This window comes from Bradyrhizobium sp. P3_C3, from assembly GCF_056402655.1.
This window is the reverse complement of record NZ_JBFUGY010000022.1, coordinates 56,522-112,254: the sequence shown is the minus strand read 5'-3', so window position 1 is coordinate 112,254 and position 55,733 is coordinate 56,522. Positions and strand designations below refer to the sequence as shown.

Annotated in this window: 53 protein-coding genes and 1 tRNA gene (2 of these 54 running past the window's edge); 23 read left to right on the top strand and 31 right to left on the bottom strand. The window is 65.6% G+C overall.

Going from position 1 to position 55,733, the window contains the following annotated elements; genetic code table 11:
* Window positions 1-77: the 5' portion of a hypothetical protein gene (locus AC1DW2_RS24375; RefSeq protein WP_028148242.1), read on the bottom strand. 286 nt of this gene lie to the left of the window's left edge; only the first 77 of its 363 coding nucleotides appear in the window; its start codon is at window positions 75-77; the stop codon falls past the left edge of the window.
* 271 nt (window positions 78-348) lie between these two features.
* Window positions 349-1,884 carry a Do family serine endopeptidase gene (locus AC1DW2_RS24370; RefSeq protein WP_477007287.1) on the bottom strand — a complete coding sequence of 512 codons (1,536 nt, stop codon included), beginning with the start codon at window positions 1,882-1,884 and terminating at the stop codon, window positions 349-351.
* Between the two features lie 194 nt (window positions 1,885-2,078).
* On the opposite strand from AC1DW2_RS24370, the gene AC1DW2_RS24365 reads away from it, so the two are divergent.
* A complete protein-coding gene (locus tag AC1DW2_RS24365) occupies window positions 2,079-2,915 on the top strand; it encodes a universal stress protein (protein WP_477007286.1) in 837 nt (278 codons plus the stop codon).
* Window positions 2,916-2,946: 31 nt separating this feature from the next.
* Here AC1DW2_RS24365 and AC1DW2_RS24360 read toward each other — a convergent pair whose 3' ends face one another.
* The 9 genes from AC1DW2_RS24360 to AC1DW2_RS24320 all read right to left on the bottom strand — a co-directional run bounded on the left by AC1DW2_RS24360 (window position 2,947) and on the right by AC1DW2_RS24320 (window position 12,295).
* A complete protein-coding gene (locus tag AC1DW2_RS24360) occupies window positions 2,947-3,159 on the bottom strand; it encodes a hypothetical protein (protein ID WP_028148245.1) in 213 nt (70 codons plus the stop codon).
* Window positions 3,160-3,551: 392 nt separating this feature from the next.
* Window positions 3,552-4,289, bottom strand: coding sequence for a ribulose-phosphate 3-epimerase (gene rpe, locus AC1DW2_RS24355; RefSeq protein ID WP_477007285.1), 738 nt, complete (start codon window positions 4,287-4,289; stop codon window positions 3,552-3,554).
* On the bottom strand, window positions 4,286-5,221 hold the full coding sequence (gene cbbX, locus AC1DW2_RS24350; protein ID WP_477007284.1) for a CbbX protein: 936 nt from the start codon (window positions 5,219-5,221) through the stop codon (window positions 4,286-4,288). Before cbbX ends, rpe begins: the two co-directional genes overlap by 4 nt.
* A gap of 99 nt (window positions 5,222-5,320) precedes the next feature.
* Entirely contained in the window at window positions 5,321-5,728 is a 408-nt protein-coding gene (locus tag AC1DW2_RS24345) for a ribulose bisphosphate carboxylase small subunit (RefSeq protein ID WP_063984961.1), read from the bottom strand.
* An 11-nt stretch (window positions 5,729-5,739) separates the two neighbouring features.
* Window positions 5,740-7,200 carry a form I ribulose bisphosphate carboxylase large subunit gene (locus tag AC1DW2_RS24340; protein WP_063984962.1) on the bottom strand — a complete coding sequence of 487 codons (1,461 nt, stop codon included), beginning with the start codon at window positions 7,198-7,200 and terminating at the stop codon, window positions 5,740-5,742.
* A 31-nt stretch (window positions 7,201-7,231) separates the two neighbouring features.
* Window positions 7,232-8,317: a class II fructose-bisphosphate aldolase gene (gene fba, locus AC1DW2_RS24335; RefSeq protein WP_063984963.1), complete on the bottom strand. Its 1,086-nt coding sequence runs from the start codon at window positions 8,315-8,317 to the stop codon at window positions 7,232-7,234.
* Between the two features lie 14 nt (window positions 8,318-8,331).
* Entirely contained in the window at window positions 8,332-10,353 is a 2,022-nt protein-coding gene (gene tkt, locus AC1DW2_RS24330) for a transketolase (protein ID WP_477007283.1), read from the bottom strand.
* 16 nt (window positions 10,354-10,369) lie between these two features.
* Window positions 10,370-11,245, bottom strand: coding sequence for a phosphoribulokinase (locus AC1DW2_RS24325; protein WP_063984965.1), 876 nt, complete (start codon window positions 11,243-11,245; stop codon window positions 10,370-10,372).
* Window positions 11,246-11,257: 12 nt separating this feature from the next.
* Window positions 11,258-12,295 carry a class 1 fructose-bisphosphatase gene (locus AC1DW2_RS24320; protein WP_477007282.1) on the bottom strand — a complete coding sequence of 346 codons (1,038 nt, stop codon included), beginning with the start codon at window positions 12,293-12,295 and terminating at the stop codon, window positions 11,258-11,260.
* A 119-nt stretch (window positions 12,296-12,414) separates the two neighbouring features.
* On the opposite strand from AC1DW2_RS24320, the gene AC1DW2_RS24315 reads away from it, so the two are divergent.
* Both AC1DW2_RS24315 and AC1DW2_RS24310 read left to right on the top strand, forming a co-directional pair.
* Entirely contained in the window at window positions 12,415-13,392 is a 978-nt protein-coding gene (locus AC1DW2_RS24315; protein WP_028148254.1) for a LysR family transcriptional regulator, read from the top strand.
* 385 nt (window positions 13,393-13,777) lie between these two features.
* Window positions 13,778-16,168: a TonB-dependent receptor gene (locus AC1DW2_RS24310; RefSeq protein WP_477007281.1), complete on the top strand. Its 2,391-nt coding sequence runs from the start codon at window positions 13,778-13,780 to the stop codon at window positions 16,166-16,168.
* Between the two features lie 83 nt (window positions 16,169-16,251).
* Here AC1DW2_RS24310 and AC1DW2_RS24305 read toward each other — a convergent pair whose 3' ends face one another.
* From AC1DW2_RS24305 to AC1DW2_RS24290, 4 genes are all read right to left on the bottom strand, one after another.
* Window positions 16,252-16,452: a hypothetical protein gene (locus tag AC1DW2_RS24305; protein ID WP_014497279.1), complete on the bottom strand. Its 201-nt coding sequence runs from the start codon at window positions 16,450-16,452 to the stop codon at window positions 16,252-16,254.
* 139 nt (window positions 16,453-16,591) lie between these two features.
* On the bottom strand, window positions 16,592-17,011 hold the full coding sequence (locus AC1DW2_RS24300; RefSeq protein WP_477007280.1) for a DUF4118 domain-containing protein: 420 nt from the start codon (window positions 17,009-17,011) through the stop codon (window positions 16,592-16,594).
* A gap of 140 nt (window positions 17,012-17,151) precedes the next feature.
* Window positions 17,152-18,345: an MFS transporter gene (locus AC1DW2_RS24295; protein ID WP_477007279.1), complete on the bottom strand. Its 1,194-nt coding sequence runs from the start codon at window positions 18,343-18,345 to the stop codon at window positions 17,152-17,154.
* Between the two features lie 51 nt (window positions 18,346-18,396).
* Window positions 18,397-19,017 carry a TetR/AcrR family transcriptional regulator gene (locus AC1DW2_RS24290; RefSeq protein WP_477007278.1) on the bottom strand — a complete coding sequence of 207 codons (621 nt, stop codon included), beginning with the start codon at window positions 19,015-19,017 and terminating at the stop codon, window positions 18,397-18,399.
* A gap of 1,393 nt (window positions 19,018-20,410) precedes the next feature.
* Between AC1DW2_RS24290 and AC1DW2_RS24285 the strand changes: the two genes are divergently transcribed.
* Complete coding sequence (locus AC1DW2_RS24285; protein ID WP_371496182.1) at window positions 20,411-20,590, top strand: hypothetical protein; 180 nt, start codon at window positions 20,411-20,413, stop codon at window positions 20,588-20,590.
* A gap of 300 nt (window positions 20,591-20,890) precedes the next feature.
* Here AC1DW2_RS24285 and AC1DW2_RS24280 read toward each other — a convergent pair whose 3' ends face one another.
* On the bottom strand, window positions 20,891-21,106 hold the full coding sequence (locus AC1DW2_RS24280; RefSeq protein ID WP_063984989.1) for a hypothetical protein: 216 nt from the start codon (window positions 21,104-21,106) through the stop codon (window positions 20,891-20,893).
* Window positions 21,107-21,228: 122 nt separating this feature from the next.
* Here AC1DW2_RS24280 and AC1DW2_RS24275 point away from each other — a divergent pair, with 122 nt between their 5' ends.
* Window positions 21,229-21,555: a hypothetical protein gene (locus tag AC1DW2_RS24275; protein WP_063984990.1), complete on the top strand. Its 327-nt coding sequence runs from the start codon at window positions 21,229-21,231 to the stop codon at window positions 21,553-21,555.
* 185 nt (window positions 21,556-21,740) lie between these two features.
* Here the strand turns inward: AC1DW2_RS24275 and AC1DW2_RS24270 are convergent.
* A tRNA-Pro gene (locus AC1DW2_RS24270) sits at window positions 21,741-21,817 on the bottom strand.
* 68 nt (window positions 21,818-21,885) lie between these two features.
* Here AC1DW2_RS24270 and AC1DW2_RS24265 point away from each other — a divergent pair.
* The 6 genes from AC1DW2_RS24265 to AC1DW2_RS24240 all read left to right on the top strand — a co-directional run bounded on the left by AC1DW2_RS24265 (window position 21,886) and on the right by AC1DW2_RS24240 (window position 27,874).
* The gene (locus tag AC1DW2_RS24265) at window positions 21,886-22,875 is read left to right on the top strand and encodes an L-threonylcarbamoyladenylate synthase (protein ID WP_477007277.1); all 990 of its coding nucleotides are present in this window, start codon (window positions 21,886-21,888) and stop codon (window positions 22,873-22,875) included.
* A 78-nt stretch (window positions 22,876-22,953) separates the two neighbouring features.
* On the top strand, window positions 22,954-24,381 hold the full coding sequence (locus AC1DW2_RS24260; protein WP_028154399.1) for an FAD-binding oxidoreductase: 1,428 nt from the start codon (window positions 22,954-22,956) through the stop codon (window positions 24,379-24,381).
* Window positions 24,378-24,818 carry a GNAT family acetyltransferase gene (locus tag AC1DW2_RS24255; protein ID WP_477007276.1) on the top strand — a complete coding sequence of 147 codons (441 nt, stop codon included), beginning with the start codon at window positions 24,378-24,380 and terminating at the stop codon, window positions 24,816-24,818. Before AC1DW2_RS24260 ends, AC1DW2_RS24255 begins: the two co-directional genes overlap by 4 nt.
* Before the next feature lie 13 nt (window positions 24,819-24,831).
* Entirely contained in the window at window positions 24,832-25,413 is a 582-nt protein-coding gene (locus AC1DW2_RS24250) for an NUDIX hydrolase (RefSeq protein ID WP_071916105.1), read from the top strand.
* 301 nt (window positions 25,414-25,714) lie between these two features.
* A complete protein-coding gene (locus tag AC1DW2_RS24245; RefSeq protein ID WP_477007275.1) occupies window positions 25,715-26,644 on the top strand; it encodes a glycine reductase in 930 nt (309 codons plus the stop codon).
* Window positions 26,645-26,680: 36 nt separating this feature from the next.
* A complete protein-coding gene (locus tag AC1DW2_RS24240; protein WP_477007274.1) occupies window positions 26,681-27,874 on the top strand; it encodes a CaiB/BaiF CoA transferase family protein in 1,194 nt (397 codons plus the stop codon).
* Between the two features lie 108 nt (window positions 27,875-27,982).
* On the opposite strand, the gene AC1DW2_RS24235 is transcribed toward AC1DW2_RS24240, so the two are convergent.
* Window positions 27,983-28,747 (bottom strand): SOS response-associated peptidase, encoded by a 765-nt coding sequence (locus AC1DW2_RS24235; protein ID WP_477007273.1) that lies wholly within the window; start codon window positions 28,745-28,747, stop codon window positions 27,983-27,985.
* A gap of 63 nt (window positions 28,748-28,810) precedes the next feature.
* Between AC1DW2_RS24235 and AC1DW2_RS24230 the strand changes: the two genes are divergently transcribed.
* The 4 genes from AC1DW2_RS24230 to AC1DW2_RS24215 all read left to right on the top strand — a co-directional run bounded on the left by AC1DW2_RS24230 (window position 28,811) and on the right by AC1DW2_RS24215 (window position 30,759).
* The gene (locus AC1DW2_RS24230) at window positions 28,811-29,311 is read left to right on the top strand and encodes a hypothetical protein (RefSeq protein WP_028152167.1); all 501 of its coding nucleotides are present in this window, start codon (window positions 28,811-28,813) and stop codon (window positions 29,309-29,311) included.
* 30 nt (window positions 29,312-29,341) lie between these two features.
* Complete coding sequence (locus AC1DW2_RS24225; protein WP_477007272.1) at window positions 29,342-29,776, top strand: NUDIX hydrolase; 435 nt, start codon at window positions 29,342-29,344, stop codon at window positions 29,774-29,776.
* Window positions 29,777-29,823: 47 nt separating this feature from the next.
* Entirely contained in the window at window positions 29,824-30,201 is a 378-nt protein-coding gene (locus AC1DW2_RS24220) for a TIGR02301 family protein (RefSeq protein ID WP_477007271.1), read from the top strand.
* A gap of 291 nt (window positions 30,202-30,492) precedes the next feature.
* The gene (locus AC1DW2_RS24215; RefSeq protein ID WP_014497305.1) at window positions 30,493-30,759 is read left to right on the top strand and encodes a hypothetical protein; all 267 of its coding nucleotides are present in this window, start codon (window positions 30,493-30,495) and stop codon (window positions 30,757-30,759) included.
* Window positions 30,760-30,955: 196 nt separating this feature from the next.
* On the opposite strand, the gene AC1DW2_RS24210 is transcribed toward AC1DW2_RS24215, so the two are convergent.
* From AC1DW2_RS24210 to AC1DW2_RS24190, 5 genes are all read right to left on the bottom strand, one after another.
* Window positions 30,956-31,276: a cupredoxin domain-containing protein gene (locus AC1DW2_RS24210; protein WP_477007270.1), complete on the bottom strand. Its 321-nt coding sequence runs from the start codon at window positions 31,274-31,276 to the stop codon at window positions 30,956-30,958.
* A 10-nt stretch (window positions 31,277-31,286) separates the two neighbouring features.
* Window positions 31,287-31,820, bottom strand: coding sequence for a DUF4142 domain-containing protein (locus AC1DW2_RS24205; protein ID WP_477007269.1), 534 nt, complete (start codon window positions 31,818-31,820; stop codon window positions 31,287-31,289).
* A gap of 88 nt (window positions 31,821-31,908) precedes the next feature.
* On the bottom strand, window positions 31,909-32,574 hold the full coding sequence (locus AC1DW2_RS24200) for an RNA polymerase sigma factor (RefSeq protein ID WP_477007268.1): 666 nt from the start codon (window positions 32,572-32,574) through the stop codon (window positions 31,909-31,911).
* 236 nt (window positions 32,575-32,810) lie between these two features.
* On the bottom strand, window positions 32,811-33,680 hold the full coding sequence (locus tag AC1DW2_RS24195; protein ID WP_477007267.1) for a sulfurtransferase: 870 nt from the start codon (window positions 33,678-33,680) through the stop codon (window positions 32,811-32,813).
* Between the two features lie 165 nt (window positions 33,681-33,845).
* A complete protein-coding gene (locus AC1DW2_RS24190; RefSeq protein ID WP_282521519.1) occupies window positions 33,846-35,180 on the bottom strand; it encodes a dihydroorotase in 1,335 nt (444 codons plus the stop codon).
* Between the two features lie 101 nt (window positions 35,181-35,281).
* On the opposite strand from AC1DW2_RS24190, the gene ygfZ reads away from it, so the two are divergent.
* The 6 genes from ygfZ to AC1DW2_RS24160 all read left to right on the top strand — a co-directional run bounded on the left by ygfZ (window position 35,282) and on the right by AC1DW2_RS24160 (window position 41,838).
* On the top strand, window positions 35,282-36,157 hold the full coding sequence (gene ygfZ, locus AC1DW2_RS24185) for a CAF17-like 4Fe-4S cluster assembly/insertion protein YgfZ (protein ID WP_477007266.1): 876 nt from the start codon (window positions 35,282-35,284) through the stop codon (window positions 36,155-36,157).
* The gene (locus tag AC1DW2_RS24180; RefSeq protein WP_028152158.1) at window positions 36,154-36,780 is read left to right on the top strand and encodes a DNA-3-methyladenine glycosylase I; all 627 of its coding nucleotides are present in this window, start codon (window positions 36,154-36,156) and stop codon (window positions 36,778-36,780) included. The genes ygfZ and AC1DW2_RS24180 overlap by 4 nt, the downstream gene beginning before the upstream one ends.
* The gene (locus AC1DW2_RS24175) at window positions 36,777-37,391 is read left to right on the top strand and encodes a YfbR-like 5'-deoxynucleotidase (protein ID WP_085402572.1); all 615 of its coding nucleotides are present in this window, start codon (window positions 36,777-36,779) and stop codon (window positions 37,389-37,391) included. Before AC1DW2_RS24180 ends, AC1DW2_RS24175 begins: the two co-directional genes overlap by 4 nt.
* Window positions 37,392-37,535: 144 nt before the next feature.
* Entirely contained in the window at window positions 37,536-38,042 is a 507-nt protein-coding gene (locus tag AC1DW2_RS24170; RefSeq protein ID WP_477007265.1) for a tyrosine phosphatase family protein, read from the top strand.
* Between the two features lie 19 nt (window positions 38,043-38,061).
* Complete coding sequence (locus AC1DW2_RS24165) at window positions 38,062-39,030, top strand: NrtR DNA-binding winged helix domain-containing protein (RefSeq protein ID WP_476076290.1); 969 nt, start codon at window positions 38,062-38,064, stop codon at window positions 39,028-39,030.
* A gap of 51 nt (window positions 39,031-39,081) precedes the next feature.
* Window positions 39,082-41,838 carry a DUF2339 domain-containing protein gene (locus tag AC1DW2_RS24160; RefSeq protein WP_477007264.1) on the top strand — a complete coding sequence of 919 codons (2,757 nt, stop codon included), beginning with the start codon at window positions 39,082-39,084 and terminating at the stop codon, window positions 41,836-41,838.
* A gap of 3 nt (window positions 41,839-41,841) precedes the next feature.
* Here AC1DW2_RS24160 and AC1DW2_RS24155 read toward each other — a convergent pair whose 3' ends face one another.
* From AC1DW2_RS24155 to AC1DW2_RS24120, 8 genes are all read right to left on the bottom strand, one after another.
* Complete coding sequence (locus AC1DW2_RS24155) at window positions 41,842-43,530, bottom strand: methyl-accepting chemotaxis protein (protein ID WP_071916120.1); 1,689 nt, start codon at window positions 43,528-43,530, stop codon at window positions 41,842-41,844.
* A gap of 284 nt (window positions 43,531-43,814) precedes the next feature.
* Complete coding sequence (locus AC1DW2_RS24150) at window positions 43,815-45,785, bottom strand: methyl-accepting chemotaxis protein (RefSeq protein ID WP_477007263.1); 1,971 nt, start codon at window positions 45,783-45,785, stop codon at window positions 43,815-43,817.
* 205 nt (window positions 45,786-45,990) lie between these two features.
* Window positions 45,991-47,691 carry a methyl-accepting chemotaxis protein gene (locus AC1DW2_RS24145; RefSeq protein WP_477007262.1) on the bottom strand — a complete coding sequence of 567 codons (1,701 nt, stop codon included), beginning with the start codon at window positions 47,689-47,691 and terminating at the stop codon, window positions 45,991-45,993.
* 179 nt (window positions 47,692-47,870) lie between these two features.
* Window positions 47,871-49,613 (bottom strand): methyl-accepting chemotaxis protein, encoded by a 1,743-nt coding sequence (locus AC1DW2_RS24140; RefSeq protein WP_477007261.1) that lies wholly within the window; start codon window positions 49,611-49,613, stop codon window positions 47,871-47,873.
* Between the two features lie 224 nt (window positions 49,614-49,837).
* Window positions 49,838-50,071 carry a DUF6894 family protein gene (locus AC1DW2_RS24135; protein WP_028152150.1) on the bottom strand — a complete coding sequence of 78 codons (234 nt, stop codon included), beginning with the start codon at window positions 50,069-50,071 and terminating at the stop codon, window positions 49,838-49,840.
* A 155-nt stretch (window positions 50,072-50,226) separates the two neighbouring features.
* Window positions 50,227-50,826 carry a hypothetical protein gene (locus AC1DW2_RS24130; RefSeq protein ID WP_166086373.1) on the bottom strand — a complete coding sequence of 200 codons (600 nt, stop codon included), beginning with the start codon at window positions 50,824-50,826 and terminating at the stop codon, window positions 50,227-50,229.
* Between the two features lie 112 nt (window positions 50,827-50,938).
* Complete coding sequence (gene acuI / locus AC1DW2_RS24125; RefSeq protein ID WP_071916123.1) at window positions 50,939-51,925, bottom strand: acrylyl-CoA reductase (NADPH); 987 nt, start codon at window positions 51,923-51,925, stop codon at window positions 50,939-50,941.
* A 41-nt stretch (window positions 51,926-51,966) separates the two neighbouring features.
* Window positions 51,967-53,220 (bottom strand): MFS transporter, encoded by a 1,254-nt coding sequence (locus AC1DW2_RS24120; RefSeq protein WP_477007260.1) that lies wholly within the window; start codon window positions 53,218-53,220, stop codon window positions 51,967-51,969.
* Window positions 53,221-53,557: 337 nt separating this feature from the next.
* Between AC1DW2_RS24120 and nadA the strand changes: the two genes are divergently transcribed.
* Together nadA and AC1DW2_RS24110 are read left to right on the top strand one after the other, a co-directional pair.
* Window positions 53,558-54,664: a quinolinate synthase NadA gene (gene nadA, locus AC1DW2_RS24115; RefSeq protein WP_477007259.1), complete on the top strand. Its 1,107-nt coding sequence runs from the start codon at window positions 53,558-53,560 to the stop codon at window positions 54,662-54,664.
* Between the two features lie 9 nt (window positions 54,665-54,673).
* A protein-coding gene (locus AC1DW2_RS24110; protein WP_477007258.1) for an L-aspartate oxidase crosses the window boundary here: on the top strand, window positions 54,674-55,733 show its 5' portion. 548 nt of this gene lie beyond the right edge of the window; only the first 1,060 of its 1,608 coding nucleotides appear in the window; it begins with the start codon at window positions 54,674-54,676; its stop codon lies off the right edge, out of view.

The following is a 55,733-nucleotide window of genomic DNA, read 5'->3' as shown; positions in this document are numbered from 1 at the left end:
CCCAGGGCGCTTCCGGTCGTCAGGACAAGCGGCGCCACAAGCAGCGCACACCTCAGCGAGAGCTTCAATCGATCCATGTCGGCACCGATCAAATGCGAACCACCGGTTCCACAAGAAGGCCGGGCGTTCGAAGTTCCACTCCTGCAATTCGCCTGGGCGTCTTCATTGACGCCAAAGCCCAACACGTGATTCCGAACTGTGACGAGCGAACGCGGCTTTTTCGGACGAACCCGTCATCAACGCTGCCGTTAACGAGAATGTTATCGGCACCTGTGGGAATCTTCCAGACGCGCACGAAAAAGGCGGCCCCCAGGCCGCCTTTTGAGTCTACCGCCGGAAGCGCGAGGCTTAGGCCAGCGGCACCGCGACGAACCGCGTCGCTTCCTGGCTCTTCACCTGCAACAGCACGCTGTTCTTGCCGGATGATTTGGCCTGCGCCAGCTCGGAGCGGACGTCACCGACATTGGCAACGGCCTTGCCACCGACATTGAGAATGACGTCGCCGGTCTGGATGCCGCGCTGCGCGGCGGGTCCCTGCGGATCGACCTCGGTCACGACCACGCCCTTTTGGCCCGCGCCCTGGACGTCGCCGGCCGGCGCCAGGCTGAGACCGAGGCGCGGCGTGCCGGTGTTCGGCTGCGCCTTGCCCTCGCCGGCCTTGGCCTGCCGCTCGTTCGGCAACTCGCCGAGGGCGAGTGTCACCGTCTTGCTCGCGCCTTTGTGGAAGACGTCGAGCTTCACGGACGTGCCCGGCGCCAGGGTGGCAATGGTGCGGGCGAGATCGCGGGAGTCCTTGATCGCGGTACCGTTGACGGCGGTGATGACGTCGCCCGCCTCGATGCCGGCCTTCGCCGCGGGGCTGCCGTCCTGCGGATTGTCCACGATCGCGCCGCGCGCCTCCTTGAGGCCGAGGCTGTCGGCGATCTCGGCGCTCACCGGCTGCACCTGCACGCCGAGCCAGCCGCGGGTGACCGAGCCCTTGTCCTTCAGCTGCGCGACGACCAGCTTCGCGGTCGAAGCCGGAATGTCGAAGCCGATACCGACCGAACCGCCGGAGGGTGAGAAGATCGCGGTGTTCACGCCGATCACATTGCCGTTCATGTCGAAGGCCGGACCGCCGGAATTGCCCTTGTTGATCGGCGCGTCGATCTGGATGAAGTCGTCATAGGGACCGTTGCCGATGTCGCGACCGTTGGCCGAGACGATGCCGGCGGTGACGGTGCCGCCGAGGCCGAAGGGATTGCCGACCGCGACCACCCAGTCACCGATCCGCGGCTTCTGGTCGGAGAATTTAACGAACGGGAAGTCCCTCTTGCCATCGACCTTGATCAGCGCGAGATCGGTCTTCGGATCGGTGCCGACCACCTTCGCGGTGTAGCTCGTGCCGTCGTCCATGGTCACCTGCACCGACTCAGCGTGATCGACGACGTGGTTGTTGGTCACGGCATAGCCGTCGGCGGAGATGAAGAAGCCGGAACCCTCGCCCGTGATCATCTGGTGGCGCTGGCGCGGCATGCCGTTCATGCCACCCGGGCCGCGGAAGCCGAACTGCCGCGAAAACTGGTCGAACGGCGAATCCTCGTCCGAATCCATCCGGTTCTGTTGCAGCATCGCGCTCTTGTCATTGTCCTGGTCGATCTTGACCCGCACCGAGATGACGGCGGGTTTGACCTTGCTGACGAGATCGCCGAAGCCCGGCGGCGTCGCGGCGGCTTCCGCCGCCTGGGCCGGCCCGATGAAGGAATTCAGACCGAACTGCGAAGAGGCGGGAGAGGAAGCGAGCACGGCCACGCCAAGCGCGGCCACGGTGCCCAGCAGCGCAAGCCGGCGCGGCTTCAAGATCTTGCGGGACGTGGTGGTGTCGGAATTGACGCGATCGTTCATGTCGAAATGTCCATGTTGGGTAAGTCGCCTTGCACCCAACATGGACATCGTCACCTTACGGCGTCCCGTCCGTCCGATTAAATCTTGGCAAAGGTGCCGCGAAAATCAGGGCTGCACATTTGACGCAGCTCAACACAGGCCACGTGCGCCGTGATAGACTGCGGCCACTGGATGATGTCCATCGGAGGCACGCCATGTACAAAGACATTCTCGTCCACATCCCGACCGAGCGCCCGATGCACGCGGTGATCGACGGCTCGATCTCGCTCGCGGCGAGACTCAACGCACACGTCGACGCGATCGCCGTCGGGTACGTCGCGAGCAGCACTGCCTACGTCCTGGATGGCGGTGCCGCCGTAGCGGCCGTGTTCGAGATGGAGCGCGAGCGCGCCGTGGAGCGCGCCGAGGCCGCGTTGGCGATATTTCGGAGCGAAGCCACGAACGCCGGCATCTCCTGCACCTGCCACCCGCTCGGCGCGATCCCGGCGGACGCAGCCGGCTCGCTCGGCGAGATGGCGCGGCTCCACGATCTCAGCATCGTGCTGCAGCCCGATCCGAAGCAAGGCTCATTCGACAATGATATGCCCGGCGAGATCCTGTTCCAGGCGGGCGGACCAGTGCTGTTCCTGCCCTACACCTTTCGTGGGTCATTCAGGGCGAACCGGATCGGCATCTGCTGGGATGGCAGCCGCCTCGCCGCCCGCGCGATGCGCGACGCCGCTCCCTTCCTGGCCCGCGCCGAGGAGATCGTGATCATCACGATCAACGAAGCCGACGCGGTTCCCGACGAGGTCTCGGCAAGCCATCTGGCAAGACACCTCGGCCGGCGCGGATTGTCGACCCGCACGGTCAGCCTGTCAGCGGCGCGCTCCGACATCCAGCCGACCATCCTGTCGCTGGCCGCCGACGAGAGCCTCGATCTCCTGGTCATGGGCGGCTACGGCCACTCGCGGTTGCAGGAGCGCTTCCTCGGCGGCGTCACCCGCGCCATGCTGGAAGCCATGACGGTCCCGACGCTGATGTCGCATTGATCGAGAGATGATCCGCAACGGACCGACGCCTTCACGCCGCGGCGGGGGTCTCAAAGGGCGCGGTGGCGATGGCGTCGTCCTCGGGTTGCGCATTGCACGCGTCGAAATGCGCCTTCAGCGCAATCTCGGCGAGGTATTCGAAATGTTCGGCTTGGCCAAGGAGTTGCCAGTTCTGGAGCGGCCGATAGGCCGCCTGCTGACGACAGAGAGACGCCAGCGCCCGGTAGCGACGTACGTTCTCCATGAGACCCTCCCTCGCATTCACTGAGCTTATTGCCCTGATTTACGTCAGGCCGATGGCGGTTATGCAAAACATTTACTGCGTGCGAGGCGCCCCGCGCAACCTGGGTTAACGTCTGGGAAACGCGCAGGCCTCCATTGGTTCCTATCGGAGAACTCCACGTGGAACTCATTGGCCAGGCGTAGCGCTGGCGCGCGACGGAGATGCCGATCAGATCAAGATACCGTTCGATCGATTCCGGCCACCCGATGAGATTGCCCTGCATTTCTGCGCAGAACTCTCGCGCGAGGAAGGCCCGCTGCGCTGTGCGGCATGCCCTTTAGAACCTCGGACGGAATGGCACGCCATGGCACAACCAGTGCGACACCGGCTCTGCCACGCCTGTATGCCGTATTCTACCGGGTGAGCGCGGTCTCGCCGGCCCGGATCGTCTGCGCCGAACCATGTTGCAGCTTCGGAACCCTGCCGGCTTCCGCAGCAGCGCGGATGGCGGCGATGTTGCCCGCATAATCGGCGCTGCTCTTGCCGCGGAACACGGCCGATCCTGCCACGAGGGTGTCGGCGCCCGCGGCAGCCACGGCGGCGGCATTGTCGCGCGTGACACCGCCATCGACCTCGAGCCGGATCGGCCGGTCGCCGATCATGCTTCGAATGCGCCTGATCTTCCCGATCTGGGAGTCGAGGAAGGACTGACCGCCGAAGCCGGGATTGACCGTCATCACCAGCACGAGGTCGAGGCGATCAAGCACGTATTCGATCGCAGCTTCCGGTGTAGCCGGACACAGGCTGACACCAGCCTTCTTGCCGAGCGCGCGGATGGCCTGGAGCGAGCGGTCCAGATGTGGGCCGGCTTCGGCATGGACCGTGATGACGTCGGCGCCGGCCTTTGCGAACGCCTCCAGATAGGGATCAACAGGCGCGATCATCAGATGCACGTCAAAGATCTTCGCCGTCGCCGGCCGGATCGCTTTGATGACGTCGGCGCCATAGCTGATGTTCGGCACGAAATGTCCGTCCATGACGTCGCAGTGGATCCAGTCGGCGCCGGCAGTGTCAATAGCCCTGATCTCCTCGCCGAGACGCGCGAAATCGGCGGCCAGGATCGAAGGCGCGATGAGGATTTCTCTCGTCATGGCTTCGTACTCCTCTGCGCGTCCGCACCACCGCTGAAAACGCGGCTCGCAAGGACATCCATCGGATCGATCGTTTCGAGATCGGCGACGTCGAGCATACGGTTGAGATCGGAGACGAGGCGATCGGCCTGCCGCAGGCGGATGCGATCGACCGCGTTGCGGATCGAGCGCGCATTGGAGAAGAACGGCTGGGTCCGGCGCAGCGCGATGTATGTCTCGAACGCCTCGCGCGCGGCGGCCGAGAAGCGATAGCCGCGCTCCTTCAGCATCAGCTCGGCGATGACGAGAAGCTCGGCTTCCGCATAGTCCGGGAAGTCGATGTGATGGGCGATGCGCGAACGGAAGCCCGGGTTGGAGGCGAAGAAGCTCGTCATCCGCTCGCCATAGCCGGCGAGAATCACGACGAGGTCCTCGCGCTGATTCTCCATCACCTGGAGCAGGATCTCGATCGCCTCCTGGCCGTAATCGCGCTCGTTGTCGGGCCGGTGCAGATAGTAGGCCTCGTCGATGAACAACACGCCGCCCATCGCCTTCTTCAATATCTCCTTCGTCTTCGGCGCGGTATGGCCGATATACTGGCCGACGAGATCGTCGCGCGTCACCGAGATCACCTGCCCGCGCCGCACGAAACCGAGACCGTGCAGGATCTTCGCCATGCGCAGCGCCACCGTGGTCTTGCCCGTGCCGGGATTACCGGTGAACGACATGTGCAGCGTCGGTGGCGACGATGCCAGTCCCGCACGCTGGCGGATGCGCTCGATCAGCAGCAGTGACGCGATCTGGCGCACGCGGTTCTTGACCGGCCGGAGGCCGATCAGCTCCTGCTCAATCTGTTGCAGCGTGTCGGTGATCCCGGCCGCCTCGGCCTCCTTGCGGAGATCGAAACTGGTCTCGCTGGTTTCAGCGGTCGTCGCATGAGGAACATCAAGCATCGGCACCTCGAAGAAAAGAGCTTCGCCGCGGGGGGAGCGGCGAAGCAGTGGTCCGCCAAGGAAACGGAGCAGGGAGTGCTCCGCGCGGAGGAGAACGACTTAAGTCGACGCGTGTGCCGCCGGCCGGCGCACGGTGGTGTAGCGGATCGCACGTCCGCCCACCTCCTGCCGCACCAGATCGAACTCGGCTTCCTGCGGTGGGCGATTGACGAGGAACGAGATCCGCACCGATTCCCAGCCATGGCTGGAGTCGAATCCACTGATGCGGATGTAGCGGTCGCCGTAGACCCTGCGGCACTCGGCGAGCTCCATCATCACGCCGGCGGCGTCCTGGAGGTCGAACATCGGCAGGCCCCACATCTCCCAATAGGTGTTGCGGGGATGCGGATCGTCGGTGAACTCGATATTCACCGCCCAGCCATTGGCCAGGCAATACTGCACCTGCTTGGTGATCTGGTCGTCGGTCAGATCAGGCAGGAACGAGAAGCAGCCTTGGGTCAGTTTCATGTCAGAACTCCTCAAACGGTTTCCAGCGCGGTCGGCACGAAGTCCGGCGTGTCGGTGGATTGATAGTTGAAGCTGACGTCCTTCCAGACCTCGAGCGCAGCCTTCAGCGGCGTGCAGGTCTCCGCAGCCCTGGCCAGGATCTCCGGACCCTCATGGACGTAGTCGCGCCCCTCGTTGCGGGCGAGGATCATCGCCTCCAGCGCCACGCGGTTGGCGATCGCGCCAGCCGCAATGCCCATGGGATGGCCGATGGTGCCGCCGCCGAATTGCAGCACGACGTCCTCGCCAAGGAGATCGAGCAGCTGGTGCATCTGGCCGGCATGGATGCCGCCGGAGGCGACCGGCATCATCTTGTTCAGGCTCGCCCAGGACTGGTCGAAGAACAGGCCGTGCTCGAGCTTGGTCGGGTTGAAGTCTTCGCGGCAGACGTCGTAATAGCCGCGCGTGGTATTGGGATCGCCCTCGAGCTTGCCGACCACCGTGCCGGCGTGGATGTGGTCGACGCCGGCGAGCCGCATCCACTTCGCGATGACGCGGAACGACACGCCGTGGCTCTTCTGCCGCGTATAGGTCGAGTGACCGGCGCGATGCAGATGCAGGATCATGTCGTTGCGCCGTGCCCATTTCGCCATGGACTGGATCGCGGTGTAGCCGATCACGAGATCGATCATGACGATGCACGACCCGAGCTCTTTCGCGAACTCTGCGCGCTCGTACATGTCCTCCATCGTCCCCGCGGTGATGTTTAGGTACGTGCCCTTCACCTCGCCGGACGCCGCCTGCGCGCGATTCACGGCCTCCATGCAATAGAGGAAGCGGTCACGCCAATGCATGAAGGGCTGCGAGTTGATGTTCTCGTCGTCCTTGGTGAAGTCGAGCCCGCCCTTGAGCGCCTCGTAAACCACGCGGCCATAGTTGCGCCCGGACAAGCCGAGCTTCGGCTTCACCGTCGCGCCCAGCAACGGCCGGCCGAACTTGTCGAGCCGCTCACGCTCGACCACGATGCCGGTCGCCGGCCCCTGGAACGTCTTCACATAGGCGACCGGGAAGCGCATGTCCTCCAGACGCAGCGCCTTCAGCGGCTTGAAGCCGAACACGTTGCCGATGATCGAGGCCGACAGGTTGGCGATCGAGCCGGGCTCGAACAGGTCGAGGTCGTAGGCGATGTAGGCGAAGTACGAGCCCGGCGTGCCGGGCACCGGATCGACGCGGTAGCACTTTGCGCGATACTTCTCCGCAGCGGTCAGGCGATCGGTCCACACCACCGTCCAGGTCGCGGTCGAGGATTCGCCGGCAACCGCCGCTGACGCCTCGATGGGGTCCACGCCCTCCTGCGGCGTCACGCGGAACAGCGCGATGACATCGGTGTCCTTCGGCGTGTAGTCGGGCTCCCAATAGCCCATGCGCGCGTATTCCATCGTGCCCGATCGATAGCGCTCTTTGCCCCGGACGGTTCCTGCGTGTGCATTCATGGCTCTCTCCTGCTCTTCTCTCTCTGAATGATTAGGCGGCGACCGACTCGCGGGCGCCGATGCGCGGGTCGAGCTCGCCGGCGCGATAGCGCCGCGCCATCTCGCTCAAGGGAATGACCTTGATCTTGCTGGCGTGGCCCGCGGTGCCGAACTGCTCGAAGCGATCGCGGCAGAGCTCGCGCATCGCATCCATCGCAGGCTTGAGGAATTTGCGCGGATCGAACTCGGAGCGCGTTTGCGCGGCGACCTTGCGGAACACCGCTGTCATCGCCAGGCGACAGTCGGTGTCGATGTTGACCTTTCGCACACCGCTCTTGATGCCGCGGACGATCTCCTCCACCGGCACGCCCCAGGTCTGCGGCATCTCACCGCCGAACTGATTGAACATGTCCTGGAGCGGCTGCGGCACCGAGGAGGAACCATGCATCACAAGATGCGTGTTCGGCAGGCGGCGGTGAATCTCCTCGACCACCCGCATCGCCAGGATGTCGCCATCAGGCTTGCGGCTGAACTTGTAGGCGCCGTGGGACGTGCCCATCGCGATCGCGAGCGCATCGACCTTGGTGGCGCGGACGAAGTCAACGGCCTGGTCGGGATCGGTGAGGAGCTGATCGTGGCTGACCTTGCCCTCGACGCCGTGGCCGTCCTCCTGCTCGCCGCCGCCATGTTCGAGCGAGCCGAGCACGCCGAGCTCGCCTTCGACGGAGGCGCCCACCCAATGCGCGAGATCGACGACGCGGCGGGTGATGTCGACATTGTAGTCGTAATCGGCGGCGGTCTTGGCGTCGGCCTTGAGCGAGCCGTCCATCATGACCGAGGTGAAGCCGTGGGCGATGGCGGAGGCGCAGGTCGCCTCGTCATTGCCGTGGTCCTGGTGCATGCAGAGCGGAATGTCCGGATAGGTCCGCTCCAGCGCGTCGATCATGTGCGAGAGCATGAGATCGCCGGCATAGCTGCGCGCGCCGCGCGAGGCCTGGATGATCACGGGCGCATCGACCTCGGCCGCGGCCTGCATGATCGCAATACCCTGCTCCATGTTGTTGATGTTGAACGCCGGCACCGCGTAGCCGTGGTTGGCGGCGTGATCGAGCAGCTGACGAAGGGTGATACGGGCCACGAAAGTTCCTCCTGTTATGGCTTGCCGGCGCGGGTGATCGCCCGCCGGGCGGCTTCGGCAACGCTTTGCGGCGTGATGCCGAATTCGCGGTAGAGCACGGGCGCCGGCGCAGACGCGCCGAAGCCGCGCATGCCGACGAACTCGCCGTCAGTGCCAATCCAACGATGCCAATCGCCGGCGACTGCGGCCTCGATGCCGACGCGCGGGGCGGTGCCGAGCACACAGGCGCGGTAGTCCTCCGGCTGTTCCTCGAACAGCGCGAAGCATGGCGCGGAGACCACGGCGGCGCGGATATGTTCCGTCGCGAGCAGGCGAGCGGCTTCCAGCGCGATCGAGACTTCGGAGCCGGTCGCCATCAACGTGACGTCGCGACCGCCGTCCGGCGAGACGATGAGGTAGGCGCCGCGCGCGACACGGTTCCTGCCGCGCACGTCGCTGCGGAATGTCGGCAGCGCCTGACGCGACAGACACAGCACGGAGGGGCGATCTTCCGCCTCGAGCGCGCAGTCCCAGGCTTCCAGCGTCTCGACCGCGTCGGCGGGGCGGAACACCAGAAGATTCGGGATGACGCGTAGCGCCGCGAGATGCTCGACGGGCTGATGCGTGGGACCGTCCTCGCCAAGACCGATGGAGTCGTGGGTCATCACATGGATGACGCGCAGCCGCATCAGGGCCGCAAGACGGATCGCCGGCCGGCTGTAGTCGGAGAAGGCGAGAAAGGTGCCGCCATAGGGAATGAATCCGCCGTGCAACGCGAGGCCATTCATCGCGGCGGCCATGCCGTGCTCACGAATTCCGTAGTGGATGTAGCCGCCGGCAAACGCCCCACGCGTCACGGGGGTCTGCGCTTTGGCGTGCGTGAGGTTCGAATGCGTCAGGTCCGCCGAGCCGCCGACCAGTCCGGGAATTGTCCCGGCGATGCCGTCGAGCACCTGCTGCGAGGCTTGCCGCGTCGCCAGCTTCGGACGCTCGCTGGCAAAGCGCTCGCGCAATTTCGCCGAGGCCTGGGCATAGGCCTCCGGCAGGGCAACGGCCTTGCCCTCGATGAACAGTTCGCGCTGCGCGGCCGTCGCGCATTCGTAGCGGTCGAGCCATGCAAGACGCTCGACCTGCCCGCGCTGTCCGATCATCCGCCATGCCTTGAGGATCGGGATCGGCACCACGAAGGGCTGATAGTCCCAGCCGAGCGTGCGCCGCGCCGCTGCCGTCTGCTCGGTGCCGAGCGGCGCACCATGCGCCTTCTCGGTGCCCTGGCGGTCCGGCGCGCCATAGCCGATGATGGTGCGGCAGGCGATCAGCGACGGCTTTGTGCTCTCACGCTCTTCGGCAATCGCCTGCGCAACCGCTTCGGGGTCGTGGCCGTCGACACGGCGGACCGACCAGCCGGACGCCGCGAAGCGCGCGAGCTGATCATCGGAAGTGGCCAGCGAGGTCGGCCCGTCGATGGAGATGCCGTTGTCGTCGAACAGCACGATCAGCCGGCCGAGCTGGAGATGACCGGCGAGCGAGATCGCCTCCTGGCTGATGCCTTCCATCAGGCAGCCGTCGCCCGCGATCACATAGGTGAAGTGATCGACCAGGCCGTCGCCGTGCCGTGCATTGGCCATGCGCTCGGCGAGCGCCATGCCGACCGCGGTCGCGATCCCCTGCCCCAGCGGGCCGGTCGTGGTCTCGACACCAGGCGTGTGGCCGTATTCCGGATGGCCCGGCGTCTTCGAGCCCCACTGCCGGAACGCCTTGATGTCGTCGAGGCTGACGTCGCCGCCGGTGAGATGCAGCAGCGCATAGAGCAGCATCGAACCGTGCCCCGCCGACAGCACGAAGCGGTCGCGATCCGGCCAGTTCGGGTGTGCGGAGTCGAACTTGAGGAACCGTGAGAACAGCACGGTTGCGACGTCGGCCATGCCCATCGGCAGGCCGGGATGGCCGGACTGCGAGGTCTCGATGGCGTCGACCGCGAGGAAGCGGACAGCGTTGGCGAGATCGTTGTGCGTGACTGCCGTGATGTCGGCTTCAGCGTGGACGGAGATGTTCATCGGATTCTCTCCCTGTTCACTTCAGATTTCGCTTGCGCTCGATCAGCTGCATGATCAGCGGCGTCAGGATCAGCTGCATCGCCAGATCGAGCTTCGCGCCGGGACACACGATGGAGTTCGCGCGGGACATCCAGCTGTGGGGAAGCATCGACAGCAGATAGGGAAAGTCGATGCCGCGCGGGTTCTTGAAGCGGATCACGACCATCGATTCGTCCGGCGTCGGGATCCAGCGCGCGATGAACGGATTGGAGGTGTCCACCGTCGGCACGCGCTGGAAGTTGATGTCGGTCTCGGTGAATTGCGGGCAGATGTAGTGGATGTAGTCGGGCATCCGCCGCAGGATGGTGTCGGTGACGGCCTCGGTCGAATAGCCGCGGGCGCTGCGGTCGCGGTGCAGCTTCTGGATCCATTCGAGATTGATGACCGGCACGACGCCGATCTTGAGATCGGCGTAGCGCGCGACATTGACCTTGTCGGTGACGACGGCGCCGTGCAGGCCCTCGTAGAACAACAGGTCCGAGTTTTCCGGCAGCCGCTCCCACTCGGTGAAGGTCCCGGGCGCCGTACCGTGCAGTGCGGACTCCTCGGCATCATGGACATAGTGCCGCGTCGTCGCGGTGCCGGTCTCGCCATAGTCGCGGAAGGCACGCTCCAGCTCCTCGAACAGGTTGGTCTCGGGGCTGAAATGGCTGAAATGCTTGTTGCCGCGTTCGGCCTCCTGCGCCATCTGCGTGCGCATCTCGGCACGATCATAGCGATGGAAGGCGTCGCCCTCGATGTAGACGGCGTTGACCTTCTCGCGGAAGAAGATCTGCTCGAACGTCTTCTTGACCGAGGTGGTGCCGGCGCCGGAGGAGCCGGTGATGGAGATGATCGGATGCTTCCTGGACATGGGTCGCCTCGCTCACAGCCGGAAGAAGCCGCGCCGCGCGAACAGCGGTGCGGAGATGCTGGCGACCAGCAGCGGATCGCAATGCAGTTCCTCGACGCGCTGCACCTCGTTGCTCGAGCCCATGATCAGCGGCACGCGCTGGTGCAGGCTCTGCGCCGATAGCTCGAGGATGCGCTCGCGCCCGGTCGTGGCGGAGCCGCCGGCCTGTTCGATGATCATGGCCATCGGGTGCGCCTCGTAGGTGAGGCGCAGGCGGCCGTCGCCATAGCCGGGGCGCGCGTCCGAGGGATAGAGGAACACGCCGCCGCGGGTGAGTATTCGGTAAGCCTCCGCAACCAGCGAGCCGATCCAGCGCATGTTGAAATTGTGGTTGGCGGGCCCTTCGACGCCGGCAAGACATTCGTCGACGAAGGCGCGGACCGGCGTATCCCAGTGGCGGCGGTTCGACGCATTGATCGCGAATTCTTCGCACGTCTCGGAGATCTGCACGGCGCCGCGCGCGAGGCGGAAGCAGCCCGCCCTGCGGTCGAGCGTGAAGATGTCGACGCCGTCGCCGAGCGTGAGCACCAGTGAGGTCTGCGGCCCATAGGTGACGAACCCCGCGGCAAGCTGCGCCGAGCCGCGCTGATGGAAGGCGAGAGCCAGGTCATCCGGGGCGGGCAGGATCGAGAAGATCGTGCCGACGGTCATGTTGATGTCGATGTTGGAGGAGCCGTCGAGCGGATCGATCGCGACGCAGATTTTTGCCTCGCGGTCGCCGATTTGCGGCTCGCGCATCTCCTCCGACGCCAGCGCCGCGATTGGCAGCCTGCTGAGACAGCGGCGGAGGATCGCATCGGCCTGGAGGTCGAGATCGCGCTGGAGATCGCCGTCGCTGTTGCGGCCGGTGGTCAGGCCCGATGCGTCCGCGAAATCGCCGGTAGCGATGAGGTCGGCGATCTCGATCGCCGCCGCCGCGATGGCGTCGACTGCGGCTGCCACGGCCAGCGCATGCGGCGCCGTCTCGGAATACCGTTGAAGGTGGTCGTCCAACCTGAGTTGCCCGGTCATCTGCGTCCATCCCCTTGCGGGCGCCGCATCCAGTTCCCTCCCCGCTGGAGGTCGGTGCGGTCGGTCCCAACACGAGGAGATTGACAGGGGCAGCTTAATAAGGAAAATTTCTATTCATAATGAGCGCCAAAGAATTTTCTTATAATGGCCCCGGCCACGCAGCGGCCCAGCTCCGGCATCTGACGATCCGGCAACTCCGCTCGCTTGCGGCGCTCTCGGCGAAGGGCAGCGTCACGGCGGCCTCGAGCCAGCTCGGCCTGACCCAGCCAGCCGTCACCCAGCAGCTCCGGCAGCTTCAGGACCTCGCCGGCCTGCCGCTGGTGCAGCGGACCGGCGACGGTATGCTGCTGACGGAGGCTGGCAAGGAGGTGCTGGCGCTCGCCGAACGCGTCGAGGCCGCGATCATGGACTGCCAGGGCGCGCTCGATCTGCTCGCTGGACGGACCGGCGGCACGGTGCATCTCGGCGCGGTGTCGACCGCGAAGTATTTCGTGCCGCATGCGATCGCGGCGTTCTCGAAGCGGCATCCGAAGATCGAGATCAAGCTCACGATCGGCAATCGCGAGGAGATCCGCGAGGCCATGCACGGCTACGATCTCGATTTCGCCGTGATGGGTCGGCCACCGGCCGACGTCAGCGTCGACGTGCGTCAGCTCGGTCGCAATCCGCACATCATCGTCGCGCGCAAGGGACACTGGCTTGGGAAGGATTCCGGCCTCAACCTGACCGACCTCGTGCACGAGACCTTCCTCACCCGCGAGCCCGGGTCAGGGACCCGCACGCTGATGGAAGGCATGTTCCAGAGATCGGATCTCGAGCCGATCATCGGCATGGAGATGAGCAGCAACGAGACTATCAAGCAGGCCGTCATCGCCGGGCTCGGCATCGCCTTCATCTCGGCCCACACGGTGGCGCATGAGCTCGCCGAAGGTCGTCTCATCGTGCTCGATGTCGCGGGCCTTCCGATCGTCCGGCAATGGTACGTGATCCGCCGCAGCGACAAGGTGCTGCTGCCACCGGCGCAGGCGATGTTCGATTTCCTGGGCTCCGAGGGCTCGAACTATTTGCCCGACGTGCCCGAGTTCGGCGGGCAATAGCCTGCCGATACTCACCCCATCAGCTTCATCGCAACCGTCGCCGCCAGAATGACGATGATCTGGAGCAGACGCTCCGTCGTGAAGACACGGTTGAAGGTGGTCATCGCTGGTCCCGGCCGACGTAGGAGATCTCGATCGGTCTGGTGCTAGCACACGCGGGCGCCGAGATAACTCCGTAGTCGCCACGGATCCTGCCGGCGCGCCGAAACATGTGATCGCCTGGAACCCGACAAGTTTCGAACGATTCAAATCATCCTGCGCGGAATGGCCGCACGGTCACTTTGTTCATGCACACAGTGACTTCACGTGCACGGATGCTCCTTGCCCGCATCCGGCCGTGCAATGGGGAATCCGGGCGAGTTTTGAAAGAGTCAGGGAGGGCGCGATGAACCACATCGCCGCCGCGGGAGAGCTTTTGTCTGCCGCAAGCTACATGTCCAAGCGCAATTTTTCGGGTATCGGAGGCGTGTTGACCGCGCTGATGACGTCAGCTGCGTTCTTCGCCAGTCCGCAGGCCTTTGCGCAATCCTCGCCGGCACAAGGCGTGACGATTCCATCCGTCACCGTGACCGCGCCGGAAGCACAGCGCCGCACCAATCCCGCTTCGGCCGTACGCCGGTCGAGCGGCACGCGGAGCCGCCGGACGCAAACAGCACGGCGGCCGGGGACGACCGCCGCGCCACAACCCTTCATGCCATCGCAGGACGCGCGCACCGGCACCGTCGGCTATTTCGCCAACAGCACCTCCGTCGCCACCAAGTCCAACACGCCGATCGTCAACATCCCGCAATCGCTTTCCGTCATCACCCAGCAGCAGATCCGCGACCAGAATTATCAGGGCTTGACCGATGTCACGCGCTACGTCCCGAGCGTCGCCGTCCATCAGGGCGAAGGCAATCGCGACGAGCTCGTCATCCGCGGAGTCGATTCCAGCGCGAACTTCTTCGTCAACGGCTTTCGTGACGACGTGCAATATTTCCGCGACCTGTACAACGCGCAAAGCATCGAGGTGCTGAAGGGCCCGAGCGCCCTGACCTTCGGCCGCGGCGCCGGCGGCGGCGTGCTCAACCGCACCCTCAAGGAGGCCGATGGCACCCGCATCTACCAGGCGACGGGGCAGACGGGCTCGTGGGGCGACCGGCGCATCACGCTCGATGCAGGACAAGCCATCAATGAGAACGTCGCCGCCCGGCTGAACGTGTTCTACGAGGGCAGCGATGCGTTCCGCGACTTCAACCATCTCGAACGCTACGGCATTAACCCGACCGTTACGCTGAAGCCCGACGACTTCACCAAGATCAAGCTGTCCTACGAATATTACCACGACGGCCGCACCGCCGATCGCGGCAATCCCTCGCAGAGCCTTCCCGGCGGCGTCACGCGATTCAATCCGACGACACCGTTCGCGCCGAACGGCAATCTTCAGACCTTCTTCGGCAGCCCCAGCCTCAACACCGCGCAGGCGACCGTGCAGACCGGCATGGCGATCATCGAGCACGACTTCCAGAACGGACTGTCGGTGCGCAACGGCACGATGGCGGCCGACTACCAGAAGTTCTACCAGAACGTCTATCCGACCGGCGGGCCGCTCGCCGGCGCCGTCAACGCAGCCGACACCGCGGTCAACCTTGGCGCCTATCAGCACACGACCAACCGCGACAACGTCTTCAACCAGACCGACTTCACCTACAGGGGCTGGACCGGCCCGATCGCGCACACGGTGGGCTTCGGCACCGAGTTCGGCCGCCAGACCGGCGTCGATATCCGCAACACCGGCGTCTTCCCGAACGGTACCAACACGATCGTGCAGAACCCGTTCGCGCCGACCTATTTCGGGCCGGTCAACTTCGTTCACCACTTCACCGGCACCAACACCGACGGCGTCACGACACCGGATTCGAACAGCAAATATGCGCTCAACGTCGAGTCCGGCTACCTGCGCGACACCATCGAATTCTCGCGCGCGTTCCAGCTCATCGTGGGCACGCGGTTCGACCGCTTCGAGATGTCGGCCCTGGACATGAACACCAACTTCAACCGCAATCGCACCGACAATCTGGTCTCGCCGCAAGCGGCCGTGCTTCTCAAGCCGATGGAGACGATGTCGGTCTACACCGCCTACAGCATCTCCTATTTGCCCGCCTCCGGCGACCAGTTCTCCTCGCTCAACGACGGCACGCTGATCCTCCAGCCGCAGAAGTTCGAGAACACCGAGGTCGGCATGAAGTGGAACATCAATCCGAGGCTGCTGTTCTCGACCGCGATCTACAATCTCAACCGCACCAACCAGCCGATCGCGGACGGCAACAATCCCGGCTTCTTCCTGCCCTCCGGCAGCACGCTGACGCGCGGCTTCGAGGCGAGCCTCGTCGGCTACGTCACCGAGCAATGGCAGTCCACGCTCGGTTATGCCTATACCGATGCGAAGATCACCAGCGCGACGTCGGCGACCGTGGTGCCGGGCAATCGCGTGCAGCTCGTGCCGTACAATCAGTTCGCCTGGTGGAACAAGTACCAGTTCACGCCGATGTGGGCGGCCGCGCTCGGCATCATCTATTTCGGCGATTCCTTTGCATCGTCGGATGACACGGTGAGACTGCCGAGCTTCGTGCGCTTCGATGCCGGCGTCTACGCCACGATCGATGCCAACTGGCGGGCGCAGCTCACGGTCGAGAACATCTTCAACCGCGGCTATTGGGCGTCCGCCGACGGCAACAACAACATCTCGCCCGGCCAGGGCCGCACCGTGAGGGTTCAGGCGAGCTACCGGTTCTGACGGCTATGGCGCGAACGTCTGCGTCCCATCACGGGTCGTTCGCGCCGTTCGTCATCGATACGAATACCTCTGATGGTTAACGATCAGGCGGCGCGCTGGACGGCGGCGTAATCCGCGCGCGCGGCGAAATAGGCTTCCAGCTCCGACAGCGCCCGCGCTTCCCACTCGCTCGCCTGCTCCAGAAGCGACCAGCTCTGGCCCGGGCGGAATGCAGCGGTCTGGCGATAGAGCGATGCGATGCCGCGATAGCGGCGCACGTTCTCAAAGATGGCGTGACCGTTCATGTCCAAAAACTCCCTCGTCATTCTCGGGGGAGAAATTGCGGCCAAATCTTTTTCGAAAAGTTAGCGGCGCGCACCAAGCTCGCGGATGGTTGCCGGACTGTTGCGCCGGCGCAACGCGCCGCTTCCGCGCGAAGCGGATTCATTGCGAATTCGTTGCCGTGCTCTCGCCCGAGGGCTTCAGCCCGCCGCGGCTGATCATTGCCATCGTCTCGCGGCAGAGATCGGCAAGGCCGATCAAGAGCACCGCGAGCAGGCAGAACAGGTTGATGGAATCCGCGCCCGCGCTGGAGAGCGGCATGAACTGGAAGAACGGCGGGATGAACGCCCACCACACCAGCGGAACGGTAAGCAGCGCGGCGAACACCGCCGCCGGCGCGCCCGCGACGACCCCGAGCACGAACAGGCTGGGCAGGAACGCCGCGAAATAGAGCTTCGCGCCGAGTGCGACGCAGACGCCTTGAAGCGCGGCCGACACGGCGACGACGACAAATCCGAGCAGAAACGCCTGCCACGACCATGGCCGTACCCGCGGTACGCCAACCAGTCCCGCACGCCTCATCAGCCTCCCCCTGCCGCCCGTTAACCGGGCTCGCTTGCGACCAAAGTACTACAACCGCAGGGAAACCGCGAGACGGAAATCGCACGGTGCCGGGCTGCGTATCCAGGGCTTGGTAAACGGCCGCGGGCACGATCGTACCACTACTCTGTCGCCGCATAGAGCAGGCCCGCGACGGGCAGAGCAAGGCCAATGGCCGACGCCAGCGTCCAGCCGCCTTGCGCGAAGGCCCAGGCGCCGACCGCAGAGCCGGCAGCGCCGGCGGCGAAGAACGTCGCCATATAGAGGCCGTTGAGACGGCTGCGGTGCTCATGCCCGAGCACGAAGATGGCGCGGAAGCCGAGCACGACGTTACCCTGGACACCGATATCGATGGCGATCGCGGCCACGACCAGGCAGGCGAGGTTCAGCATCGAGCCGGCCGCGCCGATATAGGTCACCAGGAAGCCGGCGGCCGCGAGCAGCATGGCGACCAGCGTCGCGATGCGGCTATGGCCGCGATCGGCGAGCCGTCCCGCGATTGGCGCGGCAAACACGCCGGCGACGCCGGCGAGCGCGAACAGCGCGATGCCGCGCTGGGAGAAGCCGAATTCGCTGGCGAGCTGGAGTGGCGCCACCGTCCAGAACAGGGTGAAGGCACCGAACAGGCTCGCCTGATAGAGCGCGCGGCGCCGGAGCAGCGGCGTGGTCCGGGCCAGATGCGGCATCGACAGCAGCAGCGTGCCGTAATGCATGCGCGCGACCGGCTTGCGCTTCGGCAACGTCGTCCACAACACCGCCGCGAGCGCGATCATCAGCGCGGCGGAAATGAAGAACACCGCGTGCCATGACAGCGCTGCCGTGATGAAGCTCGAGACTGGCCGCGCCAGCATGATGCCCAGCATCAATCCGGTCGAGACATTGCCGACGACGCGGCCGCGAATGGCTTCCGGCGCAAGGTGTGCCGCATAGGGAATGATGATCTGCACGGCGACCGAGCCGAGGCCGATGAACAGCGCGGCGATCAGGAACGGCAGCGCGTGCGTGGTGAACGCGGCGGCCAGCAGCGCCGCGGCGCCGAGCGTGATGACGGAGCAGATCAGCGCGCGGTTCTCGATGAGGTCGCCGAGCGGCACGATGAAGAGAAGCCCCACGCCGTAGCCGATCTGCGTCATGGTGACGATCAGCCCGGCCGCCGCATGCGAGAGGCCGAGCGCGGCGCTGATCGGGGCGATCAGCGGCTGGGCGTAGTAGATGTTGGCGGCGACCATGCCACAGGCCGCGGCAAGCACGAAGGTCAGTCGTTGCGACACCGCATCCGGCCCGGGTGCGGTCTCGATCGTGGCATTCATCGTCATTCCAACAGACTCCAGATATCGGGAATGATCATTCCCTAATAGGACACAAATTCAGGCGAGCAGTTTCATCGCGACGCCGACCAGGCGCTCGCCGTCGAGTGGCAGGCGCGCCTTGCCGACGACGCGCATTCCCTGCGTGATGCAGATCATCAGTCGCGCGGTGTCGTCGGTCGCAACATGGGCAGGAATCGAGCCATCGGCCTGGCCCTCGCGAATGAGGCCGGCGATGAAGGCCTCGTTGGTCTCGAGCTGGGCGTTGACGCGGGCGCGGACGTCCGGATCGAGCGCGGCGAGCTCGACCGCGCCACCGACCACGATGCAGCCGCGACGGCCCTCGATCCCCTGGGAGTGCTCGACATAGGACAGCAACATATGGCGCAGTCGCTCGCGACCGTTGGTGCCGCGCGCGGCCGCGCTGCGGGTCTGCTCCCGGCGCACGGTGGCATAGCGCTCGAAAGCGGCCAGGAACACGGCCTGCTTGTCGCGAAACGCCTTGTAGACGCTGCCGGTGGCAAGCCGCATCGCGGCGGTCAGGTCGCCGATCGAGGTGGCATGATAGCCCCGCTCGCAAAATACGCGTACGGCGCGGTCGAGCGCAGTGTCCATGTCAAATTCCCGGGGGCGGCCGGGTGGACGGGCAGCAGGCTGGGGACGGCGCGCGGCTTTTTGCATTGCGGGATAATAGGGAATGATTGTTCCCGAATCAAGGCACGGAGCTGTGAATGGGGGTGGATGGAGGTCACGCTCTCTCCCCATCGTCATTGCGAGCGCAGCGAAGCAATCCAGAATCCCTCCGCGGAAAGGCTCTGGATTGCTTCGCTGCGCTCGCAATGACGGAGTGTGAGGCATCGGCGTCGTCCTCAAAATACCACTGTCATTCCCCGCGACCCGGCTACGCCAAGACTTCGCCGGGGCTTCAGTCTAGGGCCGCCGAAGCTTTAGCGTAGGCGGCAAGCGGGGGAATCCAGTACGCCGCGGCCTCTCGGCTCAATCACAGCAGTCTCTGGAATACTGGATCGCCCGGTCAAGCCGGGCGACGACAGCGAGTGCCTGGTCGCAGACACGCCTTCGCATCCTCGCGGCATGTTTCGCCCGAGTTTTGCCTGGTCACTCCACCCTCGAAGCCAAGAGGGCGCAGGGAAGGCCGGGTGCTGACCTCGCACCCGCGGTCCGCTGCGCGAAGATGTAGCGCAAGGAAACCGCACAGCAGCATACAGGTGGTGCCAATCACTCGGCCTTCCCTGCGCGATGGTTGGACGGCTTATGCCGTGCTCTCCCGGGAGCCGAGTTCTCTTTGGCCTCCCTCGTCCTTGCGAAAGTCACCAGCACCGCGCCGGTTGACGCGACTGCCGCATCCGCAAACACTTGACCGTAGCGACGACGGTCAGGACCACACGGTTTTGCCGTACGCACGGCCCGCCATGTCGCCGCAGTTTTTCCAGCCCTGTCGACGGAGCCGGAAACTTACAGACGAGACGAACCTGACAGCGCCGCTCATCCGGCACGAAGTTCTGGGCTCACGGAGAGCAATCCGCCCTGCCCTTAACCTCTCGCGCCCGACGCTGCCGCGTCCACCGCAAGCCCGGCTCGCGACACGTGACGACACAAGATCGCCCCTCTTGGTGAGCCGGGATGGGCAACACATACGCCATTTCCGAATTTCGGTAAAGTGGAATATTTTAGCGCGGGTAGGTTGACAGCAAAGCGAAACACCCGGGCATGCCACCGTCATTCCGGGGCGCGGCGAAGCGGCGGGCTATGATGCGCAATTGCGCATCTGAGATCCCATGTCGCCGCGCAACTGCGGCCCGATGGATTCCGGGCTCAATGCTGCACATCGCCCCGGAATGACGAAGGGGAGAGTGTCACCGCTTCGGCCGCCCGGCAGGCCTTCGCCCTCAGCCGACGCGCTGGCACTCTCCTTGCTGCTCGCCCGCCAATCCCTCAGACCCGCAGTGGGTCTGTTTCATAGTGAGGCGATCCCATGCAATCGACGTCCCGTTTCGAAGCGACCATCCCGACACAGCTCCACGTCCTGATCTCCGATCTGCGTTGGCGCACGCAAATGCTCGACGCCGACATTCAGGAGGAAGAGCGGAGGGCCGGAATCTCCGATCCAAACAATCTCGCCTACCCGATGCTCGCGCAGAACCTGAGAGCCCGGCGCGACAATCTCCAGGTGAGCATCGCGATCCTGGAAAGCCGCATCGAAAAGCGATCAACCGAGTGGCCGAGCGCCGCCTGACGCGGATCGTGCCGGGCCCGACCAGGCACCGCGACGGCATCTACAGAAGGGCGCGGGCGATGGGCGATAGCCCTGTCCGCGCCGGTCAACGCGCAGGAACCCGCGTTGCCCTTTTGCAACGGTTCCCCACCGTCTGAAGCCGGACAAAAGAAACTCCCATTCCAGCCACGAACCCCGCTCACAACGCCGTGAGACTAGCAGGGGAACTACGATGCGTGCACAGCGCGTTTGGAAAGTGAATGGGGCCGCCAGCATCGGGCAGCTCCAATCGAGACTGGATGACCTGAACAAGCGTCTCGGTCAGCTCGAAAGCCAGCATCCGGCGAACTGGAGGCTCGAAGAACTGAGATCCAGCGCGCTGAGCCTGTCGCGCGAGATCGACGACATCCGCTGCGCCGAGGCGACGGCGGCCTTGAGCGAGCTCTTGCGGAAGTAGAGCTTCGGGCGATTCGAGCGACGCGCAAGGAACCAACCTTCCTCGACGCCATTGCCATGCTGAGCATGGAGCAGAATCATGACCAGGCACCTGACGCGAGCCCATCTCGCGCGCGGGGTGGCCGGCGCGGTGTCCACGCTGGTCCTGTGCGCGACGGCGGCATTCACCATCGCGCACCACTTCGCGCTGTGAGGGATTTTGCATGACATCCGATCCCGAGGAGTCGGTGAGGCTGCAAGGTTTTGGTGAGATGACGTTGCGCACTGCTGTCGCGACGCTGATGGCGCTGGCGCCGCGCGAGCGATCCGACGCCGCCATCTTCCGTGTCCGCGACGACGTGCGTTTGGCCTCAAGCGAGATCGCCGAACTTGCCTCGGACTGGGGCATGACACCGATGGCTGAAGTCAGGTCTCCAAGCCTCGTCCCGGAGCAGCACTGGCCGGACATCGTTCGCGGCATGGTGCGCGAGGCGCCACTGCCGGCACTGATGGTGGCGTTCCTGGTGGGCGTGCTGGTGGCGCGGCGGTAGTCTACTGACCTACTGTCCAGCATCGGACCATCGGCCGGCGAATGTAGAGCCATGCCGCCGCGGCAGATGCCCCTGCCCAACCAAATCGGCCGTGGACCCGCCCCGAAAATCGTTGCAAAAAGGCACTCCCGAGGCGCTGGCGGCCGGTCCGCCAAGCCTCTGGAAAACGTCGACTTTTGGAAGAATGGTCGGAGTGGCAGGATTCGAACCTGCGACCCCTGCGTCCCGAACGCAGTGCTCTACCGGGCTGAGCCACACTCCGACAAGAAGGCGGCTTATAGCGTCGGGCTTGACGCACCGCAAGCGGCCGGCATGAGGAATTTTGTCCCTGTGAAAACGGGTCTTGAAACGCTGATTTTACCGGCCGGCGCGGCCGGCGCGGAAGCTGCCGCCCGGATTTTGGCCGCCGGCGGGCTGGTCGCGTTTCCGACCGAGACGGTCTACGGGCTCGGGGCGGACGCCGCCAATGCCACCGCGATCGCCCATCTTTACGCCGCCAAGGGGCGGCCGGCCTTCAACCCGCTGATCGCCCATGTCGCCGATCTCGCCGCCGCGCGCCGGATCGGGCGGTTCGACGCGCGTGCGTTGAGGCTTGCGGAAGCGTTCTGGCCGGGGCCCCTGACGCTCGTGGTCCCGAAAACGGACGACTGTCCGGTGGCCGAGTTGGCCACCGCCGGGCTCGACACGGTCGCGATCCGCATTCCCGCCCATCCGGTGGCGGAGGCGATCCTGCGCGCCTTCGGCGGGGCCGTGGTGGCGCCGTCGGCCAACATCTCCGGCCATGTCTCGCCGACACTGGCAGCCCATGTCGAAAGCGACCTTGCCGGGCGGATCGACCTGATCGTCGACGGCGGACCTGTTACGGTCGGCGTCGAATCGACCATCGTCGGCTGTTTCGACGCCCCGATGCTGCTGCGCCCCGGCGGGCTGTCGCGCGAGCGGATCGAGGCCGTGCTCGGCGCGCCGCTGGCGCGGCCGCCTGTAGAGGCCGAGAGCGACGACAGCCAGCCGCTGGCGCCGGGCATGCTGGCCTCGCATTACGCGCCGCGCGCCAGCGTGCGGCTCAATGCGCGTGATGTGGCCGCGGGCGAAGCGCTGCTCGCGTTCGGCCCCGATCGCCTGCCGGGCCTGGAGGCCGCCGCCGCCGTCATGAATTTGTCGCCCGCGGCTGATCTCGATGAAGCCGCCACCAATCTGTTCGGCTATCTTCGCGCCCTCGATGCGAAGAGCCCGCGAGCGATCGCGGTGATGGCGGTGCCGGAAGAAGGACTTGGCGAGGCCATCAACGACCGGCTGCGCCGGGCCGCGGTCGCCCGATAGCGCATGATCCGGAAAAGTATGCAGCGGTTTTCCGATAAGATCATGCGCAAGAGATAAGAGCGAAGAAGAGACAAGAGCATGAACGTCAATAAATCTGCCACCCCGCCGCTTGCGCCAGAGCTGATCGAACAATTCCGCAAGATCGTCGGCGACCGACATGCCATCACCGACGCGGCCGACATCGAGGCCTACGTTACCGAGGAGCGCAACCTGTTTCACGGCCGCTCGCCGCTGGTCCTGCGCCCGGGCTCGACGGCGGAGGTCTCGGCGATCTGCAAGCTCGCCTCCGCGCACGGAATCGCGCTGGTGCCGCAGGGCGGCAACACCGGGCTCGTCGGCGGCCAGACGCCCCACAACGGCGAAGTGGTGGTGTCGCTGCGCCGGCTCGACAAGATCCGCGAGGTCGACACCGCGTCCAACACCATGACCTGCGAGGCCGGCGTCGTGCTCCAGGTCGCGCAGCAGAAGGCGGCCGACGTGGACCGGCTGTTTCCTCTCTCGCTCGGCGCCGAAGGAAGCTGCACCATCGGCGGCAATCTCTCGACCAATGCCGGCGGCACCGCCGCGCTCGCCTATGGCGTCGCGCGCGAGATGGCGCTGGGGCTCGAGGTGGTGCTCGCCGACGGTCGCGTGCTCAACGTGTTGTCGAAGCTGAAGAAGGACAACACCGGCTACAATCTGCACAACCTCTTCATCGGCGCGGAAGGCACGCTTGGCATCATTACCGCGGCTACGCTCAAGCTGTTTCCGAAGCCGCGGGCGATCGAGACCGCGTTCGTCGGGCTGAAATCGCCGGCGGCGGCGCTGAAGCTGCTGACCATCGCGCAAGGCGAAGCCGCGAATGCGCTGACGAGTTTCGAGCTGCTGTCGGAGATGGCGGTCGACTTCTCGGTCCGCCACGGCATCGACGTGCGCGATCCGCTCGAAGCAAAACATCCCTGGTACGTGCTGATGGAATTGTCCTCCCCCGGCGACGATGCCCGCACGCCGCTGGAGACGATCCTGACGCGCGCCATGGAAGACGAGATCGTCGACGACGCCGTGATCGCGGCCAACCTCACCCAGCGCAACGGCTTCTGGAAGCTGCGCGAGGAGATGTCGTCGGCGCAGAAGCCGGAGGGCGGCTCGATCAAGCATGACATCTCCGTGCCGGTCGCCGCCGTGCCCGCCTTCATCGACGAGGCCAATGCCGCCGTGGTGAAACTGATCCCCGGCGCGCGGCCAGTGCCGTTCGGCCATCTCGGCGACGGCAATCTGCACTACAATGTCAGTGAGCCCATCGGTGCCAACACCGCGGATTACCTGGCGCGCTGGCACGAGATGAACGCGGTCGTGTTCGAGATCGTGCTGCGCATGGGCGGCTCGATCTCGGCCGAGCACGGCATCGGCGTGCTCAAGCGCGACGAACTGCCGGAGGTGAAGGACAAGACCGCGATCGAGCTGATGCGGGCGATCAAGGCGATGCTCGATCCGCTCGGCATCATGAATCCGGGGAAGGTGCTATGAGCGTCTCCCTTACGATCGATGCGATCACCGACGCCGATGTCGAGCCCGTCGTCGCGCTGTGGCAGCGCTGCGGCCTGACGCGACCCTGGAACGACCCGCATGCCGACATCGCGCTGGCGCGGCGGCGCGACAATTCCACCGTGCTGATCGGCCGCGATGGCGGCACGATCGTCGCCACCGCCATGGTCGGCCATGACGGCCATCGCGGCTGGGTCTACTACGTCGCGGTCGATCCCGATGCGCGCAAACGCGGCTATGGCCGCGTCATCATGGCCGCTGCCGAGGACTGGCTGCGCCAGGCCGGCATTTTGAAGCTGCAGCTGCTGGTCCGCCGCGAGAACGCGCAAGCCAATGCGTTCTACCAGTCGCTGGGTCTCGAGGAATCGACCTCGGTGATGTTCCAGAAGTGGCTCGACGGCCGCGCTTCCACAACGTAGCTGGAAAACAGCAATGACCATTTCCGACCGCGTCCGCATCAAGGACGTCCGCGTGCTCTCGGACGGCTGGACCACGCTGAAGACCACGACGTTCGAGTACCGGCGCGCCAATGGCGAGTGGCAGACCCAGCACCGGGAAACCTATGAGCGCGACAACGCCGCCGCCGTGCTGCCGTATAATCGCGCACGGCGTACGGTGATCCTGGTGCGCCAGTTCCGCCTGCCGGCCTTTATCCGCGGCTACGACGATCTCCTGATCGAAGCGGCCGCCGGCGTGCTCGACGATGCCTCCCCCGAGGTGCGCATCCGCGCCGAGGCCGAGGAAGAGACCGGCTATCGCCTGCACCACGTCCAGAAGGTGTTCGAGGCGTTCATGAGCCCCGGCGCCATCACCGAGAAGCTGCATTTCTTCGTCGCCGAATACGAGCCGGAGATGCGGGTCAGCGACGGCGGCGGCCTCGAGCACGAAGGCGAGGACATCGAGGTGCTGGAGCTCTCGATCGACGAGGCCTTGGCAATGATCGCGGACGGCCGCATCATCGACGCCAAGGCGATCATGCTGCTGCAATACGCGGCGCTGCATATTTTTCGGTAGGTGACGCTGGCGTCGCTTACCCTCCCCTGGAGGGGGAGGGTCGGCTCGCATTGAGCGCAGCGAAATGTGAGACGGGGTGGGGTGACGGTCCCTCCGCGTCCAACAGTGCCCGAGTGGAGAGATCACCCCACCCCGCTCGCGCTTCGCGCGATCGACCCTCCCCCTCCAGGGGAGGGTAAGAAGCACCTGGCACGCGGCTTCATCGTCTACTGCAATTCTGCCCTGCGCCGCCCCGCCCCGGTTGAGCAACACCAAAACTATCTCTAGTCTGGTCCCAACCAAGAACCAGGAGACGCGCCCCATGTCCGCTCCGCGCGACGACGAATTCGGCTTTGCGCCCGACTATGACTCCCCCGTCCCCTATATGCAGCGCACGCGCGAATATTACACCGCGATCGGCTACACCACGCCGTATCGTTGGGCGCATTACACGGAGGCGCCGTTCCAGCCGCTGAAGAAACCGCTGTCGCAATCGCGCGTGACGATCATCACCACGGCCGCGCCTTACGATCCCACCAAGGGCGACCAGGGGCCGGGCGCGGCGTATAATGGCGGCGCCAAATTCTACCAGGTCTATGACGGCGACACCTCGAAGCAGCACGATCTGCGCATCTCGCACATCGGCTACGACCGCAAGCACACCACGGCGACCGACAACGGCACCTGGTTTCCGCTGCCGCAGCTTTTGAAGGCGTCTGCCGCAGGCCGCATCGGCGAGGTGAGCCAGCGCTTCTTCGGTGCGCCGACCAACCGGAGCCATCGCGTCACGCTCGACACGGACGCGCCGGAAATCCTGGCGCGCTGCCTCGCTGACAAGGTCGATGTCGCCGTGCTGGTGCCGAACTGCCCGGTCTGCCACCAGACCACGGCGCTGGTGGCGCGGCATCTCGAGGCCAACGGCATTCCGACCGTGGTGATGGGCTGCGCCAAGGACATCATCGAGCATGCCGCCGTGCCGCGCTTCTTGTTCTCGGACTTCCCGCTCGGCAATTCCGCGGGCAAGGCGCACGACGTCGCCTCGCAGGCGCAGACGCTGGAGCTCGCGCTGAAACTGCTGGAGACCGCGAGCGGGCCGCAGACCACAATACAGTCGCCGCTGCGCTGGAGCGAGGACGCCTCCTGGAAGCTCGACTACAACAACGTCGCACAGCTCTCGCCTGAAGAGCTGGCGCGCCGCCGCGCCGAATTCGACAAGCAGAAGGAGATCGCGCGCGGCAACCGCGCCGCCTGACGTCCTCCGACAACAACAAACAACGGGGAGAGCGACGTGACGCGACCGTTCGAGGGCGTGAAAATCCTGGACTTCACGCAAGTGCTGGCCGGCCCCTATGCGAGCTACCAGCTCGCGCTGCTGGGGGCCGACGTGATCAAGGTCGAACGGCGCGAGGGCGAGGACATGCGCCGCACGCCGCTCTCGCGCGAATGGGCCGAACGCGGGCTCGCGCCGGCGTTCCAGGCCATCAACGGCAACAAGCGCAGCCTGACGCTCGATCTGCAAAAGCCCGACGCCATCGCGATCGTGAAGAAGCTCGTGGCGCAAGTCGACGTCGTCATGGAGAATTTTCGCCCGGGCGTGATGGACAAGCTCGGGATCGGCTATGAGGCGCTCTCCGCGATCAATCCAAAACTGATCTATTGCGCCGTGTCCGGCTTCGGCCAGACCGGCCCGGACCGCCTGCGGCCCGGCTATGACGGCAAGATGCAGGCGCTGTCGGGCATCATGGCGATCACCGGCCACCCGGAGACGGGGCCGACGCGCGCGGGCTTTGCGGTGTGCGACGTGCTCTCGGGCGCCACGGCCGCGTTCGGCGTGTCGAGCGCGCTGTATCAGCGCGACCGCACCGGCAAGGGACAGCTGATTGACGTCTCGATGCTGGAGGCGACGATGGCGTTTCTCTCGGGGCAGATCGCGGACTGGTCGGTCGCCGGCCATCGCCAGCAGCTGTCGGGCAACCAGGCCGTCAGCCGCAGGACCACGGCGAACCTGTTCAAATGCGGCGACGGCCACATCCTGCTCGCCGTCAACAACGAGAAGCAGTATCGCGCGCTGATGTCCGCGCTCGGCCGCGAGGACACGCTGTCAGACCCGCGCTTCGACGACTGGTTCGCGCGCAACGAGAACGAGGGCGCATTGCGCGCCATCATCGAGGAGGCGCTGGCGGCCAGGCCTGCGCGCGAGTGGGAGACAATCCTGGAAGATGCCGGCGCGCCCTGCGCCAGCATCTGGAAGGTCGAGGAGGTCATCGATCATCCGCAAATCAAGGCGCGCGGCGCGATCCAGGAGCTGGATACGCCCTACGGCCGCCTGCGCTTTGCCGGCAGCGGCTTCAAGCTCGCCCATGGCGGCGGCCGGCTGGACCGGATGGCGCCGGAATTGGGTGCGGATACGGATGCTGTGCTGGGCGAGCTGGGATTTGATGCAGCGGAGATCGCGGCGCTCAGGGCAAAAGAGATCGTGTAGATTGCGTAGGGTGGGCAAAGGCGCAACGCGCCGTGCCCACCGTCTATCCACTTGCTTGAAACACGATGGTGGGCACGCTTCGCTTTGCCCACCCTACGGCACCGCCGCCTAAAACAACGACCCCTGCCCGTCATCTGACGAGCCGGCGGCCGCCTTCCGCGCGACCTTCTTCGGTTTCGCCGCCTCAGCTTCCGCCTCCATCTCCTCCGCGCTGATCGGCAACACGAGCTGATCGTCGTCATTGGCGACGCGGTTGACGCGGGTGGAGACCGGGTGCCAGGCGAATTCACCGATGCGCGGGGTGGACATCAGCGGCAACACGGCATCGACATCGTCGCCGCGGCTGTCGAGCCAGCGCTCGAAATCGCGCGGGCTGATGGTGACGGGCACGCGGTCGTGCAGGGCGGCGAGATCCTCGCCCGCCGCCGCTGTGACGATCGCGACGGTGTCGAGCTCCTCACCGTTCGGCCCGACCCAGGTCTCGAATACCGCAGCAAAGCCGAGCGGCTCGCCATCGGCGCGGTGGATGAAGAAGGGCTGCTTGCGGCCGCCCTCCGTCTTCCATTCATAATAGCCATCGGCCGGGATCAGGCCACGGCGCCTCCGAATCGCGTTCTTGAAGGCGGGCTTTTCCAGCACCGTCTCGGAGCGCGCGTTGATCAGGAGCGTAAATCCCTTGGGATCCTTGACCCAGCTCGGCAACAATCCCCAGCGCATCAAGCGGAAATGGCGCGCGCCGTTATCGAGCAGCACGACCGGAATCGGTTGTGTCGGCGCGACGTTGTACCGTGGCGGGAAATTCGGCTGCTCGACATAGCCGAACAGTTGCCGCAAAGCCGCGGGGGCCGAAGTTATGACGAAGCGTCCACACATCCTTGGCTATCTATATAGGGTCCGTTCAGGTCGTTTTAACCCCGAACGCTAACACTGCGGCAGATGAGCTCAAAGGCCTCCCAACCCGCGCGGACGCATGTACAGACGGGCCCCGAGGCCGCCGCCTGGGCCGAGCGGCTGCGCGTGGCCAACATCAACCCGCGAACCGGGCTTGCCACCGACTATCTCAACCATTTCAATGAAGCCGTGATGCTCCTGGAAATGGTCCCGGACATGCCGGAATGCGCCGAAGATTTTTTGACCTGGTCGCCGCTGTCCTATGCCGAGCATTTCACCGCGTCGAATTTCAAGGCACGGGATCTGGCCATCGAAGCCTATGAGAAGGCCGATCCGAACGTGCGCGCCCAGTTCGACCACATCACTGATACCATGACCTCGATCCTGACAGCGGTCGGCTCGGCCATGCGCGAGGTCGAGAAGGACACGACCCGCGTCCGCCTCGCCGAGCAGGCCACGCTCTGGGTCAAGCCGCTGATCGCGGCCTGCGGCGGCATCATCAATGGCGGCGCGGAAGCCGACGTCGACACCATCATGGCGAATTGAGCCAAGGGCTGTTGAAGGGTTGTTGAAGATATGCCTGCGGTCATCCAGCCCACCCACCCCCAGATCGCGGTCAGCGCCGCCATCTTCCGCGACGGCAAGGTACTTCTGACCCGCCGCGCCCGCTCACCCGCCAAGGGGTTCTATTCGCTGCCGGGCGGCCGGGTCGAGTTCGGCGAATCGCTGCACCAGGCGCTGGCGCGCKAGGTCGACGAGGAGACCGGGCTCGCCATCGAGATCATCGGCCTCGCCGGCTGGCGCGAGGTGCTGCCGACCGCCCCCGGCGCCGGCCACTACCTGATCATGTCCTTTGCCGCCCGCTGGGTGGCCAAGGAGCCGGCTCTCAACGAGGAGCTCGACGATTACCGCTGGATCGCCCCCGACGCCCTGGCGAGCCTCGGCGACCTCAAGCTGACCGGAGGGCTGGAGGAGGTCATCCAGTCGGCCGCCCGGCTGATCGGGCCCTGACTGCCCCGTCTTGCGTCATCCGCCCCAAGGGGGCATACACCCCGCCGATGTCCACGCGATCTCTGGCCATTTTTGCCCTGATTCTCGCCTGCGCCTCCGTGCCCACGAGGGCCCAGGACGTGGCGGCGCCGTTTGACGCCGATTTGCAGCGGCTGGCGGAGATTTTGGGCGGCCTGCACTATCTGCGCGGCATCTGCGGGTCCAACGAGGGCAACAAATGGCGCAGCGAGATGCAGGCGCTGATCGATGCCGAAACCCCCTCGGGCGAGCGCCGCACGCGCATGATCGCCGGCTTCAACCGCGGCTATAACGGCTTCCAGCAGACCTATCGGAGCTGCACGCCGGCCGCGACGGTGGCGATCCGCCGCTATATCGAGGAAGGCTCGAAGATCTCGCGCGATCTCACGGCGCGTTACGCGAACTAGCTCTCCGTCATTCCGGGGCGCGCGAAGCGCGAGCTACGATGCGCAATTGCGCATCTGAGAATCCATCGGGCCACCAACTCTGACGCACGATGGATTCCGGGCCCGCGCCTGTCGGCGCGTCCCGGAATGACGAGAGAGATGAACGCGAACGCGCATCCGGAACCCTGTCATCGACTTTGTTCACAGCCGTTAACCGTTCTTAAAGATGTAGCCTAGCGGGCGTTAATACGCGTGCTACACCTTTCGTACAGCGCATCGCCGTGGATCGCGCCCCAGCCCTGATCGAGTTTCATGAGCCATTCAGTGTCCTACGCCCCCGCCCGCGCGCCGCTGCCCGATCACGAGCAGAAACAGGCCGCGCTGAGCTATCTCAACGAGGCCTGGGCCGAAGCGCGCCATGATGGCGTCGACGGTGACTGCCTGGCGCAGGCGAGCCTGTTTGCGGCATTCGCCGAGCTCGTCGGCACCTACGGCGAGGATGCGGTGGCGAAATTCGTCGAGGGCTTTCCGGGCCGCATCCGCAACGGCGAATTCTCGGTCACTCTCGCAAGGCAGTAAGCTGCTTGCGAAAAATGACCCCGCCACACGGGCGGGGCCAGTCTACGGATGAATGACTTGGCGAACGGGATCTGGCGAACAGGTTCGCGAAGTCTGCTGCGTTTATCGCACGGAAGCCGCCTCCCCCGGACAAGCATTAGTCTCGCGATGACCGGGAGATATTCCCACTACGATCGGGAATGCACTCCCACCTCCCTCACGGCGCGACCTTGAGCGTCGCTTTCATGTTGGGATGATAGCGGCAGTAATAATCGACTGTTCCCGCCTTCTTCAGAACAAACGTTGCCGACTTCTTCGGTGGCAGCATCACGTCGAAATCGCCGTTCTTCGCCGTGGCGGTGTGCGCGAACACGTCCTTGTTGATCCATTCGATGGTATCACCGACCTTCGCGGACGTTTCGGCCGGTGAGACCACGAGATTGTCCATTATGATCTGAATGGTCGCGGCGCGCGCCGGGRCGACGATCGACAGCAAAACGACCGCAAGCGCGATCGAAGCGAGGCGTCGCGGCTTCATCCCACACCCCCTATTTCAGCGCGGCCGCGACATGCTCGGCGTGCTGCTGATGGCCCTGAAAAATCTTCAGGCCGGTCTGCAACAGGCTCTTGAGCTCGGCATTGCTGGCGGACGGGATGAGCTGGGTTTCCAGCGCGCCGTTGACCGCCTTGTGGTAGGCGACCTCGTTCGCGACATAGGCCTTGTCGAAGGCCGCGCCGCTCAGCTTGTCGAGCTCAGCCAGCTTGTCGCTCGCCTGCTTCGACAGCGTCTTGCTGGTATCGTTGTCTTCAGGCGTAACGTTCAGCTTCTTGACCAGCGCCAGCGCCTGCTTGTTGACCGCCTCGTGGTCGCGCAGCATGTCCTCGGCAAACGCCTTGACGTCCTTGTTCTTGGCCTTTTTCTGCGCCTGCTTGGCCGCGTTGATGTCGATCACGCCCGCGGTGTAGGCGATGTGAGCGATCTGCGGATCGGTGGGCTTGTCGGCTGCGCTCGCGCCTTGCAGCAGCGCCGGGCTCGACAACAGAATTGCCGCGGCGATCGCCGCGCTCCATCGGGTGAACATGTTTGAAACTCCTGTGCTGCCGGACGGTTTGCCGGCGTTGCTTCACAGGCATTGGATGGGATTTTCGCGCAAACGTTCCCGAAAAACTTCAGCCGCCGCTGCCGAGCCGCTTCAGCACGGATACGGTCAGCCGCTCGCAGCGCCACCCGGCGAACGGGAACGCGTCCATCACCACCGGACCGATCTCCTTCTCGACGTTCTCGCGCAGCATGGTGCGCGCACGGTGCAGCCGCGTCTTCACGGTCTCGGGCTTGACGCCGAGCAGATCGGCGGTCTCCTCGATGTTCATCCCCTCCATGACGCGCGCGACGAAGACCATGCGGAACACATCCGGCAGTTCGTCGATTGCGCGTTCGACGACGCGCTGGATTTCACGTTGGGCCATGGTCCTTTCCGGATCGCCTGCGGGAGAAACGGGAAATTTTATGATCTGCGCGTCGAGCTCGACATGCGGCTTGCGGCTTCGCGCCCGGCCAAGCGTCTCGTTGATGGCAATGCGCGACAGCCAGGTCGACAGCCCGGACTCGCCGCGAAAGTCGTCCAGATGGGTAAAGGCCCGGACATAGGTTTCCTGCACCACGTCCTCGGCTTCGCTGTCGCTGCGCAGGATACCGCGCGCAAGACGGTAGAGCCTGCGGTTGTTGGCCTGCATGATCTCGCGCAACGCGGCCTCGTCACGGCCCCGCGCGCGGTCGACCAGTTCGGCTTCCGATGCTCTGGCGCCGGCGGACAGGCCGGCTGCGGTCCGCTGCATGGTGGTCACCTGTTTCCATTCGTTCCGGACATTGGATGCAGGCCTGCGAGAAAGGTTCCCGACTTTCTTCCTTATCCTCCCCGGAGGGGGAGGGTCGATCGCGCGTAGCGCGAGCGGGGTGGGGTGACAGTCTATACCTTTGAGGCGGTGCTCGAGTGGAGAGATCACCCCACCCCGCTTCGCCTCTCGCTTCGCGCGACGTGAAGCGACCCTCCCCCTCCAGGGGAGGGTAAGAGCTAGTCCGTCTCGATCGGCAGTGCCGGATCCCTCGCCCATTCGCCCATGGAGGCATCGTACAGCGTCAGCTTGTCGTAGCCGAGCTGTGTCAGCATGAGCAGGTCGATCGTCGCCGAGATGCCGCCGCCGCAATAGCAGATCACATTCTTGTCGCGCGTAACCCCCTGGGCCGCGAATTTCGCCTCGGCATCGGCAAGCGTCGTCAGTGTCTTGTCGGCCTTGGCGAGCGTGGCCGCGGGAACGTTGACGCTGCCGGGCACGCGGCCGGGCCGGCCGTAGCGGCTCGGCTCGAGGCCTTGATGAAATTGCGGCCCGAGCGCGTTGACGATCACGGTCGAGGGATCGCCGATCCGCGCCTTCACGGTGGTCTTGTCGACGAAGAAGCCCGCGCGCGGCGCGGCCTTGAAGGTGGTGGCGGGATAGCCCTTCGGCGCGCCCGTCTCGACCGGCCGTCCCTCGTCCTTCCATTTGTCGAAGCCGCCGTCGAGCACGCGCGCATCGACGCCGAGCGAGCGCAGCATCCACCAGAACCGCGTCGACCACATCATGGTGCCGATGCTGTAGAGCACGATGGTCTTGGATGCGTCAGCGCCGTGGCGACCGAAGGCGGCCTCTAGCTGGGGCACGCCAGCCATCATGAAGAGCTGTTGCGCGGAGATGTCGGAGAACTCGCCTTGCAGGTCGAGGAAATCCGCGCCGGGGACGTGGCCGGCCGCGAACGTCTTGTCGCCGGGCACCGCGCGATAGGGCACATCGCTACCTGATGGCACCGGCTCGTTATAGGTCGTGCAGTCGTAGAGGCGGAGGTTGGGATCGCCGAGTATCGCGGCGAGTTGCGCGGTGGTGATGAGGGGCGTCGGTTGGGACATTGCTCTCTCCCAATTTGAGTCTACGCTTCCTGGCACTCTGTCATTGCCCGCGAAGGCGGGCAATCCAGTATTCCAGAGGCGGCGGTGATCGAACCGAGAAGCCGCGGCGTACTGGATGCCCCGCCTCCGCGGGGCATGACAGCGGAGCGAGAAGCGGGCCGCCCTCTACTGCTTCAGCGTCTCCAGAAACCGCACCGGCTCGCCCTGCGACGGTGTCACGATCTCGCCCTGCCACATCACGCGGCGGCCGCGGATGAAGGTGCCGACGGGCCAGCCCGTGACGCGAACGCCGTCATAGGGGGTCCAGCCGGCCTTCGACGCCACCCATTTGTTGGTGATGGTCTCGCTGCGCTTGAGATCGACGACCGTGAAATCGGCGTCGTAGCCCGCGGCAATGCGGCCCTTGCAGGCCATGTTGTAGAGACGCGCGGGGCCGGCGCTGGTGAGATCGACGAAGCGCGCCAGCGACAGCCGGCCGGCGTTGACGTGGTCGAGCATGAGCGGCACCAGCGTTTGCACCCCGGTCATGCCGGAGGGCGAGGCCGGATAGGTCTTCGACTTCTCTTCCAGCGTATGCGGGGCATGGTCGGAGCCAAGCACGTCGATGATGCCCTGCTCGATGCCGCGCCAGATGCCGGCGCGGTGATCGGCGCCGCGCACCGGCGGGTTCATCTGCGCCAGCGTGCCGAGCCGCTCGTAGCATTCGGGTGCGACCAGCGTGAGATGATGCGGCGTCGCCTCGCAGGAGGCGACATCCTTGTGGTCGCGCAGGAACTCGATCTCTTCCTTGGTCGAGATGTGCAGCACGTGGATGCGCTTGCCGGTCTCGTGCGCGAGCTTGACCAATCGCTGCGTCGCCATCAGCGCCGCGGTCTCGTCGCGCCAGACCGGATGCGAACGCGGATCGCCCTCGATGCGCAGCGACTTGCGGTCGTTGAGGCGGTATTCGTCTTCGGCGTGGAAGGCGGCGCGGCGGCGGATCACCTGGAAGATGCGGCGCAGGCTCTCGTCGTCCTCCACCAGCAGCGCGCCGGTCGACGAGCCGATGAACACCTTGACACCCGCGCAGCCGGGCGCGCGCTCCAGCACCGGCAGATCCTGCACGTTCTCGCGGGTGCCGCCGATGAAGAAGGCGAAATCGCAATGCATGCGATGATGGGCACGCTTCACCTTGTCGGTGAAGGTGGCCTCCGTCACGGTCAATGGAGACGTGTTCGGCATCTCGAACACGGCGGTGACGCCGCCCATCACGGCGCTGCGCGACCCTGTCTCGAGGTCTTCCTTCTGCTCCAGCCCGGGCTCGCGGAAATGCACCTGGGTGTCCATCACGCCGGGCAGGATGTGGAGGCCCTTGCAGTCGATCATTTCAGCGGCAGAGGCCTGCGACAGCGGGCCCAGCTCCGCGATGCGGCCGTTGGTGATGCCGATATCGCGAACACCCTCGCCGTCCTGGTTGACGACGGTGCCACCTTTGAGGATCACATCGAAGCGCTGGGTCATGGCTGAAGGCCTCTCTCATCCCCAAGCGCGGGGCTTGAGGTCTTGTCGTTTATGCCTTGCGGGCTTACGTTCCGGAGCAACATGTCGCAAGAGATTTTCACATGAAATCAGCGTTTCTTCCCGACCGGAGCGTGGTCAAGGTCGCGGGCGAGGACGCGCGCAACTTCCTCAACGGCCTGATCACGACCGATCTCGACAGGCTGAAGCCGGGCCTGGGGCGATTCGGTGCGCTGCTGACGCCGCAGGGCAAGATCATCGTGGATTTCCTGATCACCGAGGTGCCCGCAGGCCATGGCGGCGGGTTCCTGATCGACTGTCCGAAGGCGCTGGCCGAGGGCCTCGCCACCAAGCTGAAATTCTACAAGCTGCGCGCCAAGGTCACGGTGGAAAACCTCGATCTCGGTGTGCTCGCGGCCTGGGACGGCCAGCTTGCGGCGCAGCCGGACCTTGCATTCGCCGATCCGCGCAATGATGCGCTCGGCACTCGCATCCTGATCCCCGAAGACCTCAAGCAGAAGCTGTCCGACCTCATCGGCGCCGAGCTGGTCGATTCCGCCGAATACGAGGCGCATCGTATCGCGCTCGGCGTGCCGCGCGGCGGACTCGATTTCATGTACAGCGATGCATTCCCGCACGAGACCAACATGGACCGCCTTGCCGGCGTCGATTTCGACAAGGGCTGCTATGTCGGCCAGGAGGTCGTCTCGCGCATGCAGCATCGCGGCACCGCGCGCACCCGCAGCGTCAAGGTGCTGCTCGATGACCTCTCGCCGGAGGCCGGCGTCAGTGTTATGGCCGGTGACAAGCCGGTCGGCACGATGGGCTCGTCCGCGCAAGGCAAAGGCATCGCGCTGGTGCGCATCGACCGCGTTGCGGACGCGCTCGATGCCGGCCAGCCGCTCACCGCCGGCGGCCTCGCCGTGAGGCTCGCCGAACCCGACGTCGTCCGCATTCCCCTGAAGCAGCCCATCGCATGAGCCGAGCCCCCCGCCTGCATCCCGACGGAAAGACCCGCTGCCCCTGGCCCGGCGAAGACCCGCTCTATGTCGCCTATCACGACACCGAATGGGGCGTGCCGGAATATGACGACCGTGCGCTGTATGAAAAGCTGATCCTCGACGGCTTCCAGGCCGGCCTCTCCTGGATCACGATCCTGCGCAAGCGCGACAATTTCCGCAAAGCCTTCGATGATTTTCAGCCGGAGAAGATCGCGCGCTACAACGACAAGAAGGTGCACGCGCTGATGAACGATGCCGGCATCGTGCGCAACCGCGCCAAGATCGACGGCGCGATCCTGAGCGCGAAATCGTATCTCGACATCATGGAGAAGGGCCCGGGCTTCTCGAAGCTGTTGTGGGACTTCATGGACGGACGGCCCAAGGTCAACAATTTCAAGACCACTGCGAGCGTGCCGGCCTCGACGCCGCTGTCGATGCAGATCTCCAAGGAACTGTCCTCGCGCGGTTTCAAATTCGTCGGTCCGACCATCGTCTACGCCTTCATGGAGGCGACCGGCATGGTCAACGACCATCTCGTCGACTGCCATTGTCACGCGAGCTGCGGCAAGACGCAGCGCAAGCCGCGCCTTAAGGCCAAATGACCGCGAAGAAAACGGCACGCGACGTGGCATCCCGCGCCTGGCAACGCATGTTGTCGGGCCGGCGGCTCGATCTGCTCGATCCCTCTCCGCTCGATGTCGAGATCGCCGACATCGCGCATGGGCTGGCGCGCGTGGCGCGCTGGAACGGGCAGACCACCGGCGCGCACATCTTCTCGGTCGCGCAGCATACGCTTCTGGTGGAGACCGTGATGCGGCACGAGATGCCGCGCGTCGACGAGCGCATGCGGCTCGCCGCCCTGCTGCACGATGCGCCCGAATACGTGATCGGCGACATGATCTCGCCGTTCAAGGCCGTGCTCGACGGCCATTACAAGGCGGTGGAGAAGCGCCTGCTCGGCGCCATCCACATCCGCTTCGGCCTGCCGCCGGCGCTGCCCGAGGAGATCACGCAAGCCATCAAGGCCGCCGATCGCGGTGCGGCCTATCTGGAGGCAACCGAGCTTGCCGGCTTCAGCGAAAGCGAGGCGAAGCGCCTGTTCGGCAGGGACCCCGGCCTCTCCGACAGCGTCCGCCGCGACTACCTCACGCCCTGGACCGCGGCGCGGGCCGAGAAGCAGTTTCTGGAGCGGTTCAACGCGGTGTTCGCCTAGCATCATCCCTTCGTAGGGTGGGCAAAGCGAAGCGCGCCCACCAAACTAGCCGCAATGTGCGCGGTGCGAAACCGTGGGCACGGCACGATGCGCCTTTGCCCACCCTACGAGCGCTCGCTATAATCAGCGGCAAAAAGGTCCGCCATGATCCACGTCTGTTCCCTCGCCGCCCTTCCCGAAACCGTCCGCCTCACCAGGGCCAGCCATGTGCTGACCGTCATGGCCAATGTCGAGCAGGTGGCACGTCCGGTGTCGGTGCTGCCGGCCAACCATCTCAAAGTGTCGATGGACGACATCACCGAGGAGATGGACGGCTTCACCGCACCATCCGAAGCTCATATCGACCAGGTGCTGAATTTCGTGCGCGGCTGGGACCGCAGCGCGCCGCTGGTGGTGCATTGCTATGCCGGCATCAGCCGCTCCACCGCGAGCGCGTTCGCGGCCGTCTGCGCCCTCAATCCGGATCGCGACGAGATCGCGATCGCCAAGAAGATCCGCGCGGCCTCCCCGATCGCCTCGCCGAACCGGCGCATCGTCGGCCTTGCCGACCGCGCGCTCGGACGCAACGGCCGCATGCTGCGCGCGCTCGACGAGATGGGCCCGGGCGCCATGATGGTGGAAGGCCGCCCCTTCGTGATCGAGCTCGAATGACAACTGCGACATCAGCCGCATGAGCGACACGCAGCTGACGCCGATCGAGATCGGCCTGACCGCGGCGATCGTCGCGATCGAGGACCATGAGCCGCTGATCCTCACCGCGCACAGCAGTGATGGGCTGGCGGGCCTGCCGTTCGGGCCGTTCGATGCGCCGAGCCATCGCACGTTCGAGATCGGCCTGCGCGCCTGGGTCGAGGCGCAGGCGGGCTTGCGGCTCGGCTATGTCGAGCAGCTCTACACGTTCGGCGATCGCGGCCGTCACGCCGAGGCCGGCGACACCGGTGCGCATATGGTGTCGATCGGCTATCTCGCGCTGACGCGCGCGGTGGGCGGCGAGCTCGCAGCGACCGGCGCGAGCTTCGAACCGTGGTATCGCTTCCTCCCCTGGGAAGACTGGCGCGAGGAGCCGCCCGCGATCATCGCCCGTGACATCATTCCGGCGCTGACGCTATGGGCCGAGGAGGAGACGCCGGAGACCACACGCGCTCTGCCGCGCCGGGATCGCGTGCGGTTCTATTTCGGTCTCGACGGCGCGCCCTGGGACGAGGAGCGCGTGCTCGACCGCTACGAGCTCTTGTACGAGGCCGGGCTGATCGAGGAGGCGCGGCGCGACGGCCGTCCTGCGGCATTGGCGCGCAAGGAGCTTCCCGCGCTCGGCACCTCCATGCGATTCGATCACCGCCGGATTCTCGCGACAGCGATCGCGCGGCTGCGTGCGAAACTGAAGTATCGTCCTGTGGTGTTTGAACTTTTGCCCGCGGAGTTCACACTCACTGAACTGCAGTACACGGTGGAGGCGATCTCCGGCCGGCACCTGCACAAGCAAAATTTCCGCCGCCTGGTCGAAACCGAAGCCCTGGTCGAACCGACCGGGGTGATGTCGACACAGACCGGCGGACGGCCGGCGGCGCTCTACCGCTTCCGCCGCGACGTGCTCCAGGAACGACCCGCGCCGGGCTTGCGCGTACGCTCCCGGCGCTAGATCCTAGGATTTGCGTGACCGGCCCCTGCCCGCCGGTTGCCTGGAGGCTTCATGTTCGACGGCCCGTTTGACGTCTTTGCGCTGATCATTGCGATCATCGCGGTCCTGATCGCGATCAAGGCCTCCAGCCAGGCGGCCGAGCTGCGCCGCCGGCTGGCCTCGCTCGAAGAGATGTTTTACGCGCAGCGGCAGGTGCAGCCACCGCCGCTGATGCCCACGCAGGTGCAGGCCGAGGCGCCCGCGACGACGGCCGCCGAGCCGCCGCCGCTCGCGCCCGAAGCCGAGGCAGCACCGCCTCCGCTCGTCACCGAAGAGGTTTCACCGCGGCCGCTCGCAGCGAGCACCGAAGCCGATGCACCGCCGCCGCTTGCGGCGAGCACCGAGGCCTACGCACCGCCGCCTTTGCCCGCGCCGGCGCCTGATATTAGAGAGCCTGGCTTCGAGGAGCGGCTCGGCACGCGCTGGGTGGTCTGGATCGGCGGCCTTGCGCTCGCGCTCGGCGGCTTCTTCATGGTGCGCTATTCGATCGAGGCAGGTCTCGTCGGCCCCGGCGTGCGCGTGTTCCTCGGCGGGCTGTTCGCAGCCGCGCTGCTGGGCGCCGGCGAATGGTCGCGGCGCAAGGAGAGCATCTCCAACATCGCGGCGCTGCCGATCGCCAACATCCCCGCGATCCTCACCGCGGCCGGAACGGCCGTGGCGTTCGCGACCATCTACGCGGCCTATGCGCTCTATGGCTTCCTCGTGCCCGCCACCGCTTTCGTGCTGCTCGGCATCGTCGCGATGGGCACGCTCGCCGCGGCACTGTTGCATGGGCCCGCACTCGCGGGCCTCGGCGTGGTCGGCGCGTTCGTGACGCCGATCCTCGTCTCCAGCGGCAAGCCGGATTATTGGGCGCTCTATATTTATCTTGCGATCGTCACCGCCGCGAGCTTCGGCCTCGCGCGCATCCGGCTGTGGCGCTGGCTCGCGGTGACGACCATCGCCTTCGCCGTGCTCTGGATCTTCCCGGGGCTCGATACCAGCGAGCTGCAGGTCGCGCCGCACGCCTTCCATGCGATCGCGGGCTTCGTGCTCGCCGCTCTGCTCGTGGTCTGCGGCTTCATGTTCGGCCCGACCATCGAGGACGGGGAGATCGAGCCGGTGTCGTCGAGCTCGCTCGGTGCCTATCTGTTCGGCGCGATGCTGATCGTGCTGTCGAGCGCGCATGCGGACCTTGCGCTGATCGCCTTCACGCTGCTCGTTGGTGCGACGCTGCTCGTCGCCTGGCGCGCGCCGGCGGCGACCGGCGCGCTGGGCGCGGCCGCAGCGACCGTCTTCATCGTGTTCGCCGAATGGGCGGTGCGCGCCAATCCCGACATGCTGGTGCTGCCGGGCGGCCCCATGCCCGGCGTTGGACCAACAGCGATCGACGGCGCGGTGACGCTGCATCTGGTGATGGCCGCGATCTTCGCTGCCGGCTTCGGCATCGCGGGCTTTTTCGCGCAGGGCCGGTCGAGCTCGGCAGTCATCCCGGTGGTGTGGTCGGCGGCCGCCGTTGCGACGCCGATCGCGATCCTCGTTGCGCTCTACGCGCGCATCGCCCATCTCGACCGCTCGATCCCGTTCGCGATCCTCGCGGTGCTGCTCGCCGCCGCCTTTGGCGCCGCGACCGAAGCGCTGGCGCGCCGCGAAGATCGGCCGGGCGCTGCGACCTCCGTCGCGCTGTTCGCGACCGGCACGCTCGGCGCGCTGGCGCTGGCGCTGACCTTCGCCCTCGAAAAGGGCTGGCTCACCATCGCGCTGGCACTGATGTCGCTCGGCACGGCCTGGATCTCGCTGCAGCGGCCGATCCCGGTCCTGCGCCGGCTCGCCGCCATCTTCGCCGCGATCGTTACCGCGCGCATCGGTTATGATCCGCGCATCGTCGGCGATGCCGTCGGCACCACGCCGATCTTCAACTGGCTGTTGTGGGGCTACGGCCTGCCGGCGGCCTCGTTCTGGGGCGCGAGCATCTTCCTGCGCCGCCGTAGTGACGATCCGCCGCTGCGCATCGTGGAGGCCGCCGCGATCCTGTTCACCGCGCTGCTCGCCTTCATGGAGATCCGGCATCTCGCCACCGGCGGCCGCATGACGTCGCCGCCCTCGCTGCTCGAATTTGCCCTGCAAGTCTGCGTCGCGCTCGCCATGGCGATCGGGCTGGAGCGGCTGCAGCTGAGGAGCCACAGCATCGTTCACAACGTTGGCGCGATCGCGCTCACCGCGATCGCCGGGCTCATCAGCGTGTTCGGCCTGCTGATCCTGGAGAATCCGTGGCTGCTCTCCAGCGTCGATGTCGGCGGTCTCGTCTTCAACCTGCTGCTGCTCGGCTACGCGCTCCCGGCGGTGTTGATGCTGCTACTGTCCTATGCGGTGGCCGGACATCGCCCCGTCGCCTATGCGAACACGATTGCCGGCGGTGCGCTGGTGTTCGCGCTCACCTATTTGACGTTGGAGATCCGCCGCTTCTATCACGGCCCGGTCTTGCTTTACGGCGCCACCACGGGCGCGGAGCAATACACCTATTCGATCGGCTGGCTCGGCTTCGGTGTGGTGCTGCTCGGCGTCGGCATTCTCGTCAACTCCGAGCGGGCACGGCTGGCGTCGGCCGCGGTGATCGCGCTGACGATCCTGAAGGCCTTCGTGATCGACATGTCGACGCTGACAGGCGTCTACCGCGCGCTGTCGTTCATGTGCCTCGGCATCGTGCTGGTCGCGATCGGGTGGCTCTACCAGCGCATCCTGTTCCGGCGGCAGATAGCACCGCCGCCGGCTCCGCAGGCGAGCACTTGAGGATCAAGCCGCGCGGACCGACTCCAGGAACTGCGCGACCTCGACTTTGAGCCGCGTGCTGTCGGTCGCCAGCGATTTCGCCGCCGACAGCACCTCCGTCGACGCCGAGCCGGTCTCGATCGCACCGCGCTGAACGTCCGTGATGTTCATCGAGACCTCCTGCGTGCCGACCGAAGCCTGCTGCACGTTGCGCGAGATCTCCTGCGTGGCCGCGCCCTGTTCCTCGACGGCGGCTGCGATGGCCGCCGCCACCTCGGACAGCCGCTCGATGGTGCCGCCGATCTCCTGGATGGCGCTGACGGATTCCTGCGTCGCGGACTGGATCCCGGAGACCTGCGCCCCGATCTCGCCGGTCGCTTTCGCGGTCTGCTCGGCCAGCGCCTTGACCTCGGAGGCGACGACCGCGAAGCCGCGGCCGGCTTCACCGGCACGCGCAGCCTCGATGGTGGCGTTGAGCGCCAGCAGGTTGGTCTGACCGGCAATGGTGTTGATGAGCTCGACCACGTCGCCGATACGCGATGCCGCCTGCGACAGCGCGTTGACGCGGTCGTTGGTCCGCGTCGCCTGCTCGACGGCCTCCGCGGCCATCCGCGCCGAATCCTGCACGCGGCGGCTGATCTCGGTGATGGAGGACGACAGCTCCTCCGATGCGGACGCAACCGCCTGGACGTTGGTGGAGGCTTCCTCGGACGCCGCAGCGACCACGGTCGCAAGCTCCTGCCCCCGCTGCGCGGTGCTGCTCAGCGTGGTCGCGGAGGCCTCGAGCTCGGTCGAGGCCGACGACACGGTGCCGACGACCTCGCCGATCATGGCCTCGAACTTGCGGGTGATGGCGTCGACGCGGCGGCCGCGTTCGATCTTGGCCTCGGCGTCGGCCGCAGCGACTTCGTCGGCGGCCTTCTTGGCGATCAACGCCTGCTTGAAGATCTGGAGCGCATCCGCCATCGAGCCGATCTCGGTCTTCTCGCCGCGATGCGGCACCTCGGCGGAGAGGTCGCCTTCGCCAAGCGACTGCATCGGATGGATGATCGAGGCAATGCCGCGAGAAACGTCACGCACGAGATAATAGGCGGCACCGATCGCGATCACGACCGAGAACACGATGATGCCGACCAGCACGCGGAAGATCGTGGCATAGCTGTCGGCCGCCTGCTTCGTCTCCAGCTCGGCGCCCCGGTTGTTCATCTCGATGCCCTTCTGGAGCAGCGGGTCGGCGGCCTGGGCCATCTTCGCGACCTTGGTCTGCAACAGCTCGTTGGCATCGGTCGGGAAGCGACCGACGCCCTTGCGCGACAGCGCCATGACATCCTGCACCCCGTTCAGGTACTCGGCCCACGCCTTGCTCCACTGCTCATAGAGCGAACGCTCCTCGGCTGAGGTGATCAGCGGCTCGTAGACCTTGCGGGTCTGGTCGATGCGCGCCTGCAGCGAGGCGAGGCGCTTCTCGGCGGCTTCCTTGCCCTCGGCGGTGTCCTGCATCAGGTGCAGGCGCAGCGCGACGCGCAACTCGTTGATGTCGGCGCGGAGCGAGCCGAGCGCACGCACGCTCGGCAGCCAGCTCTCCGCGATCTCGACGGTGTGGGAATTGATACTCTGCATGGTGCCGATCGCCATCACGCCGACGCCGGCGAGCGACAGCACGAGGACCGACAACACGGTCAGAAGCTTGAACACGATCGACAACTTCGACATCACAGCAAATCCCGATGAGACCTAGCAACGCGCAAATCACCTGCGCCGCCATCGTCACGACGGACGACAGGGCGGAAGTCAGTTCAACAATGCTGGCTGATTTTTATCCCGTAAGATTGCGCTCATAGTTGCAAACAGGCGTTAACAGGAACCTACGTGAAACTACGGAATTCGCTGTCGCCGCCGTTATATGTTCCGCAATTATTGGTTGCAATGCAGCAGACATCGCGCGACGCCACACTGGCGCACCGCGATGCGCGGCTCGAACGGAGCAACTGACGACCTCACGCCGCCCGCACCGACTCCAGGAAGCGCGCGACCTCGCTCTTCAGCCGGTTGCTCTCCTGAGACAGCGATTGCGCCGCCGAATGCACCTGGGCCGACGCAGCCCCGGTCTCGCCTGCGCCGCGCTGGACGTTGCCGATATTGGCGGAGACTTCCGAGGTGCCGTGCGCGGCATGCTGGATGTTGCGGGAGATCTCCTGCGTCGCGGCGCCCTGCTCCTCCACCGCTGCGGCGATGGCCGAGGAAATTTCCGACATCCGCGCGATGGTGTCGCCGATCTCCTTGATCGCGCCGACCGAATCCTGCGTCGCGGTCTGGATCGCGCCGATGTGCTGGCTGATCTCGCCGGTGGCCTTCGCGGTCTGCTCGGCGAGCGCCTTCACTTCGGTCGCGACCACCGCAAAGCCCTTGCCGGCCTCGCCCGCACGTGCCGCCTCGATCGTGGCATTCAGCGCCAGCAGATTGGTCTGGCTGGCGATGGTGTTGATCAGCTCGACCACGTCGCCGATGCGGCCTGCCGCTTTGGTCAGCTCAGCGACGCGCGCGTTGGTGCGCTGGGCCTGCTCGACCGCGACGTCGGCGACGCGAGCCGATTCCTGCACCTGGCGGCTGATCTCCGAGATCGATGTGGTCATCTCCTCGCTCGCGGACGACACCGACTGCACGTTCGCGGACGCCTCCTCCGAGGCCGCCGCCACCGCCGTGGCGAGCCCGTTGCCGCGCTCAGCGGCCTGCGTCAGCGTGTTGGAGGACGCCTCGAGCTCGGTTGCCGCCGACGACACCGTATCGATGATCTCGCCGACTGCGCCTTCAAACCCGTCGGCGAGGCGCTGCATGTCCGCCTTGCGCCGTTCGCGCCCGCGCGCGTCAGCCTCGGCCTGCTCCGCACGCAGCCGCTCTGCCTCCGCCATGTTGGTCCTGAACACCTCGACCGCGCCGGCCATCTCGCCGATCTCGTCCTTGCGCCCGACACCAGGGACGGAGATCGAAAGCTCGCCGCGTGCCAGCCGCGTCATCGCACCGACCATGCCGGACAGCGCCTTCGAGATCGAGCGCCCGAGGAAGAAGCCGACCACGGCAAGCACGACGACGGTGAGAGCGAAAGCGATCATCATCCACATGCGCACGGCATCGCGCGTTGCGGCCTCGGCGGCGTCCGCCTGCCTGTACATGGCGTCGACGGCGGCCCGCACCTCGACCATGGAGGGTTCGAGCTCGCGGAACGTCTTCATCATGCTGGCGTCCAGCGCAGCGCTCTGCTGCGCGGTCTCGGCCCAGGCCGCGAACTCGGACTGGTATTTCTGGAGCTTGGCCGTGATGTCGTTCATCACCGCCGTCGGGACTGCGACCACCTCGATCGCCTTGGAGAATTCGACCCCGGCCTTCTTCACTTCGGCAATGTATTTGGGGTCGCGCCGCAGCATGAAGTCCTTCTCGTGCCGGCGCATCATCAGCATCCAGCTCGTCGTCCTGGAATCGTCGATCTCCTTGAGCTTCACCTCGATGTCGTGCACGGCGGCGCGGAGCGAGCCGGACAGGCCAAGCGTCTCGTTCAGCCCAAGTCTGGTCTCGGCCACGACGAGCGCCTTGAAATCCTCGGCATAGCGTTTGAAGCCGTCATGCGCCTGCCTGGTCTTGTCGGACAGCGCGCTCATGCCGCCGGCCGCCATCAACCGCTCGACCTCGTCGAAATCGCGGTTGATCGGTCCCATCAGCTCGGCATGGGCCTTGGCGTAGCTTTCGTTGCGGCGCTGCTGAAAATTCTTCTCGTTGCGGCGCGCCTCCAGCATCTCGATCGTGAGCTGCTTGTTGAGGTCAGCGATCGCGCGGGCGCGGTTGGCAACGGTGCGGGAGGCGTCCTGAGAAAAGCTGCCGATCTCGTAGATCGCGCCGAAGACGACGAGACCGACAAGGCCGAAGAGTCCGATCGCCATGACCTTGTGGGTGAGGCGAATGGAGAAGCCGCTCATTGAATGTGCTCCGATACGTTCGATACGCAATACAGGGAGGGCGCCTCGGCACCCGAATATTGCGAGATCATGACTGCATCGGTTTTCCGGAAGGTTAACCGTGCAGACCTTCTCACCGCGGCATCGGCTGCGGACGCATGCGAACCGCCACGCGTCCTCGCGCGGCGGTTGCAATCGGCGGATGATGGGGTGAGGACGGCCGCCCTCAGGCGGCGCGCACCGTGGTGAGGAACTTCCCGACCTCGAGCTTGAGGCGGTTGCTGTCGCCGGACAGCGACTGCGCAGCCGAAAGCACCTGCGACGACGCCGAGCCGGTCTCGCTCGCGCCGCGCTGGACGTCGGTGATGTTGGACGACACTTGATGGGTGCCTTCCGCCGCCTGCTGCACGTTGCGGGAGATTTCCTGCGTCGCCGCGCCCTGCTCCTCCACCGCTGCCGCGATCGCCGAAGAGATCTCCGACAGGCGTTCGATGGTGTCGCTGATGTCCTTGATGGCGCCGACCGATTCCTGGGTAGCAGACTGGATGCCGGAAATCTGCTGGCCGATCTCGCCGGTCGCCTTCGCGGTCTGCTCGGCAAGCGCCTTCACTTCGGAAGCGACGACGGCGAAGCCACGGCCAGCTTCACCGGCACGCGCAGCCTCGATCGTGGCGTTGAGCGCCAGCAGGTTGGTCTGGCCGGCGATGGTGTTGATCAGCTCGACGACGTCGCCGATCCGCGTTGCCGCCTTCGACAGTTCGCTGACACGTTCGGTGGTAGTGCGGGCCTGGCCGACGGCTTCGCTCGCCACGCGCGCGGATTCCTGCACCTGGCGGCTGATCTCGGTGATCGAGGACGACAGCTCCTCGGTCGCCGAGGCCACCGACTGCACGTTGGTGGAGGCTTCCTCAGAGGCCGAAGCGACCACGGTCGCGAGCTGCTGCGCGTGCTCCGCGGTCGAGGTCAGCGTCGTCGCGGAAGCCTCGAGCTCGGTCGAGGCCGAGCTCACGGTCTCGATCACCTCGCCGACGGCGGTTTCAAACTGGTCGGCAAGCCGGAGCATGTCCTGGCGACGCTGCGCCGCGCTGCGCTGCTCCATCTCCTTCTGCTCGGCTTCCATCCGGATCTTGGCAAGGCCGTTCTCCCGGAACACTTCCGCGGTCTTGGCGACTTCGCCGACCTCGTCCTTGCGATCAAGGCCGGCGATCTCGACCTGATAGCGGCCCGCGGCAAGCTCCTGGAGCACACCGACGATCATGCGGATCGGCCGCGCGATGCCGTACTGACCGATGATGAAGCCCAACGCGCCGCCGATGATGACACCGAGGCCTGCGAGGATGATCAGGAAGCGTGACGTCGATTCATACTGCTCGCGCGCTTCCTTGCTCTTCTCCTCGACGCGCGTATTCAGCCGATCGGCGAGTTCGCGGATCTTGCCTTGAAGGTTCTCCGCAGCGGTCCTGCTCTTCATCGCGATGTCGCGCAGCTTGTCTGCGCTGTCGCTGAGCTTCGCCGACTTCTCGGCATCGACGGCCGCGAGCGTCGTGTCCATCTGGCTCTTGTAGGCCGAGAACGCCTCGCGCACGCCCGGGAGCAGCGTCTTGGCGTCCGGGGTCTGGCTGACCTCGTCGAAACGCTCCTGATACTGCTTGAGCTGGGCGTTGATGACATCACGCGCGGCGAGGCGATTGTCGTCACGCGGATCAAGCGCACTGCGGAATTCAGCGCGGTTCAGCGCGATGACGTTCTGGTTGGCGCGCGCGGCGAGCAAGGCCCGCTTGGCCGCGGTCGACATCACGTCGGCCTTTTCGCTGAGATCGCTGAGGGCGGAGACGCCAATCCAGGCGATCGCGGCACCGATCCCGCACAGCAGGACGACGATCCCGAGGATCTTGCTCAGGATGCGGAAGCGGCCGAGAAAATGCATGACTGGAACCCTTCATGGACGCTGCCGCTCAAGCGGCTGAATTCCCATGAACTTCGTCCAAAACCATTCCGCTTCCCTTAACCACGTTTGCCGTAGAAACACGGAGTTTTCACCGCGATCGACGCCGCTCTTGCATTCCGAGAGTTGCGCAGGGAGCAAGGCTCTCCCTGCGGTTTTGGTCAGGCCGCGCGAACGGTACCCAGGAACTTGCCGACCTCGAGCTTGAGGCGATTGCTGTCGCCGGACAGCGACTGCGCCGCCGCCAACACCTGCGAGGACGCCGAGCCGGTCTCGCTCGCGCCGCGCTGCACGTCGGTGATGTTGGACGACACTTGATGGGTGCCTTCCGCTGCCTGCTGCACGTTGCGCGAGATCTCCTGCGTCGCGGCGCCCTGCTCTTCGACCGCAGCCGCGATCGCCGAGGAGATCTCCGACAGCTTCTCGATGGTGTCGCTGATGTCCCTGATGGCGCCGACCGAATGCTCGGTCGCAGCCTGAATGCTGGCGATCTGCTGGCCGATCTCACCGGTCGCCTTCGCGGTCTGCTCGGCGAGCGCCTTGACTTCGGAGGCGACCACGGCAAAACCGCGGCCCGCTTCGCCGGCGCGCGCGGCCTCGATCGTGGCGTTGAGCGCTAGCAGGTTGGTCTGGCCGGCGATGGTGTTGATCAGCTCCACGACGTCGCCGATCCGCGTCGCCGCCTTCGACAACTCGCTGACACGGTCGGTCGTGGTACGGGCCTGGCCGACCGCTTCGCTCGCTACACGCGCGGATTCCTGCACCTGCCGGCTGATCTCGGTGATCGACGACGACAGCTCCTCCGTTGCCGACGCCACCGACTGCACGTTGGTGGAGGCCTCTTCGGAGGCCGCCGCGACCACGGTGGTGAGCTGCTGCGTGCGCTCCGCGGTCGAGGTGAGCGTGGTGGCGGATGCTTCAAGCTCCGTGGAAGCCGACGACACCGTACCGACGATCTCGCCGACGGCGCCTTCGAAGCTGTCGGCGAGCCTGCGCATCTCGGACTTGCGCTGCTCGGCCGCGAGCTGATCCTGCCGCGACTTGGCTTCCGCGTCCTCTCGCGCCTTCTGTTCGGACACGATCTTGAATTTCTCGACGGCACCGGCGACTTCGCCGACCTCGTCCTTGCGGCCGAGGCCCGGCAGCACCACAGAGAAATCGCCGCCGGCGAGCTTCTCCATCGCCGCCGTCAATGCGCGCATGGGCCGCGCAATGCTGAAGACGGAGAAGATGCACGCCCCGATCAGAACCAGCGCGACCAGCACGCCGGCGACGAACGAGGTCCGCGCGACGGACGCGGCCTCAGCTTCGGCTTCGGCGCGGGCTTCGGAACTCTTCTGCTTGGCAAAGTTGATGATCTCGTTGGTCAGCTCCGATATCTCTTCGTTGATCGGCGCCAGCATCTCCTTGCGGATGCGGTCGACCTCGGCCACGAGCTTTGCGAGCGGTGCTGCCGCCTCGCCCTCCTTCTTCGCGCTCAGGGCGAGCTCCTGCTTGCGGATCGCTTCGATCTGCTGTTGCCCCTTGCTGAAATTGCCGACCAACACGACCAGGCGGTCGATCCGCTTGTGATTCTCCAGCGAGCGCGACAGCTTCGCCATCTCGTCCGCGAATTTCAGGGCCGCGGTCTGCCGATCGTTGAAATAGGTGACGGCCTTCTGCAACTCGGCCGGCGACGTGGAGCTCAGGATGTCACGAATGCCGATCTGCATCCCGCGGACCGACGCTTTGGCTTCCGCGGCGCTTTGCGCGATCGACTGCTGCCCCGATGCCCCATTGCTGAGCTTCTGAACCGCAGCGTCGCCGTTCATTTGGAGGACGATCATCAGCGCGACGAGCGCGATGGTGAGTGCCGAGGTCACAGCGAGCTTGGTGCCAATTCGCAGGTTCTGAATGAACATCATCGACATAATCCCCGGATACGCATTGCCGCGCCGACGCGCGTGAACAGTCCGGGAAGGCTAACCGCGAGGTTACTCATTAACGTTAAGGGTGGCCGCGGCAGCCTGGGTAGAAATACTGAAATGGTGCTTAAACTACTGCAGTTGCGCACTTTTCACGTGCAACGCGATGGATCTCGCGGATTTGCACGCACTGGCGTCCGTTAACGGTTGCCCGTTCGCGGTCATCAGCACACGGTCTCACCGACCAGGCTGACGCGGAAGACCGGCTTCTTGTTCTCGTCGAGCAGCTCCATGCTCCACTTCGCATTCGGCTTCAGGTTGCGCGCGATGCTGCCGAGCAGGTTGGCGCAGACCTCGCTCATCTCGGCCCAGGCGGCGGCGCGATCCTCGAACTCGTAAGGCTGGTCGGCGGCGCCGGAATAACGACCGGTGCTGATGCGAAAGAAATACAACGACATCGTAGAATCCTTGCACCCCCCGGCCCTGGGCAAAACTGGGACGCGAGTCGCTACCAAGGCATGAAAGCCGCCGTCCGTATGACTACGGCGCGGCGGCTTGGTGACCGATGAATATTCTCAACGACAAAATGCGCGGGCGGTCCCGCGCAGCCAGGTCACTGGGTCGAGCGGCGCAATTCCAGCGGAGCGTCGTTCCTGGCGGGCTCCGATTTGGCTTCGGACTTCACCGGCTCGAGCCGGCTGCTCTCGACACGCGGCGTCTCGACGCGCGCGGCGACTTCAGTGTTGGACGCAGCGACCGAACCGGTGCGCTCCGAAGAGCGCAGCGAGCGCGGACGCGCCGTCGCGCGGGCCATCAGCATCTGATTGCCGCCCTGGTGGTGGAAGTCGCAATAGGCGAAGCCCATGCCCGACACCGAGCCGCGGAAGCTGCGATCGTCGGTCTTTTCCAGGTTGAAGCAGGGCTCGAACGGAATGCCCTTGATCGAGGCGCAGACGTTCTGCCCGCGGATCTGGAGCGTGTTGCCGGGCAGGCGGAGATGCTTCACCGGGCCTGCGCCCGAGAACTGCACCGCGCCGGCGGCGCCGAGGTCGTCCAGGATGCGGCCTGCGCCGCGGGTACCGTCGAAACAGGTGAAGGCGAACACCTTACCGGCAACGAAGCGGCGCGCCTCGTCGGCGTTCATGCTTCCTGCAATGGCCGGCGCAAACGTCGCTGCCGCCGTGACAGCCCCCAACACAATACGCGCAAGCATGCTCAACTCCGAACCAACCCCAGCGCGGGCGATGCCTTATCTCTTTACCCGCTGCTTACCATACTAACCAAGGCAACATTGAAGCAGCTTGGTTGGTAAAGTCTGAACGCCGTTAGACAATTTTTACCACGATGCGGCCGCGGACCTGACCGGCGAGGATTTTCGCGCCCCACTCCGAAACTTCCTCAAGCGGAATTTCATGAGTAATTTCAGATAGTTTTGTCCGATCCAGATCCGAGGCCAGACGCTGCCAGGCGGCTTTCCGCGGCTCGATCGGGCACATCACGGAATCGATGCCGAGAAGGCACACCCCGCGCAAAATGAAGGGTGCGACAGAAGACGGCAGGTCCATGCCGGCCGCCAGGCCGCACGCCGCGATCGCGCCGCCATACTTCGTCATCGACAGGAGATTCGCGAGCGTGGTCGAGCCGACGCTGTCGACGCCGCCCGCCCAGCGCTCCTTGGCGAGGGGCTTGGCCGCCGCCGACAATTCATTGCGGTCGATGATCTCGGCCGCACCGATCTCTTTCAAATAGTCGGCTTCCGAGGCGCGGCCGGTCGAGGCGATGACGTGATAACCGAGCTTCGAGAGCACGGCAGTGGCGACCGAGCCGACGCCGCCGGCCGCGCCCGTCACCACCACAGGGCCGCTCTTCGGCGACAGGCCGTGCTTCTCCAGCGCCAGCACCGATAGCATCGCGGTGAAGCCGGCGGTGCCGATCGCCATCGCGTCACGCGCCGACAGGCCCTGCGGCAAGGCGACCAGCCAGTCGCCCTTGACCCGCGCCTTCTCGGCATAGGCGCCGAGATGGGTCTCGCCCATGCCCCAGCCGGTGCAGACGACCTTGTCGCCCGCCTTCCATTGCGGATGGGAGGAGGTTTCAACCGTGCCGGCGAAATCGATACCGGCGATCATCGGGAAGCGACGCACCACCGGCGCCTTGCCGGTGAGCGCGAGGCCGTCCTTGTAGTTCAACGTCGACCATTCCACGCGGACCGTGACATCACCGTCCATCAGTTCGGCGTCGTCGAACTGCGTGAGTGCGGCGGTGGTGCCCTTGTCCGCCTTGTCGATCCGGATCGCCTTGAATGTGGCCACGACTGAACTCCCTGGACTTGTTTCAGGGGATGTTTAGCCGATCAGGCAGGCTGCGCAACCGCTCGCTGAACCGGTTTCTCGACGATCGGAAGATTGATCAGCGCGGACAGCACGCCGAACAGGATCGAGAGCCACCAGATCGGCGTATAGGAACCGAACTTTTCGAACACGATGCCGCCGAGCCAGACGCCGAGGAAGCCGCCGACCTGATGGCTGACGAAGGCAAAGCCGTAGAGCGTGGCGAGCCAGCGCGTGCCGAACATCAGCGCCACCAGCGCCGAGGTCGGCGGCACCGTCGACAGCCAGGTCAGACCGGAGACCGCACCGAATGCGATCGCCGAGAACGGCGTGATCGGGAACGAGATGAAGGCGAGCGTCGCAAGCGCGCGCGTGAAATAGATCGCGGAGAGGATGTAGCGCTTGGGCAGCGAGTTCTGGAGATAGCCGACGCTCAGCGATCCCATGATGTTGAACAGGCCGATTGCCGCGATCACCCAGCCGCCGGTTTGCGTCGAGATGCCGCGATCGACCAGGAACGCCGGCAGATGCACGGTGATGAAGGCGAGCTGGAAACCGCAGGTGAAGAAGCCGAGCACCAGCAGCACATAGGAGCGATGGCCGAAGGCTTCGGCGAGCGCTTTCGTAAAGGTCTGCTCATCCGCGGGCGCAGCGTTCGCCGTGGTTGCGACCGGCGGCGTCGAGAGTGCCAGCGACAGCGGGATGATCAGCAGCATCAGGAAGCCGAACACGGTGAGCGCCTGCTGCCAGCCGAAATTGTCGATCAGCGCGACGCCGATCGGCGCGAACAGGAACTGCCCGAACGAACCCGCCGCGGTGCCGGCGCCGAGTGCAAGCCCGCGCTTCTCGGCCGGCAACAGCTTGGTGAAGGCCGACAGCACCAGATTGAAAGAGCAGCCGGCGAGACCGAAGCCGACCATGACACCTGCGCCGATGTTCAGCGACAGCGGCGTCGAGGAATAGCGCATTAAAAGAAGGCCGCCGGCATAGAGCAGCGCGCCGACGCACATCACCCGGAACAGGCCGAAGCGATCGGCGACCGCGCCGGCAATCGGCTGGCCCAATCCCCACAGCAAATTCTGAAAGGCGATGGCGAGGCCAAACACGTCGCGGCCCCAGGCGAACTCATGGCTCATCGGCTGCACGAAGAAGCCGAGCGCCGAGCGCGGGCCGAAGCCGAGCATGCCGATCGCACAGCCGCAGAGAATGATGATCGCCGGGGTGCGCCAGGAGGAGGAACGCGAAACCGGACCGAGCTCGCCCGCTTGAGTGGACATGGGTTCCTCATCAGTCGCTGGCGGATCCGGAATGGGCAACCGCGAGTCACGCGTTTAATGCAGATGCATGAAGATCCCAAGTCAAAAATGATTGCGTTCCACGAAGGGCTGGCGCCGGAGCATTGCGTTTCATCGCGGCCCTCCCCGACGCGCCGAGCGCGATTTGACGGGAATGTGTGCGGCGGGGGCTAGCGGCTTGCTCGGGCGCGTGTTATCTTCGATCTACTCAGATTGAGTATATGGGAGCTCTAGCGAAACCCACCGGCCCTCTCGGCCGGATTTCTCGGGCCCTATATATACTCACATGGAGCATAATTAGCATTCACGGGAGGCTTCCATGCCCATCACTGGAATTTACGGCCCCGACGACTTCGCCAATCGGCCGCAGGGCCAAGTCCCCGCTCCTCCGCGCGCCATAGCAGCGCGAACCGGCCCCGCGCTGCCGAAGCCCTCACTGGAATGGACTGCGGACGTCGAGCGGGCCACTGCACCGCTCTATGAGCGCGTGAAGCACGTGATCCCCCCGATCGAGTGGCCGCTGATGGCGCCGACGATCAAGGCGATCAACGAGCTGAAGGCTACGCGCGGCGCGGTGATCCTCGCGCACAATTACCAGGCGCCCGAGATCTTTCACTGCGTCGCCGACATCGGCGGCGACTCGCTCCAGCTCGCGGTCGAAGCCACCAAGGTAAAGGCCGGCATCATAGTCCAGTGCGGCGTGCACTTCATGGCGGAGACGTCAAAGCTGCTCAATCCGGACAAGACGGTGCTGATCCCGGATAGCCGCGCCGGCTGCTCGCTCGCGGACAGCATCACGGGCGCGGACGTTCGCCTGCTCCGCGAAAAATTTCCCGGCGTGCCTGTCGTCGCCTATGTCAACACCTCCGCAGAGGTGAAGGCCGAGGTCGACATCTGCTGCACCTCGTCGAACGCGGTGCAAGTGGTCGAGAGCCTGAACGCACCGACCGTGATCTTCCTGCCCGATCGCTACCTTGCAATGTATGTCGCCTCGAAGACCGACGTAAAAATCATCGCCTGGAAGGGCGCCTGCGAGGTGCACGAGCGCTTTACGGGCGAGGAGCTGCGCGCCTATCGCGAGGCCGACCCGTCGGTGCAGATCATCGCGCATCCCGAATGTCCGCCTGATGTGCTGGCGGAAGCCGACTTCACCGGCTCGACCGCGCACATGATCAACTGGGTGCGCGAGCGGCGGCCGCGGCGGCTCGTCATGATCACGGAATGCTCGATGGCCGACAATGTCCGCGCCGAGCTGCCTGATGTGGAGATGCTCCGCCCCTGCAATCTCTGCCCGCACATGAAGCGCATCACGCTCGCCAACATTCTGGACAGCCTGCTCACGCTTGGCGAGCAGGTCACGATCGATCGCGCGCTCGCGGAACGCGCGCGGCGCTCGGTCGAGCGGATGATCAATCTGAAGAATTGAGAGTGAAGCATGCAAGACAACATCCACAATCTCACCCGCAGCACCGATGACGTCGTCATCGTCGGCGGCGGCCTCGCCGGACTCTTTTGTGCACTGAAGCTCGCGCCGCGGCCGGTAACGCTGATCTCGGCCGCCCCGCTCGGACAGGGCGCGTCGTCCGCATGGGCGCAAGGCGGCATCGCTGCGGCCGTGGCCGAAGGCGATAGCCCGGAGGCGCACGCCGCTGACACCATCGCCGTCGGCGGCGGTCTTGTCGATGAAGCGGTCGCACTCGGCATCGCGCGCGAGGCGGCGCCACGAATCCACGACCTACTCGCCTATGGCGTGCCGTTCGACCGCGACCTCGAAGGCAAGCTCGCGGTCGGCCGCGAGGCCGCGCATTCGGCGCGGCGCATCGTGCATGTGCGCGGCGACGGGGCCGGAGCCGCGATCATCGCGGCGCTGAGCGAGGCCGTACGCCGCACGCCGTCGATCCGACTGATCGAAGGTCTCGTCGCCGAAGCGCTGTTGACCGAGGACGGCGCGATCACCGGCCTTCAATTGCGCGAGGCCGGCAATCCAGCTGCACCRCCGGTCCTGCTCGCCACCCGCGCGGTCGTGCTGGCGACCGGCGGCCTCGGCCATCTCTATGCCGTCACCACCAACCCGCTCGAAGCCAGCGGCTCCGGCCTTGCGATCGCAGCACGCGCCGGCGCAGTCATCGCCGATCCCGAGTTCGTGCAGTTCCATCCCACCGCCATCATGGCCGGCCGCGACCCGGCGCCGCTGGCAACGGAAGCGCTGCGCGGCGAAGGGGCGACGCTGATCAACGGCGATGGCGAACGTTTCATGACGACGCTCCATCCGCTGGCAGAGCTCGCGCCGCGCGACATCGTGGCGCGCGGCGTATTCGCCGAGATCGCGGCCGGCCGCGGCGCCTTCCTCGATGCCCGGCAGGCGCTCGGCACGCGCTTCGCCGACAAATTTCCGACCGTGCATGCAAGCTGCATCGCGGCCGGCATCGATCCCGCCACGCAGGCCATCCCGATCGCGCCGGCCGCGCATTACCACATGGGCGGCATCGCGGTGG

Bases quoted from the DNA above. Each gene is read 5' to 3' on its own strand.
- AC1DW2_RS24370 (WP_477007287.1), bottom strand. From the start codon at position 1,884: ATGAACGATCGCGTCAATTCCGACACCACCACGTCCCGCAAGATCTTG.
- AC1DW2_RS24365 (WP_477007286.1), top strand. From the start codon at position 2,079: ATGTACAAAGACATTCTCGTCCACATCCCGACCGAGCGCCCGATGCAC.
- AC1DW2_RS24360 (WP_028148245.1), bottom strand. From the start codon at position 3,159: ATGGAGAACGTACGTCGCTACCGGGCGCTGGCGTCTCTCTGTCGTCAG.
- rpe (WP_477007285.1), bottom strand. From the start codon at position 4,289: ATGACGAGAGAAATCCTCATCGCGCCTTCGATCCTGGCCGCCGATTTC.
- cbbX (WP_477007284.1), bottom strand. From the start codon at position 5,221: ATGCTTGATGTTCCTCATGCGACGACCGCTGAAACCAGCGAGACCAGT.
- AC1DW2_RS24345 (WP_063984961.1), bottom strand. From the start codon at position 5,728: ATGAAACTGACCCAAGGCTGCTTCTCGTTCCTGCCTGATCTGACCGAC.
- AC1DW2_RS24340 (WP_063984962.1), bottom strand. From the start codon at position 7,200: ATGAATGCACACGCAGGAACCGTCCGGGGCAAAGAGCGCTATCGATCG.
- tkt (WP_477007283.1), bottom strand. From the start codon at position 10,353: ATGAACATCTCCGTCCACGCTGAAGCCGACATCACGGCAGTCACGCAC.
- AC1DW2_RS24325 (WP_063984965.1), bottom strand. From the start codon at position 11,245: ATGTCCAGGAAGCATCCGATCATCTCCATCACCGGCTCCTCCGGCGCC.
- AC1DW2_RS24320 (WP_477007282.1), bottom strand. From the start codon at position 12,295: ATGACCGGGCAACTCAGGTTGGACGACCACCTTCAACGGTATTCCGAG.
- AC1DW2_RS24315 (WP_028148254.1), top strand. From the start codon at position 12,415: ATGAGCGCCAAAGAATTTTCTTATAATGGCCCCGGCCACGCAGCGGCC.
- AC1DW2_RS24310 (WP_477007281.1), top strand. From the start codon at position 13,778: ATGAACCACATCGCCGCCGCGGGAGAGCTTTTGTCTGCCGCAAGCTAC.
- AC1DW2_RS24305 (WP_014497279.1), bottom strand. From the start codon at position 16,452: ATGAACGGTCACGCCATCTTTGAGAACGTGCGCCGCTATCGCGGCATC.
- AC1DW2_RS24300 (WP_477007280.1), bottom strand. From the start codon at position 17,011: ATGAGGCGTGCGGGACTGGTTGGCGTACCGCGGGTACGGCCATGGTCG.
- AC1DW2_RS24295 (WP_477007279.1), bottom strand. From the start codon at position 18,345: ATGACGATGAATGCCACGATCGAGACCGCACCCGGGCCGGATGCGGTG.
- AC1DW2_RS24290 (WP_477007278.1), bottom strand. From the start codon at position 19,017: ATGCAAAAAGCCGCGCGCCGTCCCCAGCCTGCTGCCCGTCCACCCGGC.
- AC1DW2_RS24285 (WP_371496182.1), top strand. From the start codon at position 20,411: ATGCTCGACGCCGACATTCAGGAGGAAGAGCGGAGGGCCGGAATCTCC.
- AC1DW2_RS24280 (WP_063984989.1), bottom strand. From the start codon at position 21,106: ATGATTCTGCTCCATGCTCAGCATGGCAATGGCGTCGAGGAAGGTTGG.
- AC1DW2_RS24275 (WP_063984990.1), top strand. From the start codon at position 21,229: ATGACATCCGATCCCGAGGAGTCGGTGAGGCTGCAAGGTTTTGGTGAG.
- AC1DW2_RS24260 (WP_028154399.1), top strand. From the start codon at position 22,954: ATGAACGTCAATAAATCTGCCACCCCGCCGCTTGCGCCAGAGCTGATC.
- AC1DW2_RS24255 (WP_477007276.1), top strand. From the start codon at position 24,378: ATGAGCGTCTCCCTTACGATCGATGCGATCACCGACGCCGATGTCGAG.
- AC1DW2_RS24250 (WP_071916105.1), top strand. From the start codon at position 24,832: ATGACCATTTCCGACCGCGTCCGCATCAAGGACGTCCGCGTGCTCTCG.
- AC1DW2_RS24245 (WP_477007275.1), top strand. From the start codon at position 25,715: ATGTCCGCTCCGCGCGACGACGAATTCGGCTTTGCGCCCGACTATGAC.
- AC1DW2_RS24235 (WP_477007273.1), bottom strand. From the start codon at position 28,747: ATGTGTGGACGCTTCGTCATAACTTCGGCCCCCGCGGCTTTGCGGCAA.
- AC1DW2_RS24230 (WP_028152167.1), top strand. From the start codon at position 28,811: ATGAGCTCAAAGGCCTCCCAACCCGCGCGGACGCATGTACAGACGGGC.
- AC1DW2_RS24220 (WP_477007271.1), top strand. From the start codon at position 29,824: ATGTCCACGCGATCTCTGGCCATTTTTGCCCTGATTCTCGCCTGCGCC.
- AC1DW2_RS24215 (WP_014497305.1), top strand. From the start codon at position 30,493: ATGAGCCATTCAGTGTCCTACGCCCCCGCCCGCGCGCCGCTGCCCGAT.
- AC1DW2_RS24205 (WP_477007269.1), bottom strand. From the start codon at position 31,820: ATGTTCACCCGATGGAGCGCGGCGATCGCCGCGGCAATTCTGTTGTCG.
- AC1DW2_RS24200 (WP_477007268.1), bottom strand. From the start codon at position 32,574: ATGCAGCGGACCGCAGCCGGCCTGTCCGCCGGCGCCAGAGCATCGGAA.
- AC1DW2_RS24195 (WP_477007267.1), bottom strand. From the start codon at position 33,680: ATGTCCCAACCGACGCCCCTCATCACCACCGCGCAACTCGCCGCGATA.
- AC1DW2_RS24190 (WP_282521519.1), bottom strand. From the start codon at position 35,180: ATGACCCAGCGCTTCGATGTGATCCTCAAAGGTGGCACCGTCGTCAAC.
- ygfZ (WP_477007266.1), top strand. From the start codon at position 35,282: ATGAAATCAGCGTTTCTTCCCGACCGGAGCGTGGTCAAGGTCGCGGGC.
- AC1DW2_RS24180 (WP_028152158.1), top strand. From the start codon at position 36,154: ATGAGCCGAGCCCCCCGCCTGCATCCCGACGGAAAGACCCGCTGCCCC.
- AC1DW2_RS24175 (WP_085402572.1), top strand. From the start codon at position 36,777: ATGACCGCGAAGAAAACGGCACGCGACGTGGCATCCCGCGCCTGGCAA.
- AC1DW2_RS24170 (WP_477007265.1), top strand. From the start codon at position 37,536: ATGATCCACGTCTGTTCCCTCGCCGCCCTTCCCGAAACCGTCCGCCTC.
- AC1DW2_RS24165 (WP_476076290.1), top strand. From the start codon at position 38,062: ATGAGCGACACGCAGCTGACGCCGATCGAGATCGGCCTGACCGCGGCG.
- AC1DW2_RS24160 (WP_477007264.1), top strand. From the start codon at position 39,082: ATGTTCGACGGCCCGTTTGACGTCTTTGCGCTGATCATTGCGATCATC.
- AC1DW2_RS24155 (WP_071916120.1), bottom strand. From the start codon at position 43,530: ATGTCGAAGTTGTCGATCGTGTTCAAGCTTCTGACCGTGTTGTCGGTC.
- AC1DW2_RS24150 (WP_477007263.1), bottom strand. From the start codon at position 45,785: ATGAGCGGCTTCTCCATTCGCCTCACCCACAAGGTCATGGCGATCGGA.
- AC1DW2_RS24145 (WP_477007262.1), bottom strand. From the start codon at position 47,691: ATGCATTTTCTCGGCCGCTTCCGCATCCTGAGCAAGATCCTCGGGATC.
- AC1DW2_RS24140 (WP_477007261.1), bottom strand. From the start codon at position 49,613: ATGATGTTCATTCAGAACCTGCGAATTGGCACCAAGCTCGCTGTGACC.
- AC1DW2_RS24135 (WP_028152150.1), bottom strand. From the start codon at position 50,071: ATGTCGTTGTATTTCTTTCGCATCAGCACCGGTCGTTATTCCGGCGCC.
- AC1DW2_RS24130 (WP_166086373.1), bottom strand. From the start codon at position 50,826: ATGCTTGCGCGTATTGTGTTGGGGGCTGTCACGGCGGCAGCGACGTTT.
- AC1DW2_RS24120 (WP_477007260.1), bottom strand. From the start codon at position 53,220: ATGTCCACTCAAGCGGGCGAGCTCGGTCCGGTTTCGCGTTCCTCCTCC.
- nadA (WP_477007259.1), top strand. From the start codon at position 53,558: ATGCCCATCACTGGAATTTACGGCCCCGACGACTTCGCCAATCGGCCG.